Genomic DNA, 56,442 nt, shown 5'->3' with positions numbered 1-56,442 from the left:
CCAAGATGGGCCTTGAGGACGACAAGGACTTCGTCTTCCACGCTTGCCGTCACACAAGGGCCACTCGGATGGTCGATGCGGGGATCAACGTCTTCGTCATCAAGGAATGGATGGGCCACAAGCGGCTAGAAACCACCCTCCGTTATGCCCATGTGAAACAGCAAAATCTGGAGGATGCGCTAGTAAAGGTGGGGGATTACTTCTCCAAGCTGGAGGAAAACCCCAGCATTCCCACGCCTTTCCAGGTCCCCCACGGGGCTGGGGGAGGAGGGGAACTTGCCAATATGAGCCGAGCCGCGTAGTGACAAAAACGACGGAAAGCGGCCCTTTTGTTGATGCGGGCGTGGCGGAACTGGTAGACGCGCTGGATTTAGGTTCCAGTATCGCAAGATGTGGGGGTTCGAGTCCCTTCGCCCGCACCAGACCGCTGCGAATGCGGACGGGCCTTGTTTTCCTTGGTTTCTATGGGCCTCAAGAGGGGCGAGACGGGCACCAAACTTTACTAAGGTTCCAGTGATAGTGTCCCAGTGCGGGACTAAAAGTGGGGTAACATTTCTGTAGACAATCTCATTCGGTATATGGTATTGAAAACGAGACACTTTCCTAAAAGGGATACTTACACTGGAAAGAGCGAGCGGGGAGTAGGCGTGAGATGTTTCTAGATAGCGAAGACCTCTTGAAAGCCCAAGCAGAGCGCGACGCTCTATCGCTGGCTGATGGTTACATAAGATTCAATGAGAACCAAAAGAGACTTGAGAAGAACGAAGGAGCTTACGCTACTCTAGAGTCCTCTAAAGTTATTAGAGGATGTATACCTTTAGTAACTAAAGAGATCGAAAGATACTTTAGTGAGACTAAAGATAAACTAGGGAAAGGAAAGACCCCATTCTCCTTTAGTGTCTTAAGAGACTTTGATCCTTCCAAAGCTGCTTACATTGGTCTTAATTCAGTTATCAATGCTATAGGCTCACAGAAGCCTTTAAGCCAAACTCTAGTTACCTGTGGACGTATGGTTCATAGCGAGCATGTGGCTCTCAAGCTGGAGCGAGAGAGAGGCAAGAAGATTGCTGAGAGGATAGGCAAGAAGCTCTCTATGCAGGGGTCTTCTGCTAACAGGTCCAAAGCCTTCAAGAAGCTGGTGGAGGATCAAGACATTGAGTTTGATGACTGGTCCGCTGATGTCTCTGCCAAGGTAGGCGAACCGCTGGTCAACGCTGTCCTCAAGGCCCTCCCTGACATCTTCAAGCTGGAGACGGTCTTCGTCAAGCGTGGCTCCTCCATGAACCTGATTGTCTTGACGGATGAGGGGTCTTCCCTGCTTAGGGACATCCGAGAGGCTGCGTCATGGATGCGCCCTGTCCTGAGACCTATGGTTGTCGCTCCCCGGCCTTGGGAGAGCTTCTATACCGGCTGCTACTACGATGAGAGGCTTGCCCGGACTGTCCCTCTTATGCGGACCTCCCAGAAGGACCACAGGAGGCTCCTGAAGGTGTCCCTAGGCAACGGACAGATGGCATATGTCCTTGAGGCCCTTAACGCCATCCAGGAGACGCCCTTCGCCATCAATGAGCCTGTCTATGGTGTCATCAAGTGGGCCTGGGAGAACAACATAGAGATCGAAGGCTTCCCTCGCTCCCAAAGGATCGACCTGCCTCCTCGTGTAGACGCTGAGGTGTGGGAACAGATGGACCAAAGGCAGCGTAAGGGCAAACGCCTCACAGTTGCTCAGATACACCAGAAAAATAGATCAATCGATGCGGACGTTAAGATCATGCTGGACGACCTTACGACCGCCAAGGAACTCATGGACTATGATAGATTCTACCTGCCCTGCAATCTCGACTTCCGAGGAAGGGTCTACCCCGTATGTCACTTCAATAATCAGCGGTCGGATCACGTCAAGGCTCTCTTCAGGTTTGCTGATGGAAAGCCTCTCGGCCCATCTGGAGCGTCTTGGCTGTGTGTCCATCTCGCTAACTGCGGAGACTTTGAGCGTGTCTCCAAGAGGCCCTTTGGAGACCGATTGAGGTGGGTAGAGGACAATCACGATCAGATAATAGCTACAGCCAACGACCCAATAGGCACCTTGGATCACTGGTCACAAGCAGACAGTCCCTTCATGTACCTTGCAGCCTGCATGGAGTACGCGAAGTGGAGGTCATCAGGATCAAGCGAAGAGTTCATAAGCTACCTGCCCGTAGCCCTGGATGGTTCCAACAGTGGCTTGCAGCACTACTCGGCAGCCCTGAGGTGCGAGAGAGAGGCAGCGATGGTATGCCTTACCGAAGCCTTGGAGCCTGCGGACGCCTATCAGATTGTAGCAGATGCAGCCAACGAACTGGTGAAGCTGGATGCTGCCAATGGAGACGTAAGGGCGCTTAAGCTGCTTGAGCTAGGCGGACTGGATCGAAAGATCGCCAAGCGTAACGTTATGACCTTCGCCTATAGCAGCGAACAGTTTGGCTTTGGACAGCAGCAAGTGAAAGATACCATGGGTCCAGAGAACGATGCTGTCTTGAAGGGACTGAAGGATCGAAACAAGTATGAGCTTCCTATCCTCGACCCTAAGAGCGAGAGGTACGGAGAGCCTGACAACGGTGTCCAATTAGCTCACTACATCGCCGCTAAGGTCTGGCATTCAGTCAACGCTGTGGTCACTGAAGCCTCTAAGGGCATGTCGTTCTTCAAGAAGGTTGCGGGAACACTGGCCCACGAAGGCAAGCCCCTGACTTGGGTAACTCCGGTAGGGCTTCCTGTCCTCCACAAGTACACTCAATGGGACGTGAAGAGGGTCAAGATGTTTCTGTTCGACCGTGACGTTGCTTTGGTGGGACAGGCGGAGGAAGGGTCACTAAGAGAAGTCCGGGCTAACATCCGCACTAAGCCTCTCGACAGGATCGACAAAGAGAAAGCTAAGAACGCTGTGGCCCCTAACGTCATTCACTCTATGGATGCTGCCCACCTCATGCTCACTGTGCTGGCATCGAAGGCTGAGGGTATTGAGCATTTCAGCCTAATCCACGACAGCTTTGGAACCCATGCAGGGTCTACCGAAAGGTTCTTTCACATAATACGAGAGGCGTTCGTGGACATGTATGAAAACTACTGCCCTCTCACAGAGGTCTATGAGAATGCTGCAAGATCACTGGACGATCCCTCTAGGCTCCCAGAGGTCCCGACAATTGGGAACTGGGAGGTACGTGAGGTACTTGACGCGCCCTATGCTTTTGCGTAGAGAATATACAAAATGAGAGAGTAACGGATATGAAACAGAAGATAGAGCGGATGCGGGAGGTTGCGGCCTTCCTCTGTGGGCACGCGCGATTGGAGGGCTATTGGTTCGATGACACGGTTCAGGGGCAGGGGTTCTGGTGGCGTAGGCACTTGGCCGAAGCCGTAACGGACATCCTATCTCACATCGACGCTCTTGAAGCGCGGGTGGAGAAGGGCACCGCCGACAGCGACAGGCTATTCAAGATTGCCGTCCATCACGAAGAACGAGCCGAAGCAGCCGAACGCGCTCTTGCAGAGGCGGTGAAGGAACGAGACGCGCTTCGCTCGGCGTCAACCATTATTCGTCAGCGTGATGAGGCGTGGCGAGCGCTTGTTTGGGTGTTCAGAAACGGCTTCCGCCACTCTTCCGAATGTCCGCCAGAAGTGAACATGGCGTTTAGCGACGCCTTCGCGCCAGAGCGGCAAGCCAACAACACGGTTCTTCAGATGACGGGGAAAACCGAGGAAGAGATCGCCCGCGCCTTTCTCACGAAGAGGGGAGAGAAGTAGATGGACAAGAGCACGCCCGTCTTTCCGCAGAGCCTATCCCCGGAAGGGCCATTCGGAGGCATGTCGCTTCGGGACTGGTTCGCCGGGCAAGCGCTGGCGGGAATCATGAACAGAGGCACGTTCGGTCCCGGGGACGCCAGTGGTTTTGCTCATTGCGCGTACCTTATCGCAGACGCCATGCTCGCAGCACGTGAGGCCCCCAATGACTGACCTCTCATCTCTGGCAGCATCGCGGCGACAGCCCCTTATCCGGGTGAAATGGCCTCATGGCGGTTGGCTCGTATGGAACTGGTCAACCCGCGATTGGGACTACCTCAAAGGACAATCTGATGACTGACGAACAGTGCACGCGATGTGGACACGAAAACGCGATCTGGGTCGCCCATTCCCCGCTTTGGAACGCTGTCATGCGTGGTGGCTGCATCAACGGCGAGCCAGAGTTCAACGACATGGTGTGCTCGGCTTGCTTTATGGAACTGGCAGAAGCGAAGGGCTTGGCGACCAAGTTCCGCGTGACCGCCGAAGAGATCAATACACCGCTTCAGATGACCACGCCATCCGGCCGCGTTTGGGATGACAAGAAGTGGCTTTGGGTTGAGGATTGAGCAGATGACTGACGAACGTGCGCTGAAACTGGCGCGGAAGGTGGCCAAGCCTTACCTGATCCGTATTGTCGCCCCCATGAAGCTGGACGAAGCGCATCTCGACGCAGGCGGGTATGACGACACTAACGCGGTGCAAATCGCCCTCGCCGCGATCAAGCTGACGACGCAACTGGCGGCTGAGATGGCCGTCAAACACGCTCAGCATCGCAAGTCTGCCCAGACGGATGCATTGAAGCGGAGGCAGCGGCAAGAGGCGCGGGATCATGAAAGCATGGCAATTGAAGCCATGCATATTTCCGGCAACCTCCGCGCCTTCAACCACCTCCCCAACGATGGAGGCGAGAATGTCTGACCTCTCAAAGCTGGCAGCATCGCTAACGGAGGCTCAGACTTACGAGAAGCCCCCGCACGGGTGGACGTGTTTCCATTGCGGCGAGACTTTCACCACGCCGGGTAGTGCCCGCTATCACTTCGGGTTCGATCCATCATCCGACCCAGCCTGCCGGATCAAGCTCGGCGCGGAACGTGGCCTCGTGATGGCGCTCCGGAAGGCGGAGGCCGACCTGGAGGAGATGCGCAGGCTCCTCCACGACGAGTCCTGCGAAGCCTATCGTCTTTACGCTTCGCAGACCACGCGCCATAATGCGCAGATCATGGCAGCCGAAGAAGCCGGTTACGAACGCGGTCTAGCCGATGGTCGCGCCCACCACCAAGCAGACGATGCGACGGTGGAGAGGGTGAACCGGCTGATCGCGGAACTTGAGAGCCTGCCAGATGAGTTCCGGCTTGTTGTCGCCCTCTCGTCCGGCGGCCGTAAACTAGCGGCAGCCATCGCAGCCATGCGGGAGGAGGGGTAGATGGAGTACGTTGTACCTATGTACGAGAGCGAGCGAGGATGGGGCGCAAAGATTGATGGATACGCTGGGCCGTTTGAAACAATAGATGCGGCCAACGTGTTTCGGAATGCCTACAATAAGAAGCGCAACAACAAAGACCAAGCGCCAGATTACTATATCCTCGCGCTCGAACCTGTCGCCTATAAAGGGCAAGAGTGTCTATACCGCTCTACCGTAGAGGATGATCTCCCATGACCAATCAACCCGACGATCTGGTTGAGCGCCTTCTTACGCAAGCGGACGGCTCGCGCACACCCTCGTTGCTCAAGGAAGCAGCCGCCCGCATCAAGGAACTAAAGGCAGAGGTGGAGATACTTCAATGCTTGGTTAGCGGAGGCTTGTACAGCAAGCGCAAGGCAGCAGAAGACCGCGCCGCCAAGGCCGAGGAGGCGCTGCGAAAGTGTCGCGATCAGCTCAGCTTCTACGGTAGTGGTACGTCGAGGCTCTAGGCGAGGAGAAAGCGTGATGGACGACAAGGACATTCGGAGCGGGATCAACTTCCGCAGCACTGTGTCATATGAAGGCGAAGACATGGCGGGCTACCCAAAGGCCCCAGAGATGGGCGATGTTCATTTCCAATTCGAACATTGCGGCTATATCATAAAGGTCGGCCTGCCGAGGGGATCGCTAGTCATGGCAGCGATGCCAAAATTCGACTGCCCGATCTGCGGTGACCGCCTGATGACAAGTGAGGCACAGGCGAGGAAAGAAGGGCTGATCGAATGACCGATCCAGCAGAACTGGCGAAGGGGCTAGACCTCTCCACCGATAACCTCAGGCGGCACCTGTTCTTAATGAATACAGGTGAGGCGCTAATCGCCCGCGCGGCTATCAGATGGGCGCTCGATCAGCTTGCCAGCACCATGAGCGCGGAAGGCTGGCATCCGGGAGAGACTGCGCCCAAGGATGGCACATGGTTTCTCGCATGTGGCGAACGTTTCGACCGCGAAGATTTGCCACCAGTTGGGCTAGCGCGGTGGGAAACCCGAAAGGTCGAACGGTGGGAATACGTTAGCGACCATATCCAAGAGCTTGTCGAACACGACGAAAGCGATTGGAGCACAGATGGCGACATTCTTTCGCCGGAATGGTGGATGCCTATCCGCGCCATGCCCCTGAAGTAGCCTCTCACCTTCCCAAGACTCCCAGCGCCTCGCCTAGTAAGCGGGGCGTTTTCTTTTTAACTCACACATGAAAGTACCTAATAACAAATGACTTGGCGATCCAACGTCAACCCACAGTTCCGCTCAAAGTTCTCTGAGGACATCTTCAATCAAAAGTACCGCCACGAAGGCGCTGAGACCTGGGAGGAGCTTTGTCACACGCTAGGCCATCAGGTCTGCGATGGTCTCATGTCCCACTCCGATGTTAACCAGCTTATTCAGTACATGGTTGAAATGAAGGTGATATTTGGAGGAAGGTACTTATACTACGCTGGACGGCCTAACGCCTTCTTCAATAATTGCTATTTGCTTAAGGCCGAAGAGGACTCCCGAGAAGACTGGGCGGACCTCTCATGGAAATCCGAATCCTGCTTGATGACCGGAGGAGGCATAGGGGCCGACTATTCGATCTATAGGCCCTCAGGTGCCCCCATAGCCCGCACAGGAGGCAAAGCGTCCGGCCCGCTCCCTAAGATGGAGATGATAAACGAGATTGGCCGTAGGGTCATGCAGGGAGGCTCCAGGCGCTCTGCGATCTACGCAAGCCTCAACTGGCAACATGATGATGCCCGGCAGTTCCTTACGATCAAGGACTGGGATCAATACCCGGTAGGCTCCACAGGTTACACCCTCAAGGACATCAAGGAGCAGGACTTTAACTATCCCGCCCCCTTGGACATGACCAACATCAGCTTGAATTATGATGATGCTTGGCTGTGCCAATACGAGGCCACAGGGGATGTAGGAGAGACATTCAGGCTCAATGTGCGCCAGGCTCTTAAGACAGCAGAGCCGGGCTTCTCGTTCAACTTTGGAGACAAGGCGCATGAAACCCTCCGTAACGCTTGCACTGAGGTTACTAGTGCTGACGATAGCGACGTGTGTAACCTTGGGTCTCTCAATCTAGGGCGGATAGAGAGCCTTCAGGAGCTTAGGGATGTTACTGAATTAGCCACCAAGTTCCTCATCTGCGGGACCCTTAAAGCCAAACTCCCGTACCAGAAGGTCTATGAGGTCCGCGAGAAGAACCGCAGGCTGGGCCTGGGTCTCATGGGGGTCCACGAATGGCTCATCAAGAAAGGATATCGCTATGAAGTCACCGAAGAACTGCACGAGTGGCTCGCCGTCTATCGAGACGTTAGTGATGCAACTTCGGCACTATTTGCATCCACTCTATCCGTGTCGCAACCTGTCGCAAACAGAGCTATCGCTCCTACTGGGTCTATCGGCATCCTTGCAGGCACAAGCACCGGAATTGAGCCACTGTTTGCTGTGGCCTACAAACGACGCTACCTCAAGGATGGAACCAACTGGGTCTACCAGTACGTGATCGATGGGACAGCTAAGGAGCTAATCGACCTCTATGGGGCCGACCCAGAGAAGATTGAGTCTGCTATGGACCTCGCAGGTGACTTTGAGAGGCGCATAGCTTTCCAGGCGGACGTTCAGGATTATGTGGACATGGCAATCAGTTCCACTATCAATCTCCCTGAGTGGGGAAGCGACCTGAACAATGAAGATACTGTGGATACCTTTAGCTCTACTCTTGCCCGATACGCCAAGCGGCTACGCGGCTTTACTTGCTATCCAAATGGCGCTCGTGGCGGTCAGCCCTTGACGCCTGTTCCTTATGGGGACGCAAGGATTCTCGAAGGAGAGGAGTTTAGCGAGCAAGTCCATGACATTTGTGACGTGAGCGGCAAGGGCGGCTCCTGTGGGGCTTAAGCCTCTCAAATGTGAGACAGTTTTCTAAAGGGGATACTTACACTATAAGCACCTGTCTCGTACCGGGCTTATAGTCTCTCAAGACCTCTCTCGACGGGGAAAGGCTGACGATGGGGCACAACCCATAAGACCCGACAACCGCTCACTCCTTACTTCCTATGTGGCGACGCTAGCTAGGGGCAGCAGGTGGAAGCCCTGCACACTAATGGAACACTGAATGCCTCTCAACGATGCACACTGTCAGTTAGCTTAGAGGGGATACCCTCAATGATAGCTACCGTGCCGATGGTCACAGGGTCTTCACCATCATTTTTACCCAAGAAGGTACGCTGCGGCCTGACGCAACATGGGCGACATGACGGGTAATCATGCGCTTGCCACCTCCAGCCATCCAAGCCTTCCATGTGTGGGCTTAGCGACCGGCCTCCGGGCTTTGGCCTTAGTGGATGGGTACCTTCTAATCCCCGCATTGGTCTCTAGCGGGTGAACAATTGAGACCATATATGACCTTAGGAGGACACTTGGTAAAACTAAATGTTTGCCGACCGTCTGCGCATGTCAACGGTCAGGAAATGCTGTCACGTATTCCGACATGTCCTAACGTATCCAGCTTTCAGAAATTCACACTTAACCAGATATTCATCGTCCAAGAGTTCGTGCGTGAGGTCAGAGATAATGAGCCATTCCAAGACTGGGATATACGTAAGGTCCTAATCCTGTCGGATAATCATTCTATTTTGACCGAAGCCATTAAACGGAAATTACTACAGTGAAGAAAACCAAACTAGCGACGCCTTTTGGCAGCGCACGTTACCCGCATATCTCCAAGCCGGACTCCACGGGGAAATATGCAGACAATAAGTACAAGACCAAGCTCGTCTTCAAGATCGATGACGAGGATGTCAATGCCATGGTCAAGAAGATCGATGCCTTCGCTGAGGAGGTCCACGGTAAGCAGTGGGCCAAGAAGCACGTCCCCTATGTGATCGACGAGGACGCCGGCGAGATCGTATTGACAGCTAAGACACAATACGAACCAGCCGTCTTCGATGCGAAGAACCAGAAGATCGGCAAGGATGTAACCATCGGTGGCGGAAGTGTCCTTCGTCTCTCCGGGTTCCTGATCGAGTACGACAAGGGCATCTCGTTCCAGCTTAAGCAGGCCCAGGTGAAGTCTGTTGCCTCTGCTTCCTCTGACTTCGATGAGGTCGAGGACGGCTATGAGTACGAAGGTTCTGGCGGGTTTGACGAAGGTGACGCGGAAGGTGGCGAAAGCTCCTCTGGTTCGGCGTTGGACCTCTAATAGAGCCGCTGGCAAGGCTCCTCGTTTAGCTAACGGTTATCGTTCAGGTCTCGAAGCGAAGATCGCCAAGGACCTTGAGGAGCGAGGAGTTCCTTATGAGTATGAGACAATGAAGGTAGGCTATTCGATCCCTGAGAGGGACGCCAAGTACACTCCCGATTTCATACTCCCTAACGGCATCATCGTAGAGGCCAAGGGTATATTCGATGCTGAGGATAGACACAAGCATGTCCTCGTTAAGAAGCAGCACTCCCACCTAGAGCGGTTTCCGATCATGCTGCATCGTATCCGCAGGCGGTGAAATAGTTGGCGCATTCTTGCGGGGTGTAGAGGTCGAGGATGCGGCCGATAGCGGTCCAGAGGCCGTGGATAGTGCGTTCGGCGGCTTTGCGCAGGTGCGCTTTGAGCTTCGAGAATGCTTTTTCGATCGGATTGAAGTCGGGGCTGTAGGGCGGGAGGAACAGGAGCGTTGCGCCCGCCGCCTCGATGGCCTCGCGCACCTCGGCGCCCTTATGGCTCGACAGATTGTCCATGACGACGATGTCGCCGGGGACGATCTCGGGGACGAGCACCTGGGTGATATAAGCGGTGAAGGCGTCGCGGTTAATTGGCCCGTCGAGCACCATCGGCGCGACCATGCCCGTGTTCCTGAGGCCTGCCACGAACGTCGTCGTCTTCCAGTGTCCGTGCGGAACGCCCGCGCGCAGCCGCTCGCCCTTGCGGCAGCGACCGTGGCGGCGCGCCATGTTCGTGCTGGCCCAGGTCTCGTCGATGAAGATCAGTCGGTCGGGGTCGAGATCGACCTGGCTCTCGAACCAGTCCCAGCGGCGGGCGAGGATGTCGGGCCGGTCCTGTTCGGTGGCGTGCGCGGTCTTTTTTTACGCGTGATCCCGTGCCGGTCGAAGAACCGCCACAAGGTACCGATCCCCACCGACACACCGTGCCCGCGCAGCATCGCCATCAACTCTTCGAGCGTCATGTCGGGCGTCTCGGCAATGGCGGCCCGGATGAGATCGCCGTGCGCCTCGATCCGCGCCGAACGGCGGTCGCCGCCCTGCGGGCGCGGTGCTACCGAGCCCTTGGCAAGCAGCCTTTGCCGCCACCGGATTGCGCTCGACACGCTGATCCCGAACCGCGCCGCCGCAGCACGGCACGACAAGCCGTCTTCGACCGCCGCCAAAACACGCTCGCGCAAATCCACAGACAAGGCTCGACCCATCCCATGCCGACCTCCTCACCGGCAAATCGGATGAATCAGAAAATATGCCGCTTGGGAATCCCTCGCGATTCAATCAGCTCGGAAACCGCTCTAGATATCCGTTTCGTTTTCAGCCGTTCCTCTTCGCCAATCTACAAGGGTTCAAAGACAACTCTTGGTGCTTGGTGTGAGAAGAACGGCTTTCTTTATGCTGACAAGACCATTCCCGAGGAGTGGATCAAGGAGAAATAATGTCTGTGGAGATCATCAAGAGGTACGAAGTTAGAGATAAAGACGGCCTCGTAGCCGGTTTCGTGGATATCGGGCGTGAATACGTCGATTTTACACGGGAGTACGCAGATTCCCCGTTTCTCTCCATTCCATACGAGGACTTCTACTACATCACCAAGGATATCGTTGGACTGTGAACATCGAAAGTGAACTCAACGCTCTCCTTCACCGCGAAGGGGGCTACGTCAACAACCCCAACGACACAGGTGGCGAAACCAACTGGGGCATCACTCGGGGGGTAGCGGTAGCGAACGGCTACTCAGGCCCCATGAAGGACCTCCCTCTAGCGTTAGAGCGGTTTCCGAGCTGATTGAATCGCGAGGGATTCCCAAGCGGCATATTTTCTGATTCATCCGATTTGCCGGTGAGGAGGTCGGCATGGGATGGGTCGAGCCTTGTCTGTGGATTTGCGCGAGCGTGTTTTGGCGGCGGTCGAAGACGGCTTGTCGTGCCGTGCTGCGGCGGCGCGGTTCGGGATCAGCGTGTCGAGCGCAATCCGGTGGCGGCAAAGGCTGCTTGCCAAGGGCTCGGTAGCACCGCGCCCGCAGGGCGGCGACCGCCGTTCGGCGCGGATCGAGGCGCACGGCGATCTCATCCGGGCCGCCATTGCCGAGACGCCCGACATGACGCTCGAAGAGTTGATGGCGATGCTGCGCGGGCACGGTGTGTCGGTGGGGATCGGTACCTTGTGGCGGTTCTTCGACCGGCACGGGATCACGCGTAAAAAAAGACCGCGCACGCCACCGAACAGGACCGGCCCGACATCCTCGCCCGCCGCTGGGACTGGTTCGAGAGCCAGGTCGATCTCGACCCCGACCGACTGATCTTCATCGACGAGACCTGGGCCAGCACGAACATGGCGCGCCGCCACGGTCGCTGCCGCAAGGGCGAGCGGCTGCGCGCGGGCGTTCCGCACGGACACTGGAAGACGACGACGTTCGTGGCAGGCCTCAGGAACACGGGCATGGTCGCGCCGATGGTGCTCGACGGGCCAATTAACCGCGACGCCTTCACCGCTTATATCACCCAGGTGCTCGTCCCCGAGATCGTCCCCGGCGACATCGTCGTCATGGACAATCTGTCGAGCCATAAGGGCGCCGAGGTGCGCGAGGCCATCGAGGCGGCGGGCGCAACGCTCCTGTTCCTCCCGCCCTACAGCCCCGACTTCAATCCGATCGAAAAAGCATTCTCGAAGCTCAAAGCGCACCTGCGCAAAGCCGCCGAACGCACTATCCACGGCCTCTGGACCGCTATCGGCCGCATCCTCGACCTCTACACCCCGCAAGAATGCGCCAACTATTTCACCGCCTGCGGATACGATGCAGCATGATCGGAAACCGCTCTAGCCAAGGAAATCTACCGCAAGCAATACTGGACGGGGCCGGGGTTCGATAAGCTCTCTCAGGTCTCTCCAGGCGTCGCTACGGAGCTATTCGATACTGGAGTGAACATGGGTCCCAAGGTGGCCTCAGTGTTTCTCCAGAGGTCTCTCAACGCACTCAATAGGCAAGGCAGGGATTACGCTGACCTTACCGTTGATGGGAATGTTGGTCCTGCTACCTGCGCTGCCCTCAAAGCCTTCATCACGAAGCGAGGGGACACTGGAGAGTCTGTGGTTCTCAAGGCCCTCAACTGCCTCCAGGGTGCCCGGTACATTGAGTTGGTGAGAACGGCGGAGCAATATTCGACCACGGTAGCGGCGGGATAGTCCTGCTGCGGGCGGCGTAAAAGTCGTCCACCTTGAAGCCTTTCTGCCGAGTCAGGGAGGTGTGGGGATCTACAGCGTGGAACTTTATCTTCAGGTCCGTCTGGCTTGCGCGGATGGCATGAGCCAACGGGCGGCGGCGAAGCGTTTCAATGTGTCGCGCGATACGGTACGCAAGATGCTGTCGTTTTCATCGCCGCCGGGTTACCGGCGCCAGTCCGTACCGCAGCGCCCGAAGCTGGACGGGTTTGTGGCGATCATTGATGGATGGCTTGAGGGTGACCGCAGTGTCCCGCGCAAGCAACGCCATACGGCGAAGCGGGTATTCGACCGTTTGCGCACCGAGCATGGTTTCACCGGCGGCTATACGATCATCAAGGATTACATCCGGGAGCGCGAACAGCGCAGCCGGGAGATGTTCGTGCCGCTGGCGCACCCTGCGGGAGATGCGCAGGCCGATTTCGGGGAAGCGCTGGTGGAGATCGGCGGGGTGGAGCAGAAGGCCTACTTCTTCGCGCTCGATCTGCCGCACAGTGATGCCTGCTATGTGCGGGCCTATCCGGCGGCGGTGGCGGAGGCCTGGGTGGACGGACACGTGCATGCCTTCGCGTTTTTCGGCGCGGTACCGCGCTCGATCGTCTATGACAACGATCGCTGCCTTGTGGCGAAGATCCTGCCCGACGGCACGCGGCAGCGTGCCACGCTGTTCAGCGCTTTCCTGTCACATTACGTGATCCGCGACCGCTATGCTCGCCCGGGCAAGGGGAACGAGAAAGGCAATGTGGAGGGGCTGGTAGGCTATTGCCGGCGCAACTTCATGGTGCCGATCCCGAAGTTCCCGACCTGGGAGGCGTTCAACCTGTGGCTGGAGGAGCAATGCCGCAAGCGCCAGCAGGACAAGGTGCGCGGGCAGAGCGAGACGATCGGTGAGCGCTTGGAACGCGATCTCGCGGCCATGCAGCCTCTGCCCGCTACACCCTTCGAGGCCTGCGATCAGAAAGGCGGGCGGGTCTCCTCGCAATCCCTGGTGCGCTACAGGACCAACGATTATTCGGTTCCGGTGGCCTGGGGCCATCAGGAGGTCTGGATCAGGGCCTATGTCGATGAGGTGGTGATCGGCTGCCGCAGCGAAGTCATCGCCCGTCATCCTCGTTGCTATGCCCGCGAGGAGGTTGTCTTCGACCCGCTCCATTATCTCCCGCTGATCGAGCAGAAGATCAACGCATTCGACCAGGCTGCGCCTTTGCAGGGCTGGGACCTGCCCGAAGCGTTCACGACACTGCAGCGGTTGATGGAAGGGCGCATGCACAAACATGGCAAGCGCGAATATGTGCAGGTACTGCGCCTGCTGGAAACGTTCACCCTCGCCGATCTCCAGGCGGCGGTCGAACAGGCCATCGATCTTGGCGCCATCGGCTTCGATGCCGTCAAGCACCTCGTCCTGTGCCGGATCGAACGCGTACCGCCCAGGCTGGACCTGGACGTCTATCCCTTCCTGCCACGCACCACGGTCGAGAAGACCTTTGCCAGAGCCTATCTGAGCCTGCTCTCCGACCGGCAGGAGGCCGCATGAGCGATCAGGCCCCGGAGATCCTTCTCGCTCACCATCTCAAGGCGCTCAAGCTGCCTACGTGCCTGCGTGAGCATCACAAGCTCGCGCGGCAATGTGCCGCTGAAGGCGTCGATCATATCCGCTTCCTCGCCCGCCTCGTCGAGATGGAAATGATCGACAGGGAGCGTCGCATGGTCGAGCGGCGCATCAAGGCCGCGCGCTTCCCCGCCGTCAAAAGCCTCGACAGCTTCGACTTCGCCGCCATCCCCAGGCTCAACAAGATGCAGGTGCTCGAGATGGCGCGCTGCGAGTGGATCGAGCGGCGTGAGAACGCCATCGCTCTGGGGCCATCAGGCACCGGAAAGACGCACGTAGCGTTGGGGCTCGGACTGGCAGCATGCCAGAAAGGACTGTCGGTGGGCTTCACCACCGCGGCAGCGCTGGTCAGCGAAATGATGGAGGCCCGCGACGAGCGCCGTCTTCTGCGCTTCCAGAAGCAGATGGCCGGATACAAGCTGCTCATCATCGACGAACTGGGCTTTGTGCCGCTCTCCAAGACCGGCGCCGAACTGTTGTTCGAGCTGATCTCCCAGCGTTACGAACGCGGCTCCACCTTCATCACCAGCAACCTGCCCTTCGACGAATGGACCGAAACCTTCGGATCTGAGCGTCTCACAGGCGCGCTCCTCGATCGCCTGACCCATCACGTCAGCATCCTCGAGATGAACGGCGAAAGCTATCGCCTCGCGCACAGCCGGGCCCGCAAGGCCAAAACCAGACCCTGAAAATTACACCAATGCCGGGGGGAGTGGCCCTCGGGCTACGCCCTCACGCCACTCCCCCCGGCATGTAACACGATGGCCTGGTTTTACGCCGCCGAATGGCCGACTTTTGCTCCGCCGTTGACAAGGGCGTCAAGCCAACGAAGAGTTTGTCTTTGGTTGGCTCAATAGCCGCATCTACCTGAATTAACGAGTGAAAGGCGATAATCACTATGGAACAAGAAGTAAACCTCACGGCTCTCTACGCCAAGCGAGCAGCACTGATCGATCTTCAAGATGAGATTGATGATCGCCTTGACCTCCTTGAGCATCACATCAGGCTCTTAGGCGGCGAAGTGCCGACTGAAGGGAACACAGCGTCATGAGGTGCTTTTGGCATCGATGGAGCAACTGGTCTCAGGCCCGACGCTTGGGCGCGACTCTCATTTCTTACCAAGAACGCTACTGCAAGCGTTGTGACAAGATTGATCGGAGGACCTTATGATGATCGCGATCCTTGGCATGTTCCTAATAATCCTGAAAGCCTCAGGAGTCCTGCCTTGGTCTTGGTGGGTCTGTATCAGCCCTTGGCTACTCCTCGCTTCCCTTGAAGCCTTCGACCGCATCTATTGGACCTTAGAGGACAGATAGAAATGAAAAAGATTGAATCCCAGAACTCCCGCCTCCTTAAGCATTTCATCAAGGCAGGCCGGATCACACAGCGTCAGGCAATGGCTGACTACAGCATACAGTCGCTGACTAAGCGTATCTCAGAGTTGCGTAAGATGGGCTACGGCATCATCAGCAACATCAAGCAGCATCCGATTACCGGACAGCGGTACGCCGAATATGTCTTGGAAGGCCGGGCGTAAAAGCTGGGGGTCAGATAAGGCTCTCTAGCTTGAACCCCTAAGGCCATATCGAGATGGCTATCCGACCCCCGGAGCCGGGGGATTACATGACCGTAATGAGTTTGGCAACCCTCTCGGTGATGTACCTCCTACGCTTCCTTTAACTGTGTATCACAATAGGACATTCCATGTCAGAGATCAAATCATTCTTTCGTACACTATACGAACGTATCGTCTCCTGGTTCCGAGAGTCTCTCAGCATCTTTCGCAAGGACCTCTCAGGGGCGCTAGCTGCTTTCGATAAGGCGAGCCGTAAGCTCGATCAGTTCCTTGTGGACTCTCACGAGAACCTGAAGAAGCTGGCAGCTATCCGAGAGTCTGTGCAGCGTGAAATCGAAGCCAGGAACTCCGAGATCGATCGGGCATACCGTATCAGCCACAGGCTCAATGAACTGACGAAGTGAGTACCGACGATAGTGTCTTCATCGCCCACGAACCTTGCCCCCAATGCGGCTCCAGAGACAACCTCGCTAGATACTCAGATGGTCACGGACATTGTTTTGGATGCAACCACTTTGAGAAAGGTGACGGCCAAGCTGGGGATAGCGAGAATGCTTTCGACGCGACCGGACGTGAGGCTACACCTGGACGACGCTTTGAGCCTCTTGACGGAACCATATCTTCCATTCCCAAGCGGGGCCTCAGCGAAGAGACCTGTCGCATCTGGGACTATCGACTGGGAGAGACTTCAAGAGGCGAACCGTGCCATATCGCCAACTATCGAGACACAGCCCGAACTCTTGTAGCCCAGAAGCTCCGTACAGGGGCAAAGGACTTCCCGGTTCTGAAGGATAAGGGCACTAAGCTCCCTCTCTATGGGATGTGGCTGTGGCCTAACGATAGGCGCTCCATCATCATCACTGAAGGTGAACTGGATGCTCTATCGGTCTCTCAGGCCCAAGGTCACAAATATCCTGTCGTAAGCCTGCCTAACGGTGCCCAAGGTGCCCACAAGTCAGTCAAAGAGAATTATGATTGGCTCTGTGAGTTCCAGAAGATCGTCCTCATGTTCGATAGTGACGAACCGGGACGAGAAGCAGCCATGCGCTGCGCTGAGATGCTCCCGCCTGACAAAGTGCTAATTGCCGACATTGCTCCCTACAAGGATGCCAATGAGGCCTTGGCCGACGGTAAGCCGGGTGCCATTACTCAAGCCTTCTGGAACGCTAAGGCTTACAGACCTGATGGTATCGTCACGGCCCTTGATGTCTTCGATGATATCCTAGGGGAAGACGAGAGGGGCTTACCGTACCCCTGGGATGGCCTGAATCGGCTGACGCTAGGTGCCCGACAGGGTGAGCTAGTCGTCATCACGGCAGGCTCAGGGATTGGTAAGTCTACCCTCGCACGAGAGATCGCCTATCACCTCCACCAGCACCACAAGCAGACCGTTGGGATGCTCATGCTGGAAGAGAACAACAGACGGACCCTAAGGTCTATCGTTGGCCTCCACCTCTCCAAGAACCTTGTTGTAGATCAGTCACAAGTCACCCCAAGCGACCTAGCGAATGCCAAGGAAGAACTCTTCGGCAATGGGCGTGAGCTTTATCTGTTCAACCACTTTGGCTCTACCGATGTAGACAACATCATCAACCGTATCCGCTATCTGGCGAAGGTCTGCGGGTGTCGTTGGGTTATCCTTGACCACCTCTCGATCCTCATAAGCGGAACCGAAAGCACCGATGAGCGCAAGCTGATCGACATGACAATGACCAAGCTCCGTACCCTTGTCGAAGAGACCGGGATCGGAATGTACGTCATTAGCCACCTTACGCGGCCTGATGGAGACAAAGGGCACGAGGATGGAGCCAAGGTTCGCCTGAAGCAGCTTCGAGGCTCTCACGCCATCGCACAACTATCCGACATGATCTTCACGGTCGAAAAGCCCTCTGACGATCCTACAGGAGACACTGTGGAGGTGGGGGTAGCCAAGAACCGGCTGACTGGCGAACGAGGCCATGCGGCTACCTTAAGATACGACCGGGAGACCGGCAGGCTCACTGAAAGCGAGTTCTAATAAGGAGACGTTTCTATGGGCGCTATTGGCCCAGGCACATCTGCGCCTAAAATCAGTATAGACGTTGAGTTCTGGAGCAAGCAGCCCCCATCGGAAATCATTAAGGCCCTATGGGACCGAAGTGCCTGGATATGGGAAGAACAAGCCAAGCTAGGCCCTAAGAACCCCCACAACGTCGGATCGGCTCTCCTTATCCAGAGATGGCAGGAGGAGCAGCGGGTCCTTAGGCGCTTCATTCCTCTTAAGGGTATCGAAGGCACACCCAAGCCCTGCCAGGAATGCACCCACTACAGGCAAGAAGACCGGCGCTGTGGCCTCACGAATCTCCCCACCAAAGAGGCGAGAGAACCGGGGGAACCATGCGCTCCTCGGGGCCTCATGTTCAAGTCTAAGGAGGCCCAGTGGCTCGATACATAAGCGACCTAGAAACTGATGGCCTCCTAGATCAAGTCACTAAGATACACTGTGCGGTACTGAAAGACATTGATACGGGCGAAGTGCGAGGCTTCAGACCACATGAGATCGATAAGTACCTGGATATAGCTTCTAAGGCTGAGTTGATCGTAGGCCACAACTGGATTTCTTATGATCATGAGGTCCTTAAGAAGCTACATGGTTGGGATTATCCTGCATCTCAGGTGCGCGATACTCTCATCTTAGGCAGGCTGGTCTATCCAGATATCAAGCAATCAGACTTCAAGAGATACGAAAGGTGGAAACCTTATGCCAAAACAGACCTCGGATGCTCTACTACTTATCCTGACGGGATTTCTCATGTCCCTCCTCGTTTCGACGGTAATCTAATAGGTGCCCACAGCCTGAAGGCTTGGGGACAGCGGCTAGGCAACTTCAAGGGCGACTATAAGGGCGGATGGGAGACTTTCAGCGAAGACATGTTCTCTTACATGCTCCAAGACGCTGAAGTTACCTACGACCTCTACAAGAAGCTCATGGCTCAACAGCCCTCTGAGCAGTCCATCGTCCTTGAGCATCGCGTAGCTTGGCTATGTGCTCAGATGGAGAGGAATGGGTTTCCTTTTGATGTCCATAAGGCGTCAGAATTATATGCCCAACTTTCTAACGAGAGGGAAGGCTTAAGGCGCGAGCTAGTCGGCCTATTCCCTAACTGGAAGGTACGTCTCCCTGATTTTGTGCCTGCCAGAGACAACAAGACCAAAGGCTACGTCAAAGGTGAGCCAGTAGAACGCTGGAAGGAACATGAGTTCAACCCGGCCTCTAGGAAGCACATCGCTGACCGGCTGATCGACAAGTACGGATGGGAACCCAAGGTCTTCACCCAAGAGCGTATCAAGGATGAAGACGGCACATGGATACAGCCTGGGTCCCCCAAGATCGATGATGAGGTCCTCAATTCCCTGCCATACCCAGAGGCCAAGAAGCTCGCACGATACTTCCTGATTGAGAAGCGTATCGGACAGATAGCTGAAGGCAACGAAGCGTGGCTCAAGGTCCAGAAGAACGGGAAAATCCATGCACGTTACAACACCAATGGGGCTGTCACAGGCCGCGCAACGCACTCAAAGCCAAACATCTCACAGGTCCCGCGTATATCAAGTCCTTTCGGACGGGAGTGTCGTGAACTATTCCATGTGCCTTCAGGGTGGGTCCAAATCGGTGCCGATCAGTCAGGCTTGGAACTAAGGTGCCTCGCTTCCGACATGGCATCCTTCGATGGAGGAGCGTATGGAAAGATCGTCACCACAGGCGATGTCCATACGGCCAATCAACAGGCAGCAGGCTTAACTACCAGAGACCAAGCGAAGACATTCATCTACGCCTTCCTCTACGGGGCAGGCCCGGAGAAGATCGGATCGATAGCCAATGGGGGCGCAGGGAAGGGCAGGCAGCTACGTGATGCCTTCCTGAAGAAAACCCCGGCCCTCAACAAGCTAATCAACGCAGTCAAGACGGCTGCCAGGAGAGGCTGGATTAAGGGTATTGATGGCCGCAAGCTCCCTGTAAGGAGTGAACACGCGGCGCTCAATACGCGGCTCCAGAACTCCGGAGCTATCATCTGCAAGCAATGGATCGCTGATTATGAGGACGCCCTTGTAGCTCAGGGTCTAAAGTATGGCTGGGATGGGGACTTTGTGTTCCTCTCATGGTCACACGATGAAGCCCAAGTAGCCGTAAAGGACGACCCGAAGCTCATCGAGATTGTCTCCAAGACAGCCGTAGATACGGGGCGCATGGCAGGGGAGCCTTATGGGTTCAACTGTCCGCTTGATGTTGAGTTTAAGATTGGAAGGAATTGGGCAGAATGTCACTAATGGATAAACTGAAGCGCGTGCCTCCAACACCAAAAGATGCTGAGGAAGACGCACAACGCCACCCTAAGTTCAAGATCGATGCCTGTGTGTCAGATGATGACAAGCCTTTCGTAGTTAGCCGATGGGGATATCATTCCTACTCGGAGGGGATTGGCGGATATTATGGCTGGAGGACTTGGGAATTCTTCGCAACTCTTGAAGAGGCTAAAGCCTTCATGGAAGAGTACAGTGACCTCCCGATCTACTACGCATAAGACTATCTATGACACCTCAATAACGACCGGAGGGACAGCTTACAAAGATGGGCGTTATACCGAGTGGATGCGCTGTGCAGGCGTAGAGGTCCCTTTACGTCACCTAGAGCGCGTCAGAAGAGTGTTCGAGAAGCGAGGCCATAGTGAAACATCATCTGCCTATGAAACGATTAAATGGCTAAAGAGATATTGCAATCACAAGGCCTTAAAGAAGCTCTCCAAGCCATCTACCTGACCCCCTGCAAGACCCGATCAGACTTCGCACGAGAACATGTCGAGGACATAGGCATCTTGGCGTGTCTAGGGTTTATCACCTTGAAACAAGGGAAAGACGTATGGGGCCGGGAGTGGCGAGTGACAGTTAAGGGACTAGAGATACTGGAGAATTATGATGACAATTGCCCCTGTTAGAATCGTGGACCTTTACCGCGAAGCCCAAGTCAACGAAGACATGGATGCGGGAACTTATGTGGGCGGAACGGATAGCTACGGCGTTTCCCGCATCTTAGAGGCCATCGCTGAAATGGCTGGCTGGGTCCTCCCCCGAAGAATGAACCTTAAGGAACGCGAGAAGTACCTCCTTGATGCAGGACGCGCTGATGAGATCGAGTACCTTGGGGCTATGGGGGATGAATGAAGACTACCAATGAATACGGAGCGACACTCCTAGAAACGATGGGTACTGACCTCTCTGTAGTCAATGCAGCCAGGGTTAGCTTTGATAAGGAGAGCGATTGGGTATCTGACAATGACCCGGTTGAACCTAGTCATGTGGTTCTCTCGGCGCGAGACCAGAAGCTCATCCACTACCTAGCCAAAGAAGGCCATTGGTCGCCTTTCGCTCATGCGTTCCTGAAGTTCCGCGTCAAGGCTCCAATCTTTGTCGCAAGACAGCTTCAGAAACACCAAGTTGGCCTATCGTGGAATGAAGTCTCACGTCGCTATGTCGATAGTGAGCCTGAGTTCTATGTGCCGCGAGAGTGGCGAAAGAAGGCTGAGGACAAGAAGCAAGGCAGTAGCGATGAAGTCGTGTCCGTCGATCTCACATACGAAGACATGTTTCTAGATGCTCTGATTGGTGTTCCTCTAGCAAACTATAATGGCCTATTGGAGCAGGGAGTATGTCCAGAGCAAGCCCGTATGGTTCTCCCTCAATCTACTATGACCGAATGGATATGGAGTGGAAGCCTCTACGCCTTCTCTCGTGTCTGTAAGGAGCGCCTGCACCCATCGGCACAGCGAGAGACGCGATGGGTAGCGGAGGATATCTCTCAGGCCCTCGCAACACACTTCCCTGTGTCTTGGCAGGCACTGGGGCCTAAGGATTCAATCAATGTCAGTTAGCGACGTATTGCCCTTCAGCTTCATCATGCTCTCAGGGTTCGCGTTCGGTATCGGGTTTACCCTTGCCTCGCGGATCGTGGACTCCATGTACTATCGTATCATCCGGTAGTTAGTTCCTGAGCATACCGATAAAAATCGATACGACCCATAAGCCCATACCAAGCAGGAATCCGTACCAAACGATTTCCTTCAGGACGTACAACATTTCAATGCAACTCCTAATCGATGGGGACCTCTGCCTCTATCGTTCCGCAGCCTCCTCAGAGTTTGAGTGCGACTGGGGCGACGACACATGGGTCCTTTCAACCAACCTAACACAAGCCAAAGATTCCTTCAAGAGTCAGATAGATAAATACATCTCAGACATAGGCTCGAAGGATATCGTCATCATCCTGTCCGGGTCCAAGAACTACCGATATGACCTCGATCCTACCTACAAGAGCAACCGCAAGGGTGTACGCAAGCCTCTAGGCTTCAAGGCCCTCAAGGATTGGCTCTATGAAGAGTATGGCCCTGAGAGGGTCAAAGCCAACGACATGTTGGAAGCTGACGACTACATGGGCATCCTCGCGACCGATCCCCAGAGAGGCAAGGGCCGCTGCATCGTCTCCGAAGATAAGGACATGCAGACCATCCCTTGTAGCCTCTGGCGCAACGGCGAGATGCTTGAGATCACTGAAGCCCAGGCAGACCGCTATTGGATGCTCCAGACCCTCACAGGGGACTCGGCAGACGGCTATAAGGGCTGTCCGGGGATAGGCGCTGTGAAGGCTGAAGCGATCCTCTCGAAGCCTGGGTCCATGTGGGAAAATGTCAGACAGGCGTTTCTCAAGGCAGGAACAGATGAAGAACATGCTGTCCTACAAGCCCGACTCGCGCGTATCCTGCGATTCGGCGATTGGGACAGCGAAAGGAAGCAAGTGAGGCTTTGGACACCATCTCAGACATCACCGCGTTAACCAGGGAAGACCTTGTATCTCAGTTCCATATCGCAACGAATGATGCGGTGGACATCCCTCGTAACAAATGGACCACCACGCTCCTTAATCACCGAGTAAGGTTGATAAGGGAAGAGTTCCATGAGCTAATGGAGGAACTGGAAACTGCGGCTACATTAGATACACTTCCGTCTCGAAACGCAGCCGAAAGAATACTCAAAGAACTTGCTGACGTGCAGTACGTAATAAGCGGTACTGCCGTGTCCCTTGGTCTCGACCTGGAACTAGGGTTTCAACGGGTCCACGAAAGCAACATGAGCAAGATTGATCCCCTCTCCAAGCGGGTAGCCCGCGATGGGCGAGGAAAGGTCCTTAAAGGGCCACACTACCAACCACCTAATCTTAAGGACCTAATATATGCCTAATCACGATTACCCTTATAGCAACTTCATTTTCGGTGAAATTAACGACTTCCTCGGCAACTCGGAGCCGTTCGTAGCCTTCGAAGAGCCTCTTCCACCTGTTACCGGCTCTGCTTCAGTCTCTATCACTGACACCCAGTATGGTGCGACGGCTGTTGAACTCCTTGGCCCTGATGCCCTCGCATTGACCCAGTATGACGGCAATGAGGAGGCTGTAGTGGTCTTGAGCAAGGACATGATCTTTGAGTTGCTTGGAGTGCTCAAGAGTGCCGTGGCATAAGTGGGACGGCTCTAATCCATCTGGTCCTGACCTTCCTCGAGAAACTCCAGTCGTAGTTAAGTTCAGGGACGGCGAAATTGATCTAAATGGTTATCCTGCCGAAACCTGGAGGTGGACGCACGAGGATAATATCAGCGACATCATAGCCTATCGAGAACTTACAGCGGGTCTAGTTGATACACTGTATAACTACGGACCGGAGATGCTCACCGGCTATTCCTCAGACTACTACAAGGTCCATGTCTCCAACCCTACCGGAGAGCGTGAGACTTACACAGCCGAATGCAACGACATCATCGAAGCCCTCCAGATGAACTTCGCTGAAGGTAATGTCTTCAAGGCCGTGTGGAGACATGCAGCCAACCGCATGGGCAAAGGTAAGCCTGGGAACAGCCTCATCTATGACGCTGAGAAGGTAGAGTTCTTTGGGAAGCGAATGGTAGCGATGGATAGCGCCCAGAACTAATATATGAAGAAATTGATCCTAGACCTCTGTGGAGGTACGGGATCGTGGTCTAAGCCCTACGCTGAATGTCCTGATGAATATGAGGTCCTGATTGTGGACCCTCAGGAATGGCTACCGGACGATCCGGGGACCGGGGACGTAAGGCTCTTTGAGCATCTCAAGAAGCGTAAGGTGCATGGGATACTGGCCGCTCCCCCTTGTACTCACTTGAGCGGCTCAGGTGCCCGCTGGTGGGAAGCCAAGGGTGAGCAAGCCCTACTGGAGGCATTGTCTGTAGCTGATGCTTGTTGCCGTATAGTTCTTCTTCATAAGCCTGCATGGTGGGCCTTGGAGAACCCTGTAGGCAGGCTCAGGACATACTACGGCGATCCTCTCCATACCTTTCACCCTAACGACTACGGCGATCCTTACACCAAGAAAACCTTGATATGGGGCCGCTTCAATATCCCTGAGAAGGCGTGGGTGCATCCCTCAGAAGGCTCTAAGATGTGGAAGCTCCCTCCGGGTCCCGAACGCGCACGACTACGATCCGCAACACCTCCAGGATGGGCCAACGCCTTCTTTAAGGCCAACCCATAAAGAAATGACTGACACAACTAAAGTTACCTACGACCCTGATGGGTACGCTATAGCAACCATAGATCTCTCGCAGATAAAAGACACTAAAGAACTGCGAGATGTAACTGAAGCTATCATTGAGACTCTTGTTCTCCCTAGCGACTATGCTCACTCTGTCATCCAGATTAAGCTCAAGAATGTCGTTCAGTGGACTAAAATGTCCGGAGGCAGAGGCCTTAATACCCTAAATGGATGGATAGCAACAATACAGCAAGTGGCAGGCTATAGCGCCAACGTGCTTGCTGACAGGCTTGCTACAGCAAGGCCCGTGGTCACTATCGACATCACCTAGACTCCTACGCAGAGCTACTCGCATCTTATGGTGCTTGTGGCTCTGTGTTTTTGGATTTGGTAAATCATTTGATAGTAAGGCCTGAGATAAATCCTGATTGATGGCAATCGTGGACCTTTTCCGCCTAAGTGGCATATGCCTCTAGATTGCCCTAGGATGCCCGTAGAGAGGCGTCGGTAACTTTTGGCTACATGGGTGGCATCTAGTACACATCACGCGCCTGCGGTGCATTATAGAGGCGAATAGAGGCATACTGTGTCCCCTGGGTGCATTTTTATTGTTGACCAGGGGTTTCATATGTGGGACTGTCGCCATATTGAGATTGAACGAAAGGAAACAAATGGTTCGCATACTACTCGCCCCGTTCGTTGCCTTAGCAATGCTGGCAGCTATCGTTATCGGGATATTAGCTAGAGGGATTAGAAAGTAATGAAACAGGCCCTACACAAGATAAAGCAAGCATACAGGGAAGGCCCTATGCCTCTATCCGAGACTGTATTCCTTACCATTAGCTTGCCTATATTGATTTATATCACGCTCTTAGTTTGAGCTAAGGCGTTACAGAATGAGATGGTTTACAATGTGGTCAGTAATAGTAGACGCACCGAGTGGCCAACGTGCCAAGGTCACATTCAGAACTAAGGAACTTGCGACACTACATGCACAGAAAGCACGTCAGTTGTGCAAGGTTAGCTTGGTGTTTGTCTGTGGTCCCGATAGTCAACTGGTGGAAGGATAAGACAATGGACTGTGTATCAATAGCACTACAGTCTAGCGCCGAACATTGGATACATTCCATGGCTGAGGCACTAGGCTCCTATGATGACGCTATATTTGAGTATGAACCCCATAAGCGTGTTGAGGAGATAGAGACGGAAGCAAGGGACGGGTTCATTCCGTGGACTAGCGGTGGATATGAAGTTTGCTTACCTGCTAGCCTTAGCCATGCCTGGGGAAGCGGGAGCGCACCTGAGCCTATCCAGAAGATAATAGATAACGAAACTGATTTGATCGCTGATACATGGAAACAGCAATACCCTGATAGGCCTCCGTTCCTCGAGTGTGTCTTAGGTGAACATGGGCAGGAACTAGAGGAACAAGCACAAGAATATGAAATGGAAAGCTGGCAGGGTGATGATAGCTGCTACTTTTGGAAAGCTAGAGTCATGTTCCTTGCTCCAGGTGATCCACAGAATGAAACTGGAAAGCTTGAAGTCTACCTAGATGCATACCTGAACACAGACCTAAACTATGGCCGAGACCATATAAGCTGGCTTAGGTGCCACGGGTCTAATCCAAATCAAACTGTGGGGACATTCAAGCGAACAATAGACGCTGATGTGTTCGCTAGCATGACTGAAGAACAATTAGATGCATTGGTAACTGAGGCAATCAAAAGCCTGCCATAACTGTATCTAATCACTATCCAATTTGAGAGAGTATGAGAGATGAGACAATCCATAACAAACACAGACAGCATTATTGACAGCCGAGATATTATTGACCGGATAGGAGAGATTAAAGACCTGCTAGACGATGCAGGTGATGACCTGGAGGAGCTACAAGAGGAACTAACAGCCCTTGAGAAGCTAGCGGAACAAGGCGAGCCCTATTGTGACGATTGGCAGTATGGGGCGACGTTGGTCCATGAAGATTATTTTGAGGAGTACACCAGAGAGCTATTAGAAGAATGTGGTTACATTCCTAAAGACTTCCCGTCATGGATTGAGATCGATTGGGAAGCGACCGCGAAGAACGTTCAGAAAGATTATACATCGCTAGACTTTGACGGCGAAACATACTGGATAAGGTGAGGGCAGACCAATGAATAATCTACCAATGTGGCCGGGAGCGTCCGTTGTTTACACCCGCGTCCAAACAATCAATATCGCTAGGGCTAAAGAAGCCTACGTAGCTTGGTATAACAGCCATGCTACCAGGCACAAGAAACCTAAAGGATGGACGCTGCCTGAGGATATTCAAGAGGCAATTGAGGCATTGAACAACGGCAATGAGGAGTATCTTAAAGCCTACGCAATGAAATATATTGATTACTGGGCAACAAAAGAGAGGAAAGCAGCATGAACCCCAACGATATGGAAGATGCATTGCTTAAGGCTCTCCTGTGCGGCCTATTGCTTGCTCCAGTGGCGATTGTGGCGTTAGTGGTCTGGGGGTGCTATAAGGTCGTTAGGTGGCGTTTAGAGGCTTGAGAGGACATACGAGAACATGGGGCAGGCTATCACGTCTGCCCTTTTCTGTTGCATAAATGTCACACTATTTTTATTTTGCGGACCTGTCGAAAATGTCCAATGTCCCTCCAGATGTAACCGAAATTACATATGCCTAAATGGTAAGCGCATGTCCTCTGCTACCCCACCAGGCATACCCCACTCGACAGCTAACTTACTGACAACGTTACGTTCTCGTGTGGTTCTATGATCCAGTTACAAGACAATTTAGGTACCATTTCCTAGCATTTTGGTACCCTGGATCGGACTGAATTGGCGTTTCAAAAAGCGAGCCTAAAGCGCCTGTTGTTGTTGTTAGTTCGACTCTTCAGAGTGGCGAGAGTGTCGAGAGATACCCAGGAAAAATAATGCCATTTAATGTCTCTCGATGGGTCCCATTTAGCCTCGAAAAGACACTCCAGATGCCTCCCTGTAACGTATTGAAAACAAAGGGATGTTCTAAAAGGGCTACTTAAAGATCTAAACATAATTCCCAAGCCCCCTCCAGACACCTCCAAGACCTCTCCAGACACCTGACCGAGCGACAAGCCTCTATGGGGGACTATAGGGGGCATATAGTATCTATAGACACTATAGACACTACAGTTCTCTTTAGTTCTCCTTAAGTTTACTAGAAGTGATATATTATAGTTATATCTTATAGTAAGACTTAAGCACTCTAATGTCTCGATATGTAAACCTATAAGAGACTTCCAGTGTATCTCATATCGTATCATTAGATTAACTTAAGCTCTCCTTTAGCTCTCCATATATGGGTCTTCCTCCTTTTCTATGACCCCAACCATAAGAAACTTTAGATGGCCCTAGAATCTGCTACCTATATCTCTGATCTTGTGTCTTCCAATCCTGCCGCCACAGACGGCTTAAGACAGGGTGATGACCACATTCGACTCATTAAGGCTGCCCTCAAGGCTACCTTCCCCAACATCAATGGTCCCGTCTCTTCCACCGATGAGGAACTCTCAAGTCTCGCTACGATCCCTGTAGGCGTCATAAGCCTCTGGTATGGGTCTAGTGGGGCGGTCCCTTCTGGCTGGTCTATCTGCGATGGTTCCACGGTCAACAAGTCCGATGGCAGCGGCACGATCACTGTACCCGACCTCCGGGATCGCGTGGCTATTGGTGCCGGATCATCGTACACCCAGGGTACCACAGGGGGCGCAACGACCTCTGCCGCTACCTCAAGTGCCGCAGGGTCCCATAGCCATACCGCCCTTACAAGCACTGATGGGTCCCATAGCCACTCAGGCGCTACAGGCTCGACAGCCCTTACCGAAGCCCAGATGCCAGCCCACAAGCATGGTAACGGTGTTGCTTCTGGTGAGACCACGAACTTTGGCTATGGGTCTCTATCGTCAGGCGGTGGCTCATCTCGCCTCAACCTCGACAGTGGCGCAGGTGCCTATCAGGGCTACACATCCACTGTAGGGGGCGGTGAGGGTCATACACACTCGATCAGTAGCGATGGGTCCCATAACCACACCCTGACCACCACGACTGCAAGTGACCATACGCACTCGACCACTGTGTCCACAATCCAGCCGTACTTGGCACTTTACTACATCATGAAGGTCTAAATGCCTCTCAACGGTTCCCTTGGAAACTACGCGGCCCACGCGGCCTTAAGCCTCGCCTTGGGTGGTGTAATGGTCTTCCTTACAGGGTCTCCATTAGGTCTCCTGCTAGGCTCTCTCTGGTTCATCGCCAAGGAGGCCGGGGAGTTCTCAGCGAAGCATCCTGAGGCCCCCGGTAGACCTTGGGCAGACTTGAACCCTCTACATGCCCTCAGGACCAAGGACGACAAGCGCGACTGGTTCTCAGGTGTCGTTCCTCCTCTTGTGGTCTTGCTGGCCTTGGTACTCTTCTAGACACTGTGGACTACTAACATTGAATACCCAGATACTTCCCGTCCGTGGGCTGGGGGGCGCTGGGATCATCTCAGACATAAACCCCTATGACCTCCCGCCCAATGCCTTCTCTGGAGGCGTAAATGTTCGCTTCGAGAACGGTAAGGTCAGCCGGGCACCTGTCTTCAGGCGTGTCCATGAGTTCTCGGATACCTTCTATCCCAGGCACATGTTCGCCATACCCCCGGTGTCCACTGGCGGCTACTACACGATGGTTGTCCCCAATAACGACTTCTCAGAGGTCGCTAGTTACTCGGGGGCCACCGAAAGCGACGTATCGCCTACAGGCATCGTAGGGGTCTCAAGCACCGAACCCTTCACCGATACCTTCCTTGGGGCTGTAGCGTACCTCAATCGCTCTACCCATATACCCTACTACAAGACCCCCTCTGACACGATCTTCAAGCCCCTCACGGACAGCGATTGGGACAGCGGGTGGCGTTGCGGGTCTCTCCGTTCATACAAAGACTTCCTTGTGGCTCTGAATGTCACGAAAGGGGCCACCAGCTACCCTACGATGGTAAAGTGGTCGGATATAACCGGCTATGGTGCGCCCCCCGCTTCATGGGATGAGACCTCGACAACCAACAGTGCAGGCGAGAACATCCTGAATGAGATGAGGGACCAGCTAATCGATGGTCTTACTCTCAGGGACAGCTTCATCCTCTATGGGGCAACCGAATCCTGGGCTATGGACTACATTGGTGGCTCATTGATCTTCAGGTTCCGCAAGCTGTTCGATAATGCAGGGATCATAAACCAGAACTGTGTCGTGCAGATTGATGGTGTCCACTACGTCTTTGACCGTAACGACATCTACATGCACGATGGGGCCACCAAGAAGTCTATCGTACATGGTGCCAACAAGGACTTCATCTTTGAGGGCCTCAGGTCAGACCTCACCAAGTATGCCTTTGTCACCCATAACCCGGTCCTCAATGAAATCTACTTCTGCTACGCCTCTGACGACGCCCAAGTTGGCTTCTCGAATCCCTCAGGAGGCTGCAATCGCGCTTACGTCTACAATTACAGGCGCGGAATTGGGTCTTTTGTTGACCTCGCTAACGTCACCGGCAGTTGCTTGGGGTCTCTTGAGACAGGCGATACCTGGACGAGCATCGATGATGTAAGCTGGGAGGACATGGGAGGCACATGGTCAGGCGCAGAGGACGACAAAGGACTTCTGACGCTGTTCACAGGGCCTCTCGACACTACCCAGGGTCTCACAAAGAACCGCCTGTACGGGTTTGACCTGATTACAGGTGGCCGTCTTGTGGCTCCTATCGAGACTGAAGCCCTCAAGGACGCGTATATCGAGCGTGTAGGCATCGATCTTGACGAAGTAGGGGCCAATCTGACGCTCTACAAGGCTCTCCATGCCATCTATCCACAGCACTCCGTCTCCGAACTCCCTTCAGGGACATCGTTCGGCTTCGGAGGGTCCTCGATAGTCGGCCAAGAGCCTAACTGGAGCGACTACACGACCTATACGCCCACCACAGACAATAAAATCGATGTCAGAGAGACCGGAAGATACCTCGCGTATCGGATGCTCCATACAGGCTCTACCGACTTCGCCCTTAGTGGCTTCGATATCAAAGTAACCCTACGCGGCAGACGCGGCTAATAATAAGAAACAAGAAACATCACCATGCAGGACCCTTATCAGAGGGAACGCCGCACCGATATGGATGCGGCTAGTTCTTCTATATTCCTTATCACCCCTCACGACACCAACGAGATTACCAAAGGCGTTAAGGGTCTCCGCATCTGGAACCCTGAGGCCACGGCAGGAACTGTTGCCCTTCGAGCGATTGGCGACGGTGCCGATGTGTCCCTGACGATTCCAGCGGGTGCGCTCGTTCAGGAGCCGGTTCGCGCTCAATACATCAGAGACACAGGCACCGGGGATACTCTCGTCATCCACGGCTACTCAGACAACTAAAGGGACGGCTAGATGTCTTTGACCCCTGGCGTCCGCTACGGCATCAGCCTTCGTGCAAACTCCGGCTATGTCACCGATCCGACGAACATAGCCTTTGCCAATGGCACGGTTTACCCGGTCAGCGGTGTTGCGTTCGCGGGCGGTACGACCGTCTGCCCTGACCACGGCTGGTCTGCAAACCTCACCGCTTCAGACGCGGACAGGAATACGACCTATCCAAGAACGGCAGGGCAGGTCTTCGTTAACAGCTCCGTCACCTATTTTCGGATCGATCTCCCCAATGGGAACTACAAGCTCTGGCTGGCCATCGGCGGCATCGCCGTAACTTCGACCAATAGCTTCATGGTCCGCGACGGGACGACGATCACCCTTGCCGAGCAGGCGACCGGCGTGTCTATCGACGGTGCCAGCGTGATGGGCATCGATACTGTCATTCAGTCCCGCGCAGACTTTGAGACGACGCCGGCAGAGATCGATGTCACGGTCACGCAGGGCTTCATCACGATCAAAGCCGGTTCGTCGTACGGCCAATGGCGCTTGAGCCATATCGGCTTCATGCTGGTGGACCTGACGCCGCTTGGTGCAGCGGTTCTGACGGACGACCTTGGCGATCCTGATGCAGACCCGAAAGCGGTCTGGACGCAACAGCCGGAAGGCACCCGTGCGTTCAAGCTCACTTGCCCGGCAGGCGCAGTTACAACCAGTTCCATCGCGCTCACTGGTGATCTTTCGTCCTACTTCGATGTCGTCGACATCAGCGGTGACTTGTGGCTCGTTCACAACGCCACATCACTCCCCGACGCGCTGGCAGGCTCGCGCTCGCTCTCGGTTGTCCAGACCGATGCAGGGTACAGTGGAAGCCCCTACACCACTGATTTCACCTGTAACGTCATTTCGTCCGAAGGGCGCAATACGACAGGCTGGCAAGGCAGGATCACCACCCAGAACTGGCTCAACCGGCAACCGTTGGCGGACACGGTTGCCGACATATGGACCGGCTATGATGGCGAGACGATAGCTAATAACTTCATCGTCACTGACAACACCTCGTTCTCGGCTGCTCTTGCCTCCATCAACACCGATGATCGCACCGGCTGGGACCGCATTCAGGTCCAGGACGGGACTTACAGCGGCATCTATTCATTCAGCCGGTCCTATGGGACGGGCGGTGGGCTGTTGATAGAGCCTTATCCGGGCCATGATCCAGACTTCAACGTCTCATTCGCCAACGGCAATCTGTACGTTCATGGCCTCCATGTCCGAAACCTCCGCATGTCTGGAGATCAGGCATATTACATCTGGCGGTTCATCGATCCCGGCGCAACGGGCATCAACAGTACGGGTCGCTTCAACAAGGCCGCCTTCACGGGCAACCGGATAGGTAAAGGGTTCGCAACAGGAGGCTCAACCGACGCTGCCATTATCGCTGGTTACGGCCCGGCATTCATCGCCTGTGGACACGGCGAAAGCATCTACTTCCACGGCAATACCTGCGATGGCACCGGCAACCCTGTGGCGGCGAACGGCGTCCGCAAGCTGGTCATAACCGAGAACGATCTCCAGCGCGGTCTAGCCGACTGCATCGCGATCAACAACGCACTCAACGAGGGTTCGACCCAAGGGGTATTCGCCGACGATAATTGCTATGTCTGGATCGTCGGGAACACGCTGCGGAATGAACTGCGGGACACCGCCTATTCGAACGGCATCCACCCGGATTTCATTCAGATAAGGGCGTTCGGCACCAACGCGCTTTGGGACCCCGGCGAGGCGTATAGCGTCGGTGCCAAAACCCTCAACATGCTGGCACCCACGCCTGCTATTTATGAGTGCACAACGGCGGGCACGACAGAAGCCAGCGGCACTGGCCCGATGCGCACCACGCAGGGTGAGACTGGCATCACGGACGGCACTGTCGTCTGGACCCACGTGGCGGATTATACGACCGCCAGCGACATGTACATCGTTGTTGAAGACAATGACCTGAACAACGCTACTGATGGCAATACGACCGGCTACGGCTCGACGCGAAGCCTGTTCATCGACAGCAACTCAGGCAGGAACTGCCCGGTCCATGTGTCGTTCAACAACAATGCGCTCGGCTTTCTTGGCGCATACGGCATCCAGATAGGCGACGGCTTCGCGCACGTCGAATATAACACCTTCGCCAAGCCCTCCGGCATGTCGGCAGGGTCTGGGCCGTCCGTTCAGCTTATCCGGGCGCTAGGGGCGGATGGTAATGTCCGCGCCCGCTACAACGTATCCGAGTTTGCTGCCACAGCCACCGCTCCCAACGTCGCCAGCGACTACGGCAATGTCATCATCGATTGGGACTCGGCAACCGATCCGGGCACTGTCCTGGAAGGGACGTTCGCTCGCGATCAGGGGCCTTCAGGAAACTGGTGGGGCTATGCCCTAACCGACGATGGCTCGAACACTACAAGCGAGTTCCGTACGGCCTTCCGATCTATCCTACAGGCAACCGACACGACGGTTGGCATTCAGGCTGACGATCCGACGCCTCCGGTTGTTGCCACTCCGATCTCTGACCAGTCTAGCGATGAGAGCGATGTTATCAGCCTTGATGTGTCTGGTAATTTCACAGGGGCTACGAGCTACTCGGCTACCAGCCTTCCAACTGGCTTGAGCATCAACAGTGTCTCGGGCGTCATAGGAGGCACAATCTCCGTAGGTGCTGCCGCATCCAGCCCGTTCGCTTCTGAAGTGACGTCAACGAACGCGGACGGCTCTGTAGCAGACAGCTTTGTGTGGACCGTCACCGCTCCTTCCTCTCCTGTCACACTTAAAGGTCCCATCAGAGGCGCACTGTTCTCAGGAATGCGCTTCACAAGAGTCTTCTAAACCATGAACGAGTACATCAACTACATTAGGGCACCAAGGCCCGTCCTAGAGGAAAGCCTTCCGACCTACGTAGAGGATGAACTTGACAAGGTAGAGAAGGCTCTGACCTTCAACCTCACAGGCCGCAAGGGGGCCGCTACTCTGTCTTCGGGCACGGTAGCGGTCTCCCTGTACCCTGAGGAGCCTGACGACACCTACGAGGTCTTCCTGTCCACCGGTGTCAACGAGACCCTTTACGTGACCTCGAAGACTACCAGTGGCTTTACGATCAATTCGTCCAATGGGTCTTCTACGGCAGACGTAGCGTGGCTTGTGGTGCGATAGATGCTCCTGCCTCCTTCTGTCTCTGTGCGGAAGGTCCCGGTAGTCCAGACGCCAGAATACGTAATCAAGTTCGAGCGTGTCCCTGGGATGACCTTTGTTCACTGTAGTGTGAGTAGATGGTCTCCCAGTGTACACAAGAAGCTAAAAGAAGACTGGGGCCTTCTCAAGCGCCTCTACGGCGACACATTGTTTGCTCTCCACACCCCTGGAGACACTAAGCACGAGAAGTTCCTACGATTGTTTGGTTTCGAGTTTGTCTATCACTACGACGACGACTTGCACGGCCCAACTGACCTATACAAAACGAAAGAATAATACATGGGCGGTATCTTCGGCAGTAAGACGAAAACGAAGACCAATACAGACATGGGGCCTTGGAGTGGACAGCAGCCTTACGTAAAGGATGCGTTCGCTGAGGCTCAGAATATCTACAATAGCCAGCAAGGCACTCCTTGGTATCAGGGAGATATATATGCTGGCATGGACCCCTTTACGCAGCAAGCCGTGCAGGGGACCAATCAGTTTGCTACCGGCACAGGCTCTAACCTTGCCTCAGGGGTCTCCCAGAACGCCTTGGCGATGGGAGGCATGGCCCCTCAGTATGGTAGCGCCATCGATAGCTACTATGGGATGGCTACAGGCGACCCTACGCAGCAGAACATTGCCAATGCAGGCATGTACGCAGCCAACCCATACCTAGACGACCAGATTGATGCTGTAGGCCGGGACATCTCCCGCAACCTAAGCGAGAACGAACTTCCCTCTATCGACAGGGCAGCGACCGGCACAGGCAACGTCAACTCCACAAGGGCAGGCGTTGCGGAAGGAGTGGCCCTCAGAGGCGCTCAGGACCGCTTTGGGGACATCTCAGCCTCCATGCGCGGCGATGCCTACTCTCAGGGCCTCCAGATGGCTGAAGCAGCCCGCCAGTACAACACAGGCGCAACAGGCAACGCAGCGCAGCTTTACGGCCAAGGGATCGACAGGCAGGGCCAACAGTCGGCTCTTGCCAGCGACCTCGCCTACCAGAACCTCTCCAAGCAGTCCACAGCCGGTCAGATGAACCAGCAGGACCAGCAAGGGGAGCTTGATGCTCTCTTCAAGGCTTGGCAGGGAGGCGACACGAGGGCCGCTGACCTCCTCAATCGCTACTATGGTATCGTAGGGTCGAATAACTGGGGCCAGACAGGCACGACCAACACCACTCAGAAGTCTTCTCCGGGTATCGGACAGGTCGCTATGGGTCTCGGATCGATGGCCGCAGGTGCCTTTGGTCTCGGAGGCGGCGGAGGTCTCTTAGGTCTCGGAGGTGGTGCTACAGGTGGCCTCTCCGCAGGCTTAACGTCTGCCATGAGTTCACCTTTGGTAGACTTCGCTTCGATGGCTCCATCCTCGCTGAACTTCGGCAAAATCTCACTTTAAGGAACCCATAGATGGCAGGTATATTAGACCTCATCGGTAAGGGTCTCTCTGGTGTTGGCATTCTCGGAGGAGGCGATAAGGACCCTATTTCCCCAGAGGACCGCAGGCTCAACAACGGCTTTAGTGGCGCCTCTACCTTTGCAAACGACCGTGTAGGCCAAAAGCTAACCGGAACAGAGCAGAAGTCCGGCCTATTCAACCGCCCAGGCGCTTCAGAGGCCCTCATTGCCTTTGGTGCCAACATGCTCGCAGCCCCCTCTTTCGGGCAGGGCATGGGCGCTGGAGCTTCTGCCTTCCTGGATACGCTCCGAGAAGAAGAGGACCGCAGGAAACCCAAGACGCAGTTCCTTGCTGATGGGGCCATTCAGGCTTCCGTCGATCCTATGACCGGCAAGGTGTCCTACGCCCCCGTTGAGGCGGTCCAGGATTGGCAGTCCGGCCTTGCGAACCAGAAGCTCGAAGGCCAGCAAGCGTTGCTGGATGCTCGCGGCGATCAGCGTATGGACCAGATATTGGCCCAAGGCGCTATGGCAAACGAACGAGCCGCAATGCAGCAATCGGCTGCTATGGAACGTGCCATGATGGCACAGAGTGGCGCTATGGAACGTGCGTATCTTGCCGCTGCATCTCGTGGCAATCAGCCCTCGTTCTTCGAGAAGAGTGTTGAGAAGGCCGACGCGAAGCAGTTCGAGAAGGGCTACGACAACTTTCTAGCAGCAAGCGATGCACTACCTGTCTACCGGCAGTTGCGTCAAGAGTACGGCAAAGCAGGGGTAGGCGCAGGCGTTGTGCAGGGCGGCGTTCGTCAAGTTGCGCAGGCGTTCGGTATGGACGTTGGCGACGTTGACCTCACAAGCAAGAACTTTGCTGAGGCACTCCTTTCTAAGATTGAGCTAGGCGCAGCCCAGAGTCAGCGTGGTCTAGGCCAGTTGACCGAGATGGAACGTGCGATCATTCGTCGCTCTATCCCGAACATGGCGACCGACCCCAAGGCGTTCAACAAGGTTCTCGGGGTTCTTGAAGCAAACGCAATCCGAACTACTCGGATGTTCAACTCTTACGTCAATAAAGCCCAAAAGGACCCCGGAACAAGTTACATCCGGTACACAACCAACTGGAAAGATAACTATGAGAAGGCGTTCGAGAAGCAGGTCACAGGTGGCGGGAAGTCTAAAGGCGTCGCTAAGATTACATCCGATGCCCAGTTTAACTCTCTGCCAAGCGGTGCCACTTTCATAGGCCCCGACGGAAAGATAAGGAAGAAACCCTAATGGGATGGCAAGACGCTCCTATAGTGGGCGAAAGTACGCCTGCGTGGGCGTCAGCCCCTGTGATCGGAGAGGTCACTAAGACCAAAAAGAAACCAAAGACCAGTAAGGTCGGCTTGGTAGGCGGCTCCATCAACGAAGGTATCGCAGACACGCTAGGTGCCCCTGTGGACCTCGTTACGGCAGGCCTTAACGCTTTCGGTGCGGGCATAGAGAAACCCTTAGGCGGCTCAGAGTCTATCCGTTCCGGGCTTCACAAACTCGGCTTTGGGCAGGTAAAAGAAGAGTACAAGCCCCAAACGAAGGGCGAAGAGTATCTCTCGTCTCTCTCACGCGGCGTAGGGCAGGCGGCAGGTGGGCTAGTGTCCACAGCGCCTATCTCTATCAATGCTGCCAAGACCCTAACCAAGACCTCTGGAGCCGCCAAGAGGGCACTGGCGCAACTCACGCAAGGCTCTACCGCAACCCCTACGCGCTTTGTTGCTCAGGAATTGATGGCAGGCGCTGGGTCTGGAATAGGCGGACAAGCTGCTCGTGATGTGGCCCCCGGAAACCCTTGGGCTGAAGGTGCAGGTATGCTCGTCGGCGGTATTGCTGGGGGTCTTCCGGTCCAGACAGCCAAAGGCATCAAGGCAGGCGTAGACGCAACCGGAGATGCTATAGAGCGGGCAGGGGATGCCAAGCGGTACGTTAAGGCTGGCCAGATAGCGAAGGACCCGGATGCACCTTACGTCGCTGAGTTCGCGCAGGACTTAGCCGACCTAGCAGGCAAGAGGTCAGCCAACGCTCCCAAGGGCCGCGCTGTGTTCACTGCTAAACAGGTGAACGACGTTATTGACGGCTACATGGAGCAGTACGGTAATATGATAAACCGACTGCCCATCAAGGAGAGCGAAAAGACGGCGATCAGGACAGCCATAGGCCAGAAGTGGTCTATCACTCCCGACAAGCTGGACGCCCTCCTGGACCCTGTAACCGACCCCGCGGCCAAAGAGGCACTAAAGCAGGGCATCAAGAAGACCCAGATAGCCTACGACTACACCCCAGAGCTTCCGAGAGGTGGCTTTGGACGTGCAGCGGCTAATGTGGTTGAGGGCGCTGCTACAGCGGGCGGTGCCATAACGGGTGGTGTACCAGGGGCGTTCATGGGTTCTGGTGCAGGCACTGCCATAAAACGCCTCCTTAGAGGCTTTAGCGCAGACGCTGGTGAAGCTGCTCGCGTCAACAGTGCCGAAAAGCTCGCTAAGAAGGCCAAGCTCTATCGTTATGTCCAAGATAGGACAGGACCTTCGCCACAACCGGCAGCCGATCGCGCCTTCAAGCAGCATTACGCCGACATTGTGGATGCCCCGAAGCTACCGAAGACGAAGGCACCTGATGCTCTAGATGAATTGGTACGCAAGAACATAGCCAACGGTATCGAAGGCAACCCGGCAATCACCGCGAACTACGCTTCTAGGTCTCTTGGGGTCCCGCCAGAAGATGCTAAACGTGCCCTTCAGTTCATCGCAGAGAAACACCCAGAACTGGCCGATGATGCTAATGCGCTCCGCCTTGGTTACGCTACATTCACCCCGAAGGGTAAGTTTGGACGTGCCGCAACCCCTCTGATGCGAAAGTTCCTTGAGGACGACGGAACGTACCAACGCCTTAAGCAGCAGGCAATAGACGGGGGCATAGAGGCTCCTATCGTTGAGGGTGTCCGCAAGGGAAACCAGACGCCTCTACAGGTGGACATAGGCGACCCAGGCATCCGCAACCCGGAGGCTTATAGAGCAACCGCCCAAGGCAACCAGAATAGGGTCTCTCAGACGCTCTCTGCCATCCAAGGACACGCGGCTCTCCCGGAGCCGTCCAAGGCCCTCCTGTCAGAAGCAGCGACGACGCTAGGCAACACATCCAAGAAGGCAGACGCAGAGGCAGTCGTACAGACGGCCCTTGAGTCCCTTCCAGACGACCAGAAGGCTCTAGGCGAACTGTTCCTCAAGCCTCTACTGGCTCAAATCAAGAAGTAAACACACCTATCGGGAGGGCTTCGGTCCTCCCACCTCCTCCAAGGATTTTATGCTGAAAGCTACTGAAGCTGTCTCTCTGTTGCGGGACTGCGAAACCGTCTTGTTGTCTAAGCTCCTCTCAGATGACGAAAAGAAGCAGATAGTCACTGAACTGGGCGAACTGCTTAACCCAACATTCTCTGGGTGTCCCAACGTCATCACACCGATCAAAAACGCTATAAATAGGAGCCTTTATGGAGAATCCAGAAGCTCCCGTCGAATTGATAACACGGAAGCGCGGGAGACCGAAGGGATCGAAGAACAAGCCGAAGTGGTGGCCGAAGCCGGTCCCGAAGCCGAGGGGCAGGCCGAAGGGATCGACGACCAAGAGGAAGCCCGAACAACTAACGGACTTCATTCTACAGTCCCTCGACGAAGCAACAAAGCGGCCCCCAAGACAGCCAAAAGAACTAATCGAAAAACTTAGGAAGAAGCGCAGGTCACAGCGCAGGAACCACACGAAGAACATGACGCCTAAACAGCGTTCTCGTGCTGGCAAACTGTTGCATGAGAAGTCGATAGGAAAGACAGGCCGCAAGACCGGCGTTCCTTCTGGATGGAATTACAAAGAGTACGCTGTTGAGGTCGCTGAGGCCGAGAAACAAGCAAGGAAAATGTTTAATATCATGGCTGACGAAGGACTTGTCCCAGACGACCAGATGGCCCAAGCGGCCCTCCTGGAAGCCCTCACCATTATGAAGAACAAGGCGACCTCTACGGCCCACAAACTGTCCGCTAGTAGGCTCGTTCTTGATTATACCAGAGCCAAGCCCGCGTCCAAGAGTGACGTAACGATCCACAAGGCCGAATCGCTGCTTGAGGCTCTCGCCGCGCAGGAAGCCGATGGACCCGAAGACTCTTAAGGTACGAAAGCGGCTCCTGGAGGATTTCAACTACTACGCTCCTGTCGCCCTCCAAATCAGGACCAAAGAGAGCGAAATCCTCCCTCTCAAGCTGAATGAAGCACAGAAGCGACTACTGGAGGTTATCGATACTCAACTCCGCACAGACGGGAAGGTTCGTATCGTCATCCTGAAGGGCCGACAGATGGGCCTTTCGACGGCTGTTGGTGCCTGGATGTACTGGTGGGTCTCGCAGCGTAAGGCTCAAAAAGCCCTCGTTATGACCCACAAGGCAGACAGCACCGCAGCCTTGTTCGATATGACCAAGCGGTTCTACGACAACACTCCTGTAGAGCTTAAGCCTCAGACCAAATACTCATCCAAGCGAGAACTCAAGTTCGGCGTTCTGGACTCTGGGTACATGGTGGCGACTGCTGGTGGTGACTCGGTGGCTCGTGGTGAAACGATTAACGTTGCTCACCTGTCCGAGTTGGCCTTCTGGCCTAAGTCCAGCGCCAACGACATCCTGAGTGGACTTCTGGACGCCATCCCTAACTCTAGAGGCTCTGCGGTCTTCATCGAAAGCACCGCCAATGGTGTCTCAGGGCCTTTCTATGAGTTCTGGAAGGGCGCAGAGCAAGGAAAGAATGGCTACTATCCGCTGTTCCTCCCTTGGTTCATTGATCCAGGCTACAGGGAAAAAGTACCTACAGGCTTCCAACGCACCCCTGACGAAGAGGCATTGGTAGAACGCTTTGGTCTCGACGATGCCCAACTTCAGTTCCGACGCCGCAAGATCGCAGAGAAGGGTCTGGACCTCTGGAACCAGGAGTATCCTAACACCCCTGAGGACGCCTTTCTGACCTCTGGCCGTCCTGTGTTCAACTCCCATGTCCTCGCAAAGCGCCTCCCTGATGTCCCTGACATTGTGGATCGCATGGCCCTTGTGCAGACTGGAGGCCACTATTCGGACTTCCACTTTGAACCTGACCCTCGCGGCGAGCTTCTACTATACAAGCACATAGACCCAGGCGAGAAGTACTACATAGGCGCTGACGTTGCTGACGGTACACGAAGCCTGGGCATCAACAAGTCTGACTGGTCTGTCGCTCAGATATTGGACAGTAAGAAGAGACAGGTAGCTATCTGGAGGTCACAGGTTGACCCGGATTACTACAGTTATGTTCTCTACCATCTAGGTATGCTGTTCAACGAAGCGCGGCTTATCGTCGAAAGAAACAACCACGGTATCCTTCCCAACACCCGGTTAGGTAAGGATTTCAACTATCCGAACCTCCATACCGAAGTGGTCTATGACAAGATTTCAGACACAGAGACCGTCAAGCTAGGTTTCCAAACCAACGTCCAAACCAAGCCGCTCATTATCGACCAGTTGAGGGCGGAAGTCCGCGAAGGTGTCATTCAGTTAAACGACAAGACTACTATTGAAGAACTGATGACCTTTGTTGTTGACGATGCCGGAAAGATGACTGCCGAAGCAGGCTGCCATGATGACTGCGTAATGAGCTTGGCGCTGGCTAATCATATCCATGAGGGCGCTTTCGACCCTGTGGAATCCACTGACGAGTTTTATATTGAAGCACTGTAAAGAATGGCAAGAAAACAAAAGAAACTGACAGATGAAGAACTGCTTTCCATTCTTCGCAGCGCCGTGTCATCTGGAGAGAAGTACAATAACACCAAGCTCTCCAAAGAGCGAGAGCGGGTTCAAGACTACTATGAGGGCAAGAAGCCTCTCCCTGTCCACGGTGGTAACTCCAAGTATGTCTCAACGGATGTCTACGACAGCGTAGAGTCTGCCAAGGCTATCCTCGTTGAGACCTTCAGCAGCGGTAGGGACATTGTACAATTCAGTCCTACCGGCCCTGAAGACATTGAAGCAGCCAAGGTCTGCACGGACTACACCAAGTACGTCATCTTCAATCAGAACGATGCGGACCATGTGTTTGGCTCTGTGATCCATGACGGCCTCATCGCTCGCGCAGGTGTCGCACGTGTCTATTGGGACGAGTGCGTCGAAGAGATCGAAGAGGAGTTCGAAGGGTACGATGAGGACAAGTTCAATGTCCTCCTGAGTGACCCTGAGGTTGAGCTTCTCGAAGCCGAGATCGACGACAGCGGGGCCATCAGCGGTACGATTATCCGGAAGATGGACAATAGCCGCGTCAAGATCGAGCCGGTTCCTCCAGAGCAGTTCATCGTCAACCCGGCGATCAAGAGGTTCACTCGCACCACGGATTGCTCCTTTATCGAGGAGAAGACCCGCAGCGAGCTTCTGGCCGAGGGATATAAGTCCTCCCAGATTGACAAGATTGGTCCTGTAGAGGGTGAGCTTGGTCTGGATTCCGAGAAGCTGGCTCGTTACGATCCCGTAGGTGGCGATAACCTCTCTCTCCGAGACGAAAGCACACAGGCGTCCTCAGAGAAGTTCCTTGTCCGCGAAAGCTACACATGGCTGGACCTGGACGGCTCTGGACGCAATCGCTTCTGGAAGGTCATTTGGTCCGGTGGAGTGGTTCTGGACAAGGAGCAAGTGGATAGGCATCCGTTCCTTACCTACGCTCCCGTCCCGATTCCTCACAGGTTCCACGGCAACAACTACGCTGATCGAGTGGTCCCTACGCAGAACGCTAAGACCGTCCTGACGCGAGGGGTCCTTGACCATACCGTAGTGACGAACAATCCTCGCTATGGTGTCGTTAAGGGCGCACTGACCAACCCTCGTGAACTGATCGACAACCGCATAGGCGGCTTGGTCAACGTCACGCGGCCTGATGGTATCTTCCCGCTCCCTCAAGCCTCTCTAAACCCTTACGTCTTCCAGACGCTCCAGATGCTTGATGAGGACAAAGAGGACAGCACAGGCGTCTCCAGGCTCTCTCAGGGTCTCAACAAGGACGCGGTAAGCAATCAGAACTCCGATGCAATGGTTGAGCGGCTTATGTCGGCCTCCATGCAGCGCCAGAAGATCATGGCCCGGCAGTTCGCTAACCAGTTCCTCAAGCCTCTCTACCTCGAAGTCTACCAATTGGTTATCGAGAACGAGAAGAACGAGAGGGTCTTTGAGGTCGCTGGGGCCTATATCCCTGTCACGCCCTCCAAGTGGCGCAAGCGTATTGATGTCTCTGTAGACCTTCGCTTGGGCTATCGTGAGGACGAGAGGCAGGTTGAGGAGCTTCTGGCTTTCCACAACATGCTTACCAGCGATGAGGGTTCCTCGCGTCTCTACGATGAGGCCAAGAGGTTCAATCTCTTCAAGAAGGTTCTTGGCATCAAGGGTTATAAGAACCCCATTGAGTTCGTCAACGATCCTACGAAGATGAAGCCTCCAGAACCCGATCCTATGGCGATGGCAGAGCTTGAGAAGGTGAAGGCTGAAACCCAGTCTATTGCCGTCAATGCTCAGGTACAGCAGATGAAGGCCCAACTCGAAGGGCAGCTTGAGCAGACTAGGCTTGACATGGAGCAACGCTTCAAGACCATCGAGTTCATGCTTCAGACACGCGAAGCTGACCGCAAGGACGCTGAGACCCAGAACCGCATTGAGACGGCTATTGCCGAACTTGCGCTGGCTCAGGAAACAGCCGCTGACGAAGGTGCCGAGAAGAAGACTTCGGCTATCATCAGCCCGAACAGTTAAACACAACATTAAGGAAATATATGAACTTTGGAGATGCACTTGCCTATCTTAAAGACGGCAAGCGTGTAGCCCGTGTGGGATGGAACGGGAAGGGGATGTTCCTCTTCCTTGTCCCCGGTTCTACTTTTAAGGTCAACCGCGCCCCTCTCCTTGGGATTTACCCGGAGGGCACGGAGATTAACTACCACGCACATATCGACATGAAGACCGCTCAGGACACTGTTGTCCCTTGGTTGGCCTCCCAGACGGACGTTCTGGCGGAAGATTGGGAGCAGGTAGTTTAATGGACCTCTCCGAACAGGAGCAGGCGATTGTCGAAGGGGGTCTCCAGGCGGAGGCCCTCTTAGGCAACCCTACATTCGTATCAGTAATCCAAGGCATTGGCTTTCAGTGCTTTGAAGCATTCATGGCATCAAATCCCCACGACACACCGGGGAGAGAGAATGCCTACAATCTCTATCAGGGTCTCAAGGCTATCGAAGCTGAGTTGCGACATAGGATCAACCAAAAAGATCAGATTGCAGCACGGCTAGACGCTGAAGACGAAGACCTAGATTAAACACATAACAAGGTGACTATTACCACGATGACTACCCAAGACACGGGCGTCTTCAATGCAACCGGCTCATTTGATTCTTTGGATGACGGAGCCGAAGCCATACTCAAGCGTTGGGTGGACGCGGGATCGCTATCCACAGACGATGGAGGGGCAAAGAAGCCTCAGGTCGACGAGACTGACCTTGAGGACGACAATGAAACAGACGATGAAGAAGGCAATACCGACGAAGAGACTGATGGCTCCGACGACGCAGACCAGGACGAAGGCTCCGATGAAGGTGACGATAGCGACGAAGAGGAAGACGTACAGCCTACCAAGGCTGGCGACGATGCTCTCGTTGAGGTCACTATCGATGGGGAGACCCGTACTGTATCGGTCAAGGACCTTAAGCGTCTCTACGGACAGGAAGCCTCTCTAACTCGTAAGTCTCAAGAAGTCGCAGAGCATCGAAAGAAGGCAGAAGAAACAGGCGCTAAACATGCCGCTGCCCTCCAGTTGCTTGTGGAGAGAGCTAATAAGAAGTTCGAGCCATACGCCAATGTTGATTGGCTTGTAGCTCAACAGCAGCTTGATCCAGACGACTTCGCCAGTCTTAGGCAGCAAGCCAAAGAAGCCCATGACGAAATCCAGTACCTCAACACAGAGGTCGATAACTTCGTCAAGCAGAATGAGGCCAGACGCCGCGAGGACCTCCAGGCAGCAGCCAAGGAAGCGATTGCTGACATTACGAACCCTGAAAGCCCCAACCATATCAAGGATTGGTCTCAGGATATCTATAATGACATTCGCTCCTATGCCGTCAAAGAGGGCCTCCCAGAAACAGAGGTCAATCAGGTGGTCAACCCGACCGTCCTGAAGCTCCTCTACAAAGCCATGAGATACGACAAGGCAACCAAGGAAGTCGTGACTAAGAAGAAGGCACTAAGCCCGAAGAAGGTTATGAAGTCCGATAAGAAATCTGCCAACATCACCAACAAGAATGGTGAAGCGCAGGAGGTTGCCAAGAAGTTCAAATCCTCAGGCACTGTGGATGACGCTGTTGAACTCATGCTGGCTCGCTGGAAATCCCAAGCCGAAGACTGATAGCCCCATAACAACCAAAACCATAAGAAACAGATAATATGGCTACTTACACTACCTACGATACCGTTGGCATCAAAGAAGATGTCTCGGATGTCATCTCCAACCTTAGCCCGACGAAGACCCCGTTCCAGACCATGATTGGCTCTGAGACCACGAAGAACCGAACGTTCCAGTGGCTCGAAGATAGCCTCCGTGCTGTGCAGGTCAACGCTGCGGTCGAAGGTGCCGACGCTTCGGATGCAACCCTGACGCCCCCGACGCTCCGTGATAACACCACGCAGATTCTTGAGAAGACCATCAAGGTCTCCGCTACCGAAGATGCTGTGGACCAGTATGGCCGCGCCAAGGAAACTGCCTACCAGTTGATGAAGGCTGGCGAGGAAGTGAAGCGTGACCTTGAACACGCGTTCGTTGGTCTCGCCCAGGCGAAGGTGGTTGGTGACTCTTCGGGTCCGACGGCTCGTAAGACCGCTTCGGCCTCGCAGATGGTCACGACTGCCTCGAACCGCTGGTACATGGGTGCCGGTACGCCGCTTGGTGGTACCACGGGTACGGCTGCGGCCTTCTCCGAGACGGCGCTGCTTGGCATCGGTCAGGCTGTCTATGACGTTGGTGGCGAACCGTCGATCCTGATGATTAAGCCCGCTGACGCTCTGATCGTCGCTGGCTTCACGGGTGCCTCTGGCCGCTCGCGCAACTTCAACGACGGCACCAAGTCGCTGGTGAACGTGGTTGACCTCTATGTCTCGCCCTTCGGTGAGTACAAGGTGGTCCTCAACCGCTTCCAGAAGACGACTGACGCATGGCTCCTCGATCCTACGATGTGGAAAGCCGTGTGGCTGCGTAAGTGGACTCGTGAGCCGCTGGCTAAGACCGGCGACGCCACGAAGAACCAGCTTGTTGGCGAAGTTGGCCTGAAGCATAAGAACTATGCTGGCGACGGCCTTGTGGTGAACCTCACCTAACCAGTGGAGGCGGGGAGTTTACGAAAGTGGCTCCCCGTCACCCTACAGTTTACATTTGATGCAAGACATAAACTTAATTGACGTTGAGACCAAAGTGCGTCTCGATGATGACCGGGCCATCTTTAAGCGTAGCCAAGAGATCGACTCCGGCTTCCTCTCCAACTTGTCGGACATGAAGACGGAAAGCTCCTCTGAGTTCCATAGGACCGGGGATTTCCACAAGGTTGCATCCATCCCGACCGTTGTTGTCGAAAAGTGGTTCGCCCAGGGCTTCAACATCTACGACCCTAACGTGAAGCTCGAAGACATTATGAAGCGCATCCACAAAGAAGACATGGAGCATTTCATCGCCACCGGCAAGAGGCTCTTCTAGGAACATAAATGAACTACGGCGAATTAAAGTCTTACCTTCAGTCGCTCATAAACAGAACAGACATTACCGATACTCTCGCCGGTCAGTTCATCAAGCAATCTATCGACCGGCTTCAGCGCGTATCGCGTCCCCAGTTCATGGAGAGGACGCAGCAGTACACGGCTGACGGCACAAACACTTTGGTCCTCCCATCGGACTATGTGGAGCTTGCGAACCTCTACACAAGCCAAGGCGAGCTTGAGCAGATTGATATGCGAGAGTTCGTCAATACGACTGAATACGTTGGCACTCCTCGCTACTTTGTGAGGGTAGGGGCCAACATCAAGCTCAAGCCTACGCCCGAAGAAGGCACTGAGATCACCCTTCACTATTATGGGACCGAACCGGACCTATTGAACTCCACAGATGAGAATGGGTGGTCCGTCAGTGCTGTGGATGCGGTGGTCTATGGTGCCGCTGAGTTGGCCGGTGACTTCTACGAGGATGACCGGACACAGCGGTTTGCCCAGAAGTACGCAACGGCCCTCGCGGAACTCCAAGAGCAGATAATCAACGACTCCTTCTCAGGCCCCTTGAGTATCCGTCCAGCCTACAGTTTCCAAGACGATTGGGATTACTAATTAGTGTCTAACTCATTCTACCAGCTAATCGGATCGTCTGACGACTTCTTTGTGAACACCGCAGGCGACCTTGGCCTTGGTGGCTCTCCCGCTGCTCGCTTGCACGTACAGAAGCTAGAGCAAGCCGATGTTGCCATCAAGATCACCAACGAAACCACGGGCCACGATACGACCGATGGCCTTAACCTTGAGGTCCTCCAGAATGGCTCAGGCAGGCTATGGCAGCTTGAAGCCTCCAGCCTTATCTTCGGGACTGACGATACTGCCAGACTTACTATAGGTGCCTCTGGGACCGTCACGGTCGATACGGACCTGTCAGTTGCCGGGGACATCGATGCGACTGGCGATGCGGACATCACAGGCAACACAACGGTCGGAGGGACGCTAGATGTCACGGGTGATAGCACCCTGACCAACCTGTCACTCTCCGGCACGTTAGGCGTCACTGGCGCTACGACCCTGGGCACCGCAGAGATCACGACCGCTGACATTAATGGCGGTACGATTGACAATACCAACATAGGGGCCACTACACCCGGCACAGGGGCCTTCTCGACCCTTAGCGCCACGGGGCAGATCACTTCGACACTCTCGACAGGTACGGCACCTCTCGCTGTCTCCTCGACGACCAAGGTAACGAACCTCAACGCTGACCTCCTTGATGGTGCTGATTGGGCAAGCCCTCAGAACATCGGGACAACTACGCCCGGGTCTGGAGCCTTTACGACCCTTACCGCTACGGGAAACGTCACATTCGATACGTCCACTCTCGTTGTTGATGCGGCGAATGACAGGGTGGGTATAGGCATTGCGACACCCGCCACCCGTTTTGAAGTTAAAGCTGCCGGTGCAGATACATGGGCGCAGAAGTGGCTTAACTCCTCTGGCGTTCAGATTGGCGGTCTATACCAGACAACCGCAGGGAACGGCCTGTTCGATATGCTATCGAGCGGCGTGACTACGGTTCGGCTGAACAGCGAGTCGGGGGTCTCCACGACCTTAGATGTCCAGTGTGATGGCTCCATTCTCGCGGGGGTCACCTCCAGTCTGTCCGGAACCAGACACAACTTCGCCAATGCCTCCGACCGGCAGCTTGTCGTTCGGTGCACAGGGACGACAGCAGGTAAGTTCTGGATATTCGGCCACTCGACGGACGCATCGTTCACTATTGCCAACCAAGGTGGCGCAGGTGTCACGCTTGCTGATGGTGCAACTTCATGGGCGAGTGCTTCCGATGAACGCCTGAAGAAGAACATCGCCTCCATCACGGGGGCGGTTGCTAAGGTCGCTGCCCTTCGCGCCGTGACCTTCCACTGGAACGCACAAGCTGACGCAGAGCCTAAGACTCCGGGGGTCATTGCTCAAGATGTCCTTGCTGTTCTGCCTGAGGCTGTCGTCCAGCAAGTCACCGACGATTTCCCCGAGGGCCTATTGAGTGTGAAGTATTCCGAACTGGTTCCTCTCCTTGTGGCTGCCGTTCAGGAACTCTCCGCCCGAGTGGAGGCTCTTGAGACACCATGACCTCACTAACGAATCACCAGAGTACCGGGGAGTATCTAATGGACGCAACCAAGGCCGCTCCCCCGGTCGCCGTAAGCACAGCAGCCCTCGCAGGGATGTCCCTTCAGGACTGGGTTCTCGTAGCCACTCTTGTCTACACGGTCATCCAGACGGCTCTCGCTCTCTATAGAGCGTACCGCAACCATAAGGACGGCAAGCTATGATCTTCGAGATCATAAAGACGATACTGGGCATAGGCGGAGCAGCCCTCCAGAATATACAGGCCCGCCAAGCTGCCAAGGCTGAAGCTGAAGCCCGTATCATTGTTGCCAGAGCAGAAGCCGAGGTAAAGCGCCTTGAGAAAGCTCAGGACGCAGAGATAGCCTGGGACAGCGAAGCGGTCTCCCAGATGAGAGGCTCATGGAAAGATGAGTGGTGGACGTTCCTTGCGTCCCTTCCGTTGATCCTTGCCTTCCTAGGGGATAGCTCACGACAGCGAGTGACCGAAGGGTTCGCAGCCATCTCGCACATGCCTGATTGGTACATTGCAATCGTGGGCGCGAGTGTTGCTGCGAGCTTCGGTATCCGTGCGCTCGTCAGTCGTTTCGGCATAAGAAAATAATTACATCCGCATAGGCTTTACATATTGACACTGATCCCACTTTGCTACTATGCAGGGATCAGTGTTTTTCGTAATGGCAGTGAGGGATCAATGCTCGACCAAGAGGTACCTATAATATGGAAGATAGTCGATCGTCGGTGGTTAAACGACTGGATAAGACGGTGAGCTATCTCTTGGACTTGGATCGGTCGCTCTCAGTAACCGATGTGAAGGTACTTCTCCTCGTGATGAGAAATACTTTACAAGATGGGAGAGTATCGGAAGGTATAGACTCTTTCGGCCCCTCCGATGTTGCAAAGGAAGCATCAATACCCATGCCTACTGCAAGTCGTATTCTGCTCGACATGAGCGAGAAGAACCGACACGGCAAGCCTGGGAGGGGTTGGCTGCTACGCAACGCGAGTGACACGTCCTTATCGCGGACCAAATACACCCTTAGCCCATCCGGCAAGAAGATTCTATCTGATCTTGTAGCAATCTGGAGTTAGCCCAATGCCTATCTACCCTGACAAAAAGAACGGTAAGCTGACCGGGCGCTGGAGGGTAGAGACGCAGAAGGGCACATTCAGGCTGCGGGGACGCTTTGATACCTACGAGGAAGCACAGGCCGCTGAGGTGGACTACCAGCGGCGATTGGACACTGGAGAGGCACAGGAGGCCAAGAGGCGCTCTGAGGTCCCTGAGACGCTCCTGGAGGGCTTGAAGAAGGCCCCTGCCATCTGGAGGGGCAAGAGGAGTGCCCATACGTCCATGAGCAGACTTACGATTGCTGCGGACATCCTAGGCCACTCTAAGAAGATCGATGATATCACCACTACAGACATCGATAGCCTTGTCGATAGGCTATACGAACGTAAAGTCTCTGAAGCTACAATCAATCGCTATCTGTCAACTGTCCACACATTCATGAAGTGGGCCAAGGACAGAGGGGCGCGGACCAAGGACCTCCCTAAGTTCCCTTGGAAGGACGAGGACGAGGGGCGTATCCGGTGGATCACTCCTGCCGAAGAGATGGCCTTGAAAGATAATCTCCCTGAGAACGTCTGGATGACCGTCAAGGCAGACATTAAGACCGGAATGAGGCGGAGCGAGATACTGACGCTTGAGCGTGAGCAGCTTCAGGATCGTTGGGTCCACTTATGGAAGACCAAGAGCGGGTCCCCCCGGTCCATCCCGGTAGATGAAGAGACCTTCGAGAACCTCAGTCAGATTGTGATCGACCGAACGATCCCTAACGTCCATCAGCTTCGGTATGCCTGGGAGCAAGCGAGAGAGGCAATGGGCCTCAAGAGTGACCCTTGGTTCGTCTTCCATGCCTGTAGGCACACATGCTGCACTCGGCTTGTGATGGCGAATGTCAACCTGAGGGTCATCCAACGTTTCATGGGCCACAAGCGTATCGAGACGACGCTCAGGTATGCTCACGTCAACGATGGGATGCTGGTGGACGCGTTGGCTACCCTCAATTCTCACTTTACCAGTGTAAAAGTGACAGAGGTTGACACGTCCCCCACCGCGCTTATAGCAGCCTCTCCCATCGTGGGAGCCTTGGGATGAGTGGCGTAAAACTGAGAGAATCTTGTGATTTCATGGATTTAGGTTCCAGTATCGCAAGATGTGGGGGTTCGAGTCCCTTCGCCCGCACCAGACCGCTGCGAATGCGGACGGGCGCGCCCCAAAGGATTACGATTTCAGGAAGGTTGCCTTGAGCATGCAGACTGCCGAGACGCTGAACGAGGGTTTGAAGCGCGCCTACAAGCTGGTGATTCCGGCGAAGGACATCGCGCAGCGCGTTGATATCCAGCTGGCCGCCGTGGCCCCGCAGGTGCGTATGCCGGGCTTCCGCCCCGGCAAGGTGCCGGCCAATCTCGTCCGCAAGATGCACGGCCCGGCGCTGGAGCAGGAAGCCTTGCAGACGGCGGTTCAGGACAGCGTTCAGAAGCTGCTTGCCGACAACAAGCTGCGCCCCGCGATGCAGCCTTCGGTCGATCTGGCGGAGGGCTATGAAGCCGGCAAGGACGCCGAGGTGACGGTGGAGCTGGAAGTGCTTCCCGAGATCCCGACGCCGCAGATCGAAGGCTTGAAGCTTGAGCGGCTGATGGTCGAGGCGACCGGCGAGGAAATCGAGGCGGCTCTGGAGCGCATCGTCTCCCAGCAGAAGAGCTTCGAGGAAGCGCCGAAGACCCATAAGGCCGCCTTCGGCGATCTGGTGGTGATGGATTTCGTCGGCAAGGTCGACGGGGAGCCGTTTGAAGGCGGCACCGGTGAAGGCATGTCGGTCGAGATCGGCTCCGGACGGCTGATTCCGGGCTTTGAGGACCAGCTTGCCGGCGTGAAGGCGGGGGACGAGAAGACGCTGAACGTCACCTTCCCCGAGGATTACAATGTCGATTATCTGAAGGGCAAGGCCGCGACCTTCGATGTGAAGGTCACCGAGGTGAAGTCGCCCAAGGAGGCCAAGGCCGATGACGACTTCGCCAAGTCGCTGGGCCTTGAGGGCGTGGACCAGCTTCGCGAGCTGTTGAAGGGCCAGGTCGAGCAGGAACTGAACGGGCTGACGCGCACGCATATGAAGCGCAAGCTGCTCGACCAGCTTGCCGCCACCCATGATTTCGATGTGCCGCCGTCTATGGTGGAGGCGGAGTTCTCGCAGATCTGGCAGCAGCTTCTCCATGAGGCGAGCCATGAAGACGATGTCGAGGCCGCCAAGGCCGAGTTGGAGGCGGAGCGCGAGGACTATCGCGCCATCGCCGTGCGCCGCGTGCGTCTGGGGCTTTTGCTGTCGGAGATCGGCCAGGCCAACGACGTGCAGATCAGCCAGCAGGAGATGAGCCGGCTGATCGCGCAGGCCGCGCAGCAGTATCGCCCGGAGGACCAGAAAAGGTTCTTCGAATATGTCCAGCAGAACGCGATGGCACAGGCGCAGATCCGCGCGCCTCTGTATGAGGAGAAGGTCGTCGATTTCCTGCTGGAAAAGGCGGAAATCACCGACCGGAGCGTGACCCGCGCCGAGCTGGAAGCAGCGATCGAGGAAGAAGAAGGCCATGTGCATGGCCCCGGCTGCGGTCATGACCACGACCATGATCATGCGAAGCCGGCGAAGAAGCCTGCCGCAAAGGCCAAGGCGAAGAAGGACGACGAGGCCGAACCGGCGGAAGCCGCAGCCAAGGCGAAACCCGCCGCGAAGAAGCCGGCAGCGAAGAAGCCGGCAGCGAAGAAGGCGGAAGGCAGCGACGCTGCCGCAAAGCCTGCGGCAAAGAAGCCCGCGGCGAAGAAAAAGGCCGAAAAGCCGGAAGGCTGACATTCGGCACGGAATGAGCAGAGGCCCGGCGTGTGAAAATGCGTCCGGGCCTTTGTCTTGTCACCGGGCTTGCCATGCAGCAGATTGCGCGGTGACAGGACGGGGAGCGCGGCGTGGACGCCGGTATGAATGAAATCATGTCAGAAGAAGTGGTCGCGGCCGTCATGATGGACCGGCCTCGCGTCGCCGTGATCCTGCCCTGCTATAATGAGGAAGCGGCGATCGCGCAGACGATCCGCAGCTTCAGGGAAGCCCTGCCGCACGCCGACATCTATGTGTACGACAATAATTCCGGTGACCGGACGCGCGAAATCGCCGAGGCGGCTGGGGCGGTCGTCCGCACGGAACGTATGCAGGGCAAGGGCTATGTCGTCCGCCGCATGTTCGCCGATGTAGACGCTGACGTCTATGTCATGGCTGATGGCGATGCGACCTATGACGCTTCCGCCGCGCCGCTGATGGTGCGCCGCTTGCTGGAAGACCAGCTCGACATGGTGGTGGGCGCACGCGCGTCCGAGATCGATGCGGCCTATCGCCGGGGCCATCGCCTTGGAAACGTCATGCTCACGGGTATCCTCGCCCGCATGTTCGGCCGCAGTTTCAGCGATATTCTATCTGGTTATCGGGTCTTCTCGCGTCGTTTCGTCAAGAGCTTCCCCGTGCTGAGCGAAGGCTTCGAGATCGAGACGGAAATCAGCGTCCACGCGCTTGAACTGAAGATGCCGGTCGCCGAGTTGCGCACGGCCTATGGCGCGCGGCCGGAAGGATCGGCGTCCAAGCTCAGCACCTATCGCGATGGCTGGCGGATATTGAAGACGATGATCAACCTCTACCGCATCGAGCGGCCGATCGCCTTCTTCGGAGCGATCGGGGGCATGCTGGCGCTGATCGCGGTGGTCCTGTCGGTCCCGCTGTTCATCACCTTCTTCGAGACAGGCCTCGTGCCCCGCGTCCCGACCGCGATCCTCTGCACGGGCCTGGTGCTGATCGCGGTCCTCAACGGATTCAGCGGTCTGATCCTCGATACGGTCACAAGGGGCCGCCGCGAGATGAAGCGGCTCGCCTATCTGGCCCATGCAGCACCACGATCGGCGTCGGCGCTTTAGGCGGCCAAGGCGGTTCTTGGCCTTGTAGCAGCCAGACGAGCGACGAAATCCGCCGCCAGAAACAGCAGGAGCGCGAACACCAGATAGCGGTATCTGAGGACCGGCTGGGCCAGCATATAGGGCAGGGCCGGTATCAGCGCCCCGAATGCGACGTAGATGAAGCCGCGCCGCCTTTGCCACAGGGCCATGGCCAGTCCGGCGAGGCCCAGCGCCGAAATCAGCCAGTGGCTGAGCGCCTTGACCCATGTGCTCCTGCTCCGGTCGCTATAGATGTGCCACAGCCATTCCGGCGGGAAATAATATTGGCGAAGATAGCCGAGCGCGATCCCGAGGCTCTGCGTCGGATGGGCGCTGATCCAGGCCTGCGCCCGGCCTGCCAGTTCCCGGTTATAGGCGAGTTCGCCCATCTGCTTCATCCGGGCATAGGCGGTATCGCTCATCAGCGGGTCCACACTGTCCATCCGGTCGACGAACGCCTGCCGCTGGTCCTTCCCCGACATGCCGTCATGGAAGCCGGTGGCGAGAACAAGCCCGAAATTGCTGCGAAGCCATAGCCGCTCGCCCATGGTTTCGCCGTTCCGCAGCATCCAGGGAGTGAGGACCAGCGCGGTCAGGACGAGGGACAGCGCGCCCGTGCCGACGGCCGCCCGAAGCCCCGAACGCCGCCATGCGAGCAGGCCCAGCATCGCGAAACTTGCAACCCCCACAGCCTGATTCACGACAAAGCTGATGACGCACAGCAGGGAAATGCCGGCGTACTGCGCCTTGGTCGGCCGCGTCTCTCCCGCATCAAGCCTGACCGCCAGCAGCATCATCCAGGCCATCAGAAAAACGGCAAGCGCGCCTTCCCAGGTTCGGAAGGCTACGGCCTCCAGCGAGAGATTGACGGGCAACAGGCAGGCAAGGGCCAGTGCGGCCAGACAGGCCCACAAGGGCGTGCCGAGCGTGCGAAAGATTTTGTAGACCAGAAGGAAGGAGCCGAATGTAAAGCACAGAGAAACAAGGGTGAGGACAAACTCGGCCGCTGGCGTTCCAATACCCAGAACCCGATAGACCGCGCCCGCCAACATCGGGCTGAGCGGCATTGCATGAGCCGTAGGCCCCTGGCCCGGCCTGAAGGCGTCGCCAAGCACACCGTCGATCGCGAACCGACCCGAGATATTGTACATCTCGCTGATCACGGGCGCGAGATGTCCTCCGGCCATAACCCAGGCGATCCGCAACGCGACACCGGCGGCCACAAGCAGCGAGATGACGAGAATTTCACGCCTTGCAAACCAGGACATTGGCCGACTCCGACGCCACCGGCCCGGCTAGTTATGCCATGAGAATCGGAACTGGAAAGGCCGTTCATTGCCGCAGCTAAGCCCCACGCTTGCCAAACTCTGGGGGCGGGCTATTGAAACCATAGCCGTTTCGCCCGATTTAGAGGGGCGTCCTATGGAGAGCTTTATCCGATGATCGACCTGCCTCACTCCGCGCTCGTTCCCGTGGTTATCGAACAATCGAGCCGCGGAGAGCGCTCGTTCGACATCTTCTCGCGCCTGCTGCGCGAGCGGATCGTGTTCGTCACCGGTCAGGTCGAAGATCACATGGCCTCGCTGATCGTGGCCCAGCTGCTGTTCCTCGAATCGGAAAATCCGAAGAAGGACATCTACATGTACATCAACTCGCCGGGCGGCGTGGTGACGGCCGGAATGGCAATTCACGACACCATGCAGTATATCCGCCCGCGCGTCGGCACGGTGTGCGTGGGCCAGGCTGCGTCGATGGGTTCCTTCCTTCTTGCAAGCGGGGAGCCGGGCATGCGCGTGGCGATGGCGAACGCGCGGATCATGGTGCACCAGCCCTCGGGCGGCGCGCAGGGCATGGCGGCCGACATCGAGATTCAGGCCAAGGAAATCCTGCGTATCCGGCACCGGATGAACGAGCTTTATTCGAAATACACCGGTCGGCCGCTTGAAGAGATCGAAAAGGCGATGGACCGCGACAAATTCTATTCGGCGGACGAAGCGCAGGCGTTCGGCCTCGTCGACGAAGTGTTTGAAAAGCGTCCGGCGCCCGCCGAGGGAGAGGCGCAGGCCGCCTGATTTTGTCGCGGCCGTTAAGGTGCTATTTTGAATATGTTCGCTAATGTCGGAAACTCGATGGAGGTATACCTATCCATTTTTCGCCCAAAGGCGGATTGCGGCCTTGGATGCTGCCGGTCTAGGATAGGGCTGGTGGTCGCGCGTGCCGGTAGGTCCGGCCGAAAGGAATTGTAATATGACGAAGCTGAGCGGCGGGGATTCGAAAAACACCCTCTACTGCTCCTTCTGCGGCAAGAGTCAGCACGAGGTCCGGAAGCTCATCGCCGGACCGACGGTGTTCATCTGCGACGAGTGTGTGGAGCTGTGCAACGATATCATCCGCGAGGAGACCAAGACCTCGCTGGTGAAGACGCGCGACGGTGTGCCCACCCCGCATGAGATATGCAAGGTGCTGGACGATTATGTGATCGGACAGAACTATGCCAAGCGCGTGCTGTCGGTGGCGGTCCACAATCACTACAAGCGGCTCAACCACGGCGCCAAGGGCGCGGAGGTGGAGCTGGCGAAATCGAACATCCTGCTCGTCGGCCCGACGGGCTGCGGCAAGACGCTGCTTGCGCAGACGCTCGCCCGCATCCTCGATGTGCCCTTCACCATGGCCGACGCGACGACGCTGACCGAGGCGGGCTATGTCGGCGAGGATGTCGAGAACATCATCCTGAAGCTGCTCCAGGCGTCGGACTATAACGTCGAGCGGGCGCAGCGCGGCATCGTCTATATCGACGAGATCGACAAGATCAGCCGCAAGGCGGACAATCCCTCCATCACCCGCGACGTCTCGGGCGAGGGCGTGCAGCAGGCGCTGCTCAAGATCATGGAGGGCACCACCGCCTCCGTGCCGCCGCAGGGCGGGCGCAAGCATCCCCAGCAG

64 protein-coding genes, 1 tRNA gene and 1 pseudogene (2 of these 66 running past the window's edge) are annotated in these 56,442 nt (G+C 55.6%); 64 read left to right on the top strand and 2 right to left on the bottom strand.

The genetic code is table 11. From position 1 onward, the window contains the following. The 15 genes from BSL82_RS03645 to BSL82_RS21715 all read left to right on the top strand — a co-directional run. Positions 1-302, top strand: partial view of a site-specific integrase gene (locus tag BSL82_RS03645; RefSeq protein WP_072596076.1) — the 3' end only. It extends 811 nt beyond the left edge of the window; only the last 302 of its 1,113 coding nucleotides appear in the window; the start codon falls outside the window, past its left edge; its stop codon occupies positions 300-302. 35 nt (positions 303-337) lie between these two features. Next, positions 338-422, top strand: a tRNA-Leu gene (locus BSL82_RS03640). Positions 423-652: 230 nt separating this feature from the next. Continuing rightward, a complete protein-coding gene (locus BSL82_RS03635) occupies positions 653-3,235 on the top strand; it encodes a DNA-directed RNA polymerase (RefSeq protein ID WP_072596075.1) in 2,583 nt (860 codons plus the stop codon). A 29-nt stretch (positions 3,236-3,264) separates the two neighbouring features. Continuing rightward, positions 3,265-3,783 carry a hypothetical protein gene (locus BSL82_RS03630; RefSeq protein ID WP_072596074.1) on the top strand — a complete coding sequence of 173 codons (519 nt, stop codon included), beginning with the start codon at positions 3,265-3,267 and terminating at the stop codon, positions 3,781-3,783. Beyond that, positions 3,784-3,993, top strand: a complete 210-nt coding sequence (locus BSL82_RS20905) for a hypothetical protein (RefSeq protein WP_072596073.1) — start codon at positions 3,784-3,786, stop codon at positions 3,991-3,993. 119 nt (positions 3,994-4,112) lie between these two features. Beyond that, a complete protein-coding gene (locus BSL82_RS03620) occupies positions 4,113-4,388 on the top strand; it encodes a hypothetical protein (RefSeq protein WP_158010662.1) in 276 nt (91 codons plus the stop codon). Next, positions 4,378-4,740, top strand: a complete 363-nt coding sequence (locus tag BSL82_RS03615; protein ID WP_158010661.1) for a hypothetical protein — start codon at positions 4,378-4,380, stop codon at positions 4,738-4,740. The genes BSL82_RS03620 and BSL82_RS03615 overlap by 11 nt, the downstream gene beginning before the upstream one ends. Continuing rightward, positions 4,733-5,245 (top strand): hypothetical protein, encoded by a 513-nt coding sequence (locus BSL82_RS03610; RefSeq protein WP_072596070.1) that lies wholly within the window; start codon positions 4,733-4,735, stop codon positions 5,243-5,245. The genes BSL82_RS03615 and BSL82_RS03610 overlap by 8 nt, the downstream gene beginning before the upstream one ends. Beyond that, entirely contained in the window at positions 5,246-5,479 is a 234-nt protein-coding gene (locus BSL82_RS03605; RefSeq protein WP_072596069.1) for a hypothetical protein, read from the top strand. It begins immediately after the preceding gene. Continuing rightward, positions 5,476-5,733: a hypothetical protein gene (locus tag BSL82_RS03600; protein ID WP_072596068.1), complete on the top strand. Its 258-nt coding sequence runs from the start codon at positions 5,476-5,478 to the stop codon at positions 5,731-5,733. The genes BSL82_RS03605 and BSL82_RS03600 overlap by 4 nt, the downstream gene beginning before the upstream one ends. Before the next feature lie 16 nt (positions 5,734-5,749). Further along, complete coding sequence (locus BSL82_RS03595) at positions 5,750-6,010, top strand: hypothetical protein (protein ID WP_072596067.1); 261 nt, start codon at positions 5,750-5,752, stop codon at positions 6,008-6,010. Beyond that, positions 6,007-6,408: a hypothetical protein gene (locus tag BSL82_RS03590; protein ID WP_072596066.1), complete on the top strand. Its 402-nt coding sequence runs from the start codon at positions 6,007-6,009 to the stop codon at positions 6,406-6,408. The genes BSL82_RS03595 and BSL82_RS03590 overlap by 4 nt, the downstream gene beginning before the upstream one ends. A gap of 87 nt (positions 6,409-6,495) precedes the next feature. Beyond that, positions 6,496-8,172, top strand: a complete 1,677-nt coding sequence (locus BSL82_RS03585) for a ribonucleotide reductase barrel domain-containing protein (RefSeq protein WP_072596065.1) — start codon at positions 6,496-6,498, stop codon at positions 8,170-8,172. A gap of 769 nt (positions 8,173-8,941) precedes the next feature. Then, positions 8,942-9,475, top strand: coding sequence for a DUF2815 family protein (locus BSL82_RS03580; protein ID WP_072596064.1), 534 nt, complete (start codon positions 8,942-8,944; stop codon positions 9,473-9,475). Further along, positions 9,375-9,776 carry a hypothetical protein gene (locus tag BSL82_RS21715; RefSeq protein ID WP_418361271.1) on the top strand — a complete coding sequence of 134 codons (402 nt, stop codon included), beginning with the start codon at positions 9,375-9,377 and terminating at the stop codon, positions 9,774-9,776. Before BSL82_RS03580 ends, BSL82_RS21715 begins: the two co-directional genes overlap by 101 nt. Here BSL82_RS21715 and BSL82_RS19880 read toward each other — a convergent pair. Then, a protein-coding gene (locus tag BSL82_RS19880; RefSeq protein WP_158010658.1) for an IS630 family transposase occupies positions 9,748-10,694 on the bottom strand; the annotation gives its coding sequence in 2 pieces (ribosomal slippage) (positions 9,748-10,346 and positions 10,346-10,694; 948 coding nt in all). The genes BSL82_RS21715 and BSL82_RS19880 overlap by 29 nt on opposite strands. Before the next feature lie 3 nt (positions 10,695-10,697). Between BSL82_RS19880 and BSL82_RS21710 the strand changes: the two genes are divergently transcribed. From BSL82_RS21710 to BSL82_RS03325, 47 genes and pseudogenes are all read left to right on the top strand, one after another. Next, positions 10,698-10,925 (top strand): hypothetical protein, encoded by a 228-nt coding sequence (locus BSL82_RS21710; RefSeq protein WP_158010660.1) that lies wholly within the window; start codon positions 10,698-10,700, stop codon positions 10,923-10,925. Beyond that, a complete protein-coding gene (locus tag BSL82_RS20320) occupies positions 10,925-11,101 on the top strand; it encodes a hypothetical protein (RefSeq protein WP_158010659.1) in 177 nt (58 codons plus the stop codon). Before BSL82_RS21710 ends, BSL82_RS20320 begins: the two co-directional genes overlap by 1 nt. Then, positions 11,098-11,274, top strand: coding sequence for a glycosyl hydrolase 108 family protein (locus tag BSL82_RS19875; protein ID WP_083579019.1), 177 nt, complete (start codon positions 11,098-11,100; stop codon positions 11,272-11,274). The genes BSL82_RS20320 and BSL82_RS19875 overlap by 4 nt, the downstream gene beginning before the upstream one ends. A gap of 73 nt (positions 11,275-11,347) precedes the next feature. Continuing rightward, positions 11,348-12,294 (top strand): IS630 family transposase gene (locus BSL82_RS19870; protein WP_158010658.1). Its coding sequence is split into 2 segments (ribosomal slippage): positions 11,348-11,696 and positions 11,696-12,294, totalling 948 coding nucleotides; the frame shifts between segments, so codons are not numbered across the junction. 21 nt (positions 12,295-12,315) lie between these two features. Further along, positions 12,316-12,408 (top strand): annotated as a pseudogene (locus BSL82_RS21705) (glycosyl hydrolase 108 family protein); the annotation flags it as partial. A 6-nt stretch (positions 12,409-12,414) separates the two neighbouring features. After that, on the top strand, positions 12,415-12,672 hold the full coding sequence (locus tag BSL82_RS03540) for a putative peptidoglycan-binding domain-containing protein (RefSeq protein WP_418361270.1): 258 nt from the start codon (positions 12,415-12,417) through the stop codon (positions 12,670-12,672). A 76-nt stretch (positions 12,673-12,748) separates the two neighbouring features. Next, a complete protein-coding gene (gene istA, locus BSL82_RS03535) occupies positions 12,749-14,242 on the top strand; it encodes an IS21 family transposase (RefSeq protein WP_083579292.1) in 1,494 nt (497 codons plus the stop codon). Next, the gene (istB, locus tag BSL82_RS03530; protein WP_007686288.1) at positions 14,239-15,006 is read left to right on the top strand and encodes an IS21-like element ISSsp5 family helper ATPase IstB; all 768 of its coding nucleotides are present in this window, start codon (positions 14,239-14,241) and stop codon (positions 15,004-15,006) included. The genes istA and istB overlap by 4 nt, the downstream gene beginning before the upstream one ends. A 209-nt stretch (positions 15,007-15,215) precedes the next feature. Continuing rightward, positions 15,216-15,368, top strand: coding sequence for a hypothetical protein (locus BSL82_RS20315; protein ID WP_158010657.1), 153 nt, complete (start codon positions 15,216-15,218; stop codon positions 15,366-15,368). Positions 15,369-15,635: 267 nt separating this feature from the next. Beyond that, positions 15,636-15,854, top strand: a complete 219-nt coding sequence (locus tag BSL82_RS03525) for a helix-turn-helix domain-containing protein (protein ID WP_072596060.1) — start codon at positions 15,636-15,638, stop codon at positions 15,852-15,854. A gap of 167 nt (positions 15,855-16,021) precedes the next feature. After that, complete coding sequence (locus BSL82_RS03520; RefSeq protein ID WP_072596059.1) at positions 16,022-16,297, top strand: Mce/MlaD family protein; 276 nt, start codon at positions 16,022-16,024, stop codon at positions 16,295-16,297. Beyond that, entirely contained in the window at positions 16,294-17,910 is a 1,617-nt protein-coding gene (locus BSL82_RS03515; protein WP_072596058.1) for a DnaB-like helicase C-terminal domain-containing protein, read from the top strand. Before BSL82_RS03520 ends, BSL82_RS03515 begins: the two co-directional genes overlap by 4 nt. Before the next feature lie 401 nt (positions 17,911-18,311). Next, positions 18,312-20,201 carry a DNA polymerase gene (locus tag BSL82_RS03505; RefSeq protein WP_072596056.1) on the top strand — a complete coding sequence of 630 codons (1,890 nt, stop codon included), beginning with the start codon at positions 18,312-18,314 and terminating at the stop codon, positions 20,199-20,201. Next, the gene (locus tag BSL82_RS03500; protein ID WP_072596055.1) at positions 20,201-20,455 is read left to right on the top strand and encodes a hypothetical protein; all 255 of its coding nucleotides are present in this window, start codon (positions 20,201-20,203) and stop codon (positions 20,453-20,455) included. Before BSL82_RS03505 ends, BSL82_RS03500 begins: the two co-directional genes overlap by 1 nt. A 391-nt stretch (positions 20,456-20,846) precedes the next feature. Beyond that, positions 20,847-21,092, top strand: coding sequence for a hypothetical protein (locus BSL82_RS03490; RefSeq protein ID WP_072596053.1), 246 nt, complete (start codon positions 20,847-20,849; stop codon positions 21,090-21,092). Then, complete coding sequence (gene thyX, locus BSL82_RS03485; RefSeq protein WP_072596052.1) at positions 21,089-21,799, top strand: FAD-dependent thymidylate synthase; 711 nt, start codon at positions 21,089-21,091, stop codon at positions 21,797-21,799. The genes BSL82_RS03490 and thyX overlap by 4 nt, the downstream gene beginning before the upstream one ends. 209 nt (positions 21,800-22,008) lie before the next feature. Beyond that, positions 22,009-22,758, top strand: a complete 750-nt coding sequence (locus BSL82_RS03480) for a hypothetical protein (protein ID WP_072596051.1) — start codon at positions 22,009-22,011, stop codon at positions 22,756-22,758. A gap of 47 nt (positions 22,759-22,805) precedes the next feature. After that, positions 22,806-23,162, top strand: a complete 357-nt coding sequence (locus tag BSL82_RS21700; protein ID WP_418361276.1) for a pyrophosphohydrolase domain-containing protein — start codon at positions 22,806-22,808, stop codon at positions 23,160-23,162. Then, positions 23,155-23,439, top strand: coding sequence for a hypothetical protein (locus BSL82_RS03470; protein WP_072596049.1), 285 nt, complete (start codon positions 23,155-23,157; stop codon positions 23,437-23,439). Before BSL82_RS21700 ends, BSL82_RS03470 begins: the two co-directional genes overlap by 8 nt. Next, a complete protein-coding gene (locus tag BSL82_RS20900; RefSeq protein WP_226998607.1) occupies positions 23,426-23,905 on the top strand; it encodes a hypothetical protein in 480 nt (159 codons plus the stop codon). The genes BSL82_RS03470 and BSL82_RS20900 overlap by 14 nt, the downstream gene beginning before the upstream one ends. Before the next feature lie 3 nt (positions 23,906-23,908). After that, positions 23,909-24,484, top strand: a complete 576-nt coding sequence (locus BSL82_RS20735; protein WP_162274372.1) for a class I SAM-dependent methyltransferase — start codon at positions 23,909-23,911, stop codon at positions 24,482-24,484. A gap of 4 nt (positions 24,485-24,488) precedes the next feature. Further along, the gene (locus tag BSL82_RS03460; RefSeq protein WP_072596047.1) at positions 24,489-24,815 is read left to right on the top strand and encodes a hypothetical protein; all 327 of its coding nucleotides are present in this window, start codon (positions 24,489-24,491) and stop codon (positions 24,813-24,815) included. Positions 24,816-25,612: 797 nt separating this feature from the next. After that, a complete protein-coding gene (locus BSL82_RS20310) occupies positions 25,613-26,224 on the top strand; it encodes a hypothetical protein (RefSeq protein ID WP_158010656.1) in 612 nt (203 codons plus the stop codon). A 39-nt stretch (positions 26,225-26,263) separates the two neighbouring features. Then, positions 26,264-26,629: a hypothetical protein gene (locus BSL82_RS03455; RefSeq protein WP_072596046.1), complete on the top strand. Its 366-nt coding sequence runs from the start codon at positions 26,264-26,266 to the stop codon at positions 26,627-26,629. Positions 26,630-26,639: 10 nt separating this feature from the next. Further along, positions 26,640-26,900 carry a hypothetical protein gene (locus BSL82_RS03450; protein ID WP_158010655.1) on the top strand — a complete coding sequence of 87 codons (261 nt, stop codon included), beginning with the start codon at positions 26,640-26,642 and terminating at the stop codon, positions 26,898-26,900. A 2,054-nt stretch (positions 26,901-28,954) separates the two neighbouring features. Then, positions 28,955-30,601: a hypothetical protein gene (locus BSL82_RS03440; RefSeq protein ID WP_158010653.1), complete on the top strand. Its 1,647-nt coding sequence runs from the start codon at positions 28,955-28,957 to the stop codon at positions 30,599-30,601. 24 nt (positions 30,602-30,625) lie between these two features. After that, positions 30,626-30,919, top strand: coding sequence for a spike base protein, RCAP_Rcc01079 family (locus BSL82_RS21695; RefSeq protein ID WP_072596042.1), 294 nt, complete (start codon positions 30,626-30,628; stop codon positions 30,917-30,919). Positions 30,920-30,937: 18 nt separating this feature from the next. Next, positions 30,938-33,781, top strand: coding sequence for an Ig domain-containing protein (locus BSL82_RS03430; RefSeq protein WP_072596041.1), 2,844 nt, complete (start codon positions 30,938-30,940; stop codon positions 33,779-33,781). Between the two features lie 3 nt (positions 33,782-33,784). Further along, positions 33,785-34,105, top strand: a complete 321-nt coding sequence (locus BSL82_RS03425) for a hypothetical protein (protein ID WP_072596040.1) — start codon at positions 33,785-33,787, stop codon at positions 34,103-34,105. A gap of 318 nt (positions 34,106-34,423) precedes the next feature. Beyond that, complete coding sequence (locus BSL82_RS03415) at positions 34,424-35,527, top strand: hypothetical protein (protein ID WP_072596038.1); 1,104 nt, start codon at positions 34,424-34,426, stop codon at positions 35,525-35,527. 11 nt (positions 35,528-35,538) lie between these two features. Continuing rightward, positions 35,539-36,798: a hypothetical protein gene (locus BSL82_RS03410; RefSeq protein ID WP_072596037.1), complete on the top strand. Its 1,260-nt coding sequence runs from the start codon at positions 35,539-35,541 to the stop codon at positions 36,796-36,798. Positions 36,799-36,857: 59 nt separating this feature from the next. Beyond that, positions 36,858-38,810, top strand: a complete 1,953-nt coding sequence (locus tag BSL82_RS03405; RefSeq protein WP_158010652.1) for a hypothetical protein — start codon at positions 36,858-36,860, stop codon at positions 38,808-38,810. Positions 38,811-39,043: 233 nt separating this feature from the next. Beyond that, positions 39,044-39,712, top strand: a complete 669-nt coding sequence (locus BSL82_RS20300) for a hypothetical protein (protein ID WP_158010651.1) — start codon at positions 39,044-39,046, stop codon at positions 39,710-39,712. After that, the gene (locus tag BSL82_RS03390; protein WP_072596033.1) at positions 39,693-41,300 is read left to right on the top strand and encodes a terminase large subunit; all 1,608 of its coding nucleotides are present in this window, start codon (positions 39,693-39,695) and stop codon (positions 41,298-41,300) included. The genes BSL82_RS20300 and BSL82_RS03390 overlap by 20 nt, the downstream gene beginning before the upstream one ends. Before the next feature lie 3 nt (positions 41,301-41,303). Continuing rightward, positions 41,304-43,352, top strand: coding sequence for a portal protein (locus tag BSL82_RS03385; protein WP_072596032.1), 2,049 nt, complete (start codon positions 41,304-41,306; stop codon positions 43,350-43,352). 20 nt (positions 43,353-43,372) lie between these two features. After that, positions 43,373-43,636 (top strand): DUF2829 domain-containing protein, encoded by a 264-nt coding sequence (locus tag BSL82_RS03380; RefSeq protein WP_072596031.1) that lies wholly within the window; start codon positions 43,373-43,375, stop codon positions 43,634-43,636. Then, on the top strand, positions 43,636-43,911 hold the full coding sequence (locus BSL82_RS03375; RefSeq protein ID WP_072596030.1) for a hypothetical protein: 276 nt from the start codon (positions 43,636-43,638) through the stop codon (positions 43,909-43,911). Before BSL82_RS03380 ends, BSL82_RS03375 begins: the two co-directional genes overlap by 1 nt. Before the next feature lie 27 nt (positions 43,912-43,938). Beyond that, positions 43,939-44,994, top strand: a complete 1,056-nt coding sequence (locus BSL82_RS03370) for a hypothetical protein (RefSeq protein ID WP_158010650.1) — start codon at positions 43,939-43,941, stop codon at positions 44,992-44,994. Between the two features lie 38 nt (positions 44,995-45,032). Further along, complete coding sequence (locus tag BSL82_RS03365) at positions 45,033-45,959, top strand: SU10 major capsid protein (RefSeq protein ID WP_072596028.1); 927 nt, start codon at positions 45,033-45,035, stop codon at positions 45,957-45,959. A 94-nt stretch (positions 45,960-46,053) separates the two neighbouring features. Beyond that, positions 46,054-46,332, top strand: coding sequence for a hypothetical protein (locus BSL82_RS03360; protein WP_158010649.1), 279 nt, complete (start codon positions 46,054-46,056; stop codon positions 46,330-46,332). 8 nt (positions 46,333-46,340) lie between these two features. Then, the gene (locus BSL82_RS03355; protein WP_072596026.1) at positions 46,341-46,952 is read left to right on the top strand and encodes a phage adaptor protein; all 612 of its coding nucleotides are present in this window, start codon (positions 46,341-46,343) and stop codon (positions 46,950-46,952) included. Between the two features lie 99 nt (positions 46,953-47,051). After that, positions 47,052-48,473, top strand: coding sequence for a tail fiber domain-containing protein (locus BSL82_RS03350; protein WP_158010648.1), 1,422 nt, complete (start codon positions 47,052-47,054; stop codon positions 48,471-48,473). Next, a complete protein-coding gene (locus BSL82_RS21690; RefSeq protein ID WP_072596024.1) occupies positions 48,470-48,676 on the top strand; it encodes a phage holin family protein in 207 nt (68 codons plus the stop codon). The genes BSL82_RS03350 and BSL82_RS21690 overlap by 4 nt, the downstream gene beginning before the upstream one ends. Continuing rightward, positions 48,673-49,074: a hypothetical protein gene (locus tag BSL82_RS03340; RefSeq protein ID WP_072596023.1), complete on the top strand. Its 402-nt coding sequence runs from the start codon at positions 48,673-48,675 to the stop codon at positions 49,072-49,074. Before BSL82_RS21690 ends, BSL82_RS03340 begins: the two co-directional genes overlap by 4 nt. A 492-nt stretch (positions 49,075-49,566) precedes the next feature. Next, the gene (locus BSL82_RS03335) at positions 49,567-50,631 is read left to right on the top strand and encodes a tyrosine-type recombinase/integrase (protein WP_072596022.1); all 1,065 of its coding nucleotides are present in this window, start codon (positions 49,567-49,569) and stop codon (positions 50,629-50,631) included. A 154-nt stretch (positions 50,632-50,785) separates the two neighbouring features. Next, positions 50,786-52,375: a trigger factor gene (gene tig / locus BSL82_RS03330; protein WP_072598578.1), complete on the top strand. Its 1,590-nt coding sequence runs from the start codon at positions 50,786-50,788 to the stop codon at positions 52,373-52,375. Positions 52,376-52,542: 167 nt separating this feature from the next. Continuing rightward, on the top strand, positions 52,543-53,481 hold the full coding sequence (locus BSL82_RS03325) for a glycosyltransferase family 2 protein (protein ID WP_158011029.1): 939 nt from the start codon (positions 52,543-52,545) through the stop codon (positions 53,479-53,481). Here the strand turns inward: BSL82_RS03325 and BSL82_RS03320 are convergent. After that, the gene (locus tag BSL82_RS03320) at positions 53,478-54,767 is read right to left on the bottom strand and encodes a hypothetical protein (RefSeq protein WP_072596021.1); all 1,290 of its coding nucleotides are present in this window, start codon (positions 54,765-54,767) and stop codon (positions 53,478-53,480) included. The genes BSL82_RS03325 and BSL82_RS03320 overlap by 4 nt on opposite strands. Positions 54,768-54,938: 171 nt before the next feature. Between BSL82_RS03320 and clpP the strand changes: the two genes are divergently transcribed. Next, complete coding sequence (gene clpP, locus BSL82_RS03315; protein WP_072596020.1) at positions 54,939-55,571, top strand: ATP-dependent Clp endopeptidase proteolytic subunit ClpP; 633 nt, start codon at positions 54,939-54,941, stop codon at positions 55,569-55,571. 175 nt (positions 55,572-55,746) lie between these two features. Next, positions 55,747-56,442 carry the 5' portion of an ATP-dependent Clp protease ATP-binding subunit ClpX gene (gene clpX / locus BSL82_RS03310; RefSeq protein ID WP_072596019.1) on the top strand. It continues 564 nt past the right edge of the window, so the window shows 696 of its 1,260 coding nt (coding positions 1-696); it begins with the start codon at positions 55,747-55,749; its stop codon lies beyond the right edge, outside the window.

Origin of the sequence: Tardibacter chloracetimidivorans (assembly GCF_001890385.1) — a bacterium.
In the GTDB taxonomy this organism is placed as follows: Bacteria; Pseudomonadota; Alphaproteobacteria; order Sphingomonadales; family Sphingomonadaceae; genus Tardibacter; species Tardibacter chloracetimidivorans.
This window is presented reverse-complemented; position numbering and strand designations above follow the sequence as displayed.

Excerpts from the sequence above, each read along its gene's own strand:
- BSL82_RS03635 (WP_072596075.1), top strand. The coding sequence starts at position 653 with ATGTTTCTAGATAGCGAAGACCTCTTGAAAGCCCAAGCAGAGCGCGAC.
- BSL82_RS03630 (WP_072596074.1), top strand. The coding sequence starts at position 3,265 with ATGAAACAGAAGATAGAGCGGATGCGGGAGGTTGCGGCCTTCCTCTGT.
- BSL82_RS20905 (WP_072596073.1), top strand. The coding sequence starts at position 3,784 with ATGGACAAGAGCACGCCCGTCTTTCCGCAGAGCCTATCCCCGGAAGGG.
- BSL82_RS03620 (WP_158010662.1), top strand. The coding sequence starts at position 4,113 with ATGACTGACGAACAGTGCACGCGATGTGGACACGAAAACGCGATCTGG.
- BSL82_RS03610 (WP_072596070.1), top strand. The coding sequence starts at position 4,733 with ATGTCTGACCTCTCAAAGCTGGCAGCATCGCTAACGGAGGCTCAGACT.
- BSL82_RS03605 (WP_072596069.1), top strand. The coding sequence starts at position 5,246 with ATGGAGTACGTTGTACCTATGTACGAGAGCGAGCGAGGATGGGGCGCA.
- BSL82_RS03600 (WP_072596068.1), top strand. The coding sequence starts at position 5,476 with ATGACCAATCAACCCGACGATCTGGTTGAGCGCCTTCTTACGCAAGCG.
- BSL82_RS03595 (WP_072596067.1), top strand. The coding sequence starts at position 5,750 with ATGGACGACAAGGACATTCGGAGCGGGATCAACTTCCGCAGCACTGTG.
- BSL82_RS03590 (WP_072596066.1), top strand. The coding sequence starts at position 6,007 with ATGACCGATCCAGCAGAACTGGCGAAGGGGCTAGACCTCTCCACCGAT.
- BSL82_RS03585 (WP_072596065.1), top strand. The coding sequence starts at position 6,496 with ATGACTTGGCGATCCAACGTCAACCCACAGTTCCGCTCAAAGTTCTCT.
- BSL82_RS21715 (WP_418361271.1), top strand. The coding sequence starts at position 9,375 with ATGAGGTCGAGGACGGCTATGAGTACGAAGGTTCTGGCGGGTTTGACG.
- BSL82_RS21710 (WP_158010660.1), top strand. The coding sequence starts at position 10,698 with ATGCCGACCTCCTCACCGGCAAATCGGATGAATCAGAAAATATGCCGC.
- BSL82_RS20320 (WP_158010659.1), top strand. The coding sequence starts at position 10,925 with ATGTCTGTGGAGATCATCAAGAGGTACGAAGTTAGAGATAAAGACGGC.
- BSL82_RS03540 (WP_418361270.1), top strand. The coding sequence starts at position 12,415 with ATGGGTCCCAAGGTGGCCTCAGTGTTTCTCCAGAGGTCTCTCAACGCA.
- istB (WP_007686288.1), top strand. The coding sequence starts at position 14,239 with ATGAGCGATCAGGCCCCGGAGATCCTTCTCGCTCACCATCTCAAGGCG.
- BSL82_RS20315 (WP_158010657.1), top strand. The coding sequence starts at position 15,216 with ATGGAACAAGAAGTAAACCTCACGGCTCTCTACGCCAAGCGAGCAGCA.
- BSL82_RS03525 (WP_072596060.1), top strand. The coding sequence starts at position 15,636 with ATGAAAAAGATTGAATCCCAGAACTCCCGCCTCCTTAAGCATTTCATC.
- BSL82_RS03520 (WP_072596059.1), top strand. The coding sequence starts at position 16,022 with ATGTCAGAGATCAAATCATTCTTTCGTACACTATACGAACGTATCGTC.
- BSL82_RS03500 (WP_072596055.1), top strand. The coding sequence starts at position 20,201 with ATGGATAAACTGAAGCGCGTGCCTCCAACACCAAAAGATGCTGAGGAA.
- BSL82_RS03490 (WP_072596053.1), top strand. The coding sequence starts at position 20,847 with ATGACAATTGCCCCTGTTAGAATCGTGGACCTTTACCGCGAAGCCCAA.
- thyX (WP_072596052.1), top strand. The coding sequence starts at position 21,089 with ATGAAGACTACCAATGAATACGGAGCGACACTCCTAGAAACGATGGGT.
- BSL82_RS03480 (WP_072596051.1), top strand. The coding sequence starts at position 22,009 with ATGCAACTCCTAATCGATGGGGACCTCTGCCTCTATCGTTCCGCAGCC.
- BSL82_RS03470 (WP_072596049.1), top strand. The coding sequence starts at position 23,155 with ATGCCTAATCACGATTACCCTTATAGCAACTTCATTTTCGGTGAAATT.
- BSL82_RS20735 (WP_162274372.1), top strand. The coding sequence starts at position 23,909 with ATGAAGAAATTGATCCTAGACCTCTGTGGAGGTACGGGATCGTGGTCT.
- BSL82_RS03460 (WP_072596047.1), top strand. The coding sequence starts at position 24,489 with ATGACTGACACAACTAAAGTTACCTACGACCCTGATGGGTACGCTATA.
- BSL82_RS20310 (WP_158010656.1), top strand. The coding sequence starts at position 25,613 with ATGGCTGAGGCACTAGGCTCCTATGATGACGCTATATTTGAGTATGAA.
- BSL82_RS03455 (WP_072596046.1), top strand. The coding sequence starts at position 26,264 with ATGAGACAATCCATAACAAACACAGACAGCATTATTGACAGCCGAGAT.
- BSL82_RS03450 (WP_158010655.1), top strand. The coding sequence starts at position 26,640 with ATGAATAATCTACCAATGTGGCCGGGAGCGTCCGTTGTTTACACCCGC.
- BSL82_RS21695 (WP_072596042.1), top strand. The coding sequence starts at position 30,626 with ATGCAGGACCCTTATCAGAGGGAACGCCGCACCGATATGGATGCGGCT.
- BSL82_RS03425 (WP_072596040.1), top strand. The coding sequence starts at position 33,785 with ATGAACGAGTACATCAACTACATTAGGGCACCAAGGCCCGTCCTAGAG.
- BSL82_RS03415 (WP_072596038.1), top strand. The coding sequence starts at position 34,424 with ATGGGCGGTATCTTCGGCAGTAAGACGAAAACGAAGACCAATACAGAC.
- BSL82_RS03410 (WP_072596037.1), top strand. The coding sequence starts at position 35,539 with ATGGCAGGTATATTAGACCTCATCGGTAAGGGTCTCTCTGGTGTTGGC.
- BSL82_RS20300 (WP_158010651.1), top strand. The coding sequence starts at position 39,044 with ATGGAGAATCCAGAAGCTCCCGTCGAATTGATAACACGGAAGCGCGGG.
- BSL82_RS03390 (WP_072596033.1), top strand. The coding sequence starts at position 39,693 with ATGGACCCGAAGACTCTTAAGGTACGAAAGCGGCTCCTGGAGGATTTC.
- BSL82_RS03385 (WP_072596032.1), top strand. The coding sequence starts at position 41,304 with ATGGCAAGAAAACAAAAGAAACTGACAGATGAAGAACTGCTTTCCATT.
- BSL82_RS03380 (WP_072596031.1), top strand. The coding sequence starts at position 43,373 with ATGAACTTTGGAGATGCACTTGCCTATCTTAAAGACGGCAAGCGTGTA.
- BSL82_RS03375 (WP_072596030.1), top strand. The coding sequence starts at position 43,636 with ATGGACCTCTCCGAACAGGAGCAGGCGATTGTCGAAGGGGGTCTCCAG.
- BSL82_RS03370 (WP_158010650.1), top strand. The coding sequence starts at position 43,939 with ATGACTACCCAAGACACGGGCGTCTTCAATGCAACCGGCTCATTTGAT.
- BSL82_RS03365 (WP_072596028.1), top strand. The coding sequence starts at position 45,033 with ATGGCTACTTACACTACCTACGATACCGTTGGCATCAAAGAAGATGTC.
- BSL82_RS03355 (WP_072596026.1), top strand. The coding sequence starts at position 46,341 with ATGAACTACGGCGAATTAAAGTCTTACCTTCAGTCGCTCATAAACAGA.
- BSL82_RS21690 (WP_072596024.1), top strand. The coding sequence starts at position 48,470 with ATGACCTCACTAACGAATCACCAGAGTACCGGGGAGTATCTAATGGAC.
- BSL82_RS03340 (WP_072596023.1), top strand. The coding sequence starts at position 48,673 with ATGATCTTCGAGATCATAAAGACGATACTGGGCATAGGCGGAGCAGCC.
- BSL82_RS03335 (WP_072596022.1), top strand. The coding sequence starts at position 49,567 with ATGCCTATCTACCCTGACAAAAAGAACGGTAAGCTGACCGGGCGCTGG.
- tig (WP_072598578.1), top strand. The coding sequence starts at position 50,786 with ATGCAGACTGCCGAGACGCTGAACGAGGGTTTGAAGCGCGCCTACAAG.
- BSL82_RS03325 (WP_158011029.1), top strand. The coding sequence starts at position 52,543 with ATGGACCGGCCTCGCGTCGCCGTGATCCTGCCCTGCTATAATGAGGAA.
- BSL82_RS03320 (WP_072596021.1), bottom strand. The coding sequence starts at position 54,767 with ATGTCCTGGTTTGCAAGGCGTGAAATTCTCGTCATCTCGCTGCTTGTG.
- clpP (WP_072596020.1), top strand. The coding sequence starts at position 54,939 with ATGATCGACCTGCCTCACTCCGCGCTCGTTCCCGTGGTTATCGAACAA.